The sequence below is a fragment of the Pseudomonas panipatensis genome (assembly GCF_900099785.1).
GTDB classification, from domain to species: Bacteria; Pseudomonadota; Gammaproteobacteria; order Pseudomonadales; family Pseudomonadaceae; genus Pseudomonas; species Pseudomonas panipatensis.
Map to the genome: position 1 here is coordinate 396,276 of NZ_FNDS01000002.1, position 55,039 is coordinate 451,314.

Sequence of the window (55,039 nt, forward strand, 5' to 3'; positions counted from 1 at the left end):
AACTGGCGCTGATCTCCAGCAACGGCCGCCTGGTGGCCTACACCAAGGACGTCAGCAAGCTTGGCGAGCCGGCCAGCAGCGTCCTGGACGCGACCCAGGCGGCCAGCCTCGGCAAGCTGCAAGGCGAGGAGCCGCTGTACACCCAGGACAACGCCCACGACTCCATCGTGCTCTTCCTGCCGTTCGCCGTTGGCGATACCGGCACCCGCTGGACGCTGATGCTGGAAATTCCCCGGCAGGCGGTGCTCGGCGAGTTGAAAGAACTGCAGGGCGAACTCAAGCAACAGAGCGACGCCGACACCCTGGGCATGACCCTGGTCGGCCTGCTCATCGCCGCCATCGGCCTGCTGGTGATCTGGCTGGTCGGCCACGGCATCGCCCGGCCATTGCGCCAACTGGTCGGCATGCTCGACGACATCGCCCAGGGCGAAGGCGACCTGACCCGCCGCCTGAGCAGCGACCGGGCCGACGAGCTGGGCTCGATCGCCAAGGGCTTCAACACCTTCCTCGGCAAGTTGCAGGGAATGATCGGCCAGGTGGTGACCTCGGTGCAGCACGTCAGCGATTCGTCGGAGCACACGGCCGACATCGCCATTCGCACCAACCAGGGCGTGCAGAAGCAGCTGGCGGAAATCGAGCTGGTGGCCACTGCCGTCCACGAGATGACCGCCACCGCCCAGGACGTGGCGCGCAACGCCACCCACGCGGCGGAAGCCGCCAGCCACGCCGACCAGGCGGCACATCAGGGCAAACGCATCGTCGAAAGCAGCTCGGCGGCGATTCAGGCCCTGGCCACGGAGATCGGTCGCGCCGTCAGTGTGGTGCAGACCCTGGCCCGCGACAGCGAGAACATCAACGCCATCCTGGTGGCCATTCGCGGCATCGCCGAACAGACCAACCTGCTGGCGCTCAACGCCGCCATCGAAGCGGCACGCGCCGGCGAGCAGGGCCGCGGCTTCGCCGTGGTCGCCGACGAGGTGCGCAACCTGGCGCAGAAGACCCAGCAGGCCACCCAGGAAATCCAGTCGATGATCCAGCAACTGCAGAACGGCACCCGCGAAGTGGTGCAAGTGATGCAGGACAGCCAGGAGAAGACCGACGACAGCGTGCGCCACGCCAACGAAGCGGCCCAGGCGCTGGAATCGATCACTCAGGCGGTCTCGGTGATCAACGACATGAACACCCAGATCGCCAGCGCCGCCGAGGAGCAGAGCGCGGTGGCCGAGGACATCAACCGCAACGTCGCCAACATCGGCCTGGTCGCCAACCAGGTGGCCGGCGGTGCCGACGAGGCCTCGCAAGCCAGCGCCGAGCTGACCAAGCTGGCCGAGCAGCAGCGGCGACTGGTGAATCAGTTCAGGGTATGACGCTGGCGTCTACTCTCGGAAGCGGGGGCGAGCGCGGCTCGCCCTTCGCGCCTCGCCGAACCGCTAAGCCGGGGTCAGGCACTCCGGGCCGTCGCAGGTCGGATCGTTGACGAAGCTGGCCAGCGCTTGTTCGCGCAGGCGTAGCTGAGGCCGAGCCAACAGGCTGAGCAGCTTGCTGCGCGGAGTCTGCGGGTCCAGCCAGAGGGCACGCTCGCCCTCGTCTTCCAGCAGCAAGGGTCTGCGCATATCGCCGGCCGCCTGGGTCACCAAAGCCAGGCTGAGGTAGGTATGCCCACTCACCGGATAGGCCTCCCAGATAGCCGCGAAATAGCTCAGCCCGCTACTCCCAGCCACCCAGTAGGGCCGCTTGCGCACGCCACGCCATTCATAGAAGCCGTTGGCCGGTACCAGGCAGCGACGCTGGGCGAAGGCCTCGCGAAACATCGGCTGCTCGCCCAAGGTCTCGGCGCGTGCATGGGCCGGGGTGCGCGACAGATCGGTGAGCCAGGCCGGGGTCAGGCCCCAGCGCGCCATCTCGGCGCGACGCCCGCCGGCGTCGTCTCGCAGCATGAGTAACTGCGCGCCGGGGGCGATATTCCAGCGTGCGGCGAGATCACTGGGGAAGCCGGGAAGCTCGGCGATTTCGCGAGTCCAGCGGAACAGGGCGTAACGGGCGGTCATCGGCGCTCCAGCAGGGGCTCAGCAGAGCAAGACGCCGGTGGCGTTCTCCGGATCGTCCGCAGGGCCGGGCAAGGGTTGCGCCGCATTGTACGCATCGATCAGGCTGCGTGCGCGCTGCGCGTCGGCATCACCGACCCACAACTGCAGGAGGCCCTGCATCGGCAACTCGCCAACGGCGCCGAGCAAGTGACGACCGCCCAGGTGAGCGACTATGCCTTCGCTGGCCAGCATGGCCGCCAGCAACTCGCCCTCGATGAGGTCGGCGGGTTCGTAGACTCGCAGCATCAATCGTCCTCCCGGCGAACGTCCAGCGACCATTGGTCGCCATCGGTGGATAGCTGGAACAGGATCGGCCGGCAACAGACCGGGCAATCCTCATAGTAGCTCTGGTCGCCGCCGGACAGGTCGAGCACGGCTTCGGCCGGCTCACCGCAGTAAGGGCAGGTATAAGCCTGGGTTTCGAGCATCGCTGGTTCCCCTGTGACTTCCGTTATACTCCCGCGGTCTTTAAACAGCCCCGCACTGCGCGTGGACTGATCATACCGGGGGAAGCGCCTGCGCCAGACGCACGGCCGCGCCAGTTACACCCACGAACAAGAGAGCATGATGGGCGAGTTCGAAGCCATCCGACCGTACAACGACGCCGAAGTCCCAGCCGTTCTGCAACGCCTGCTGAGTGACGACGCCTTCCTTACCATTCTGGCGCGTTATCGTTATCCCCGCCTGTCCGGCCCCTTCGGCTGGCTGCTGCGGCCGCTGATCGCCCACCGTCTGGCCCGTGAAGTCACCGGAATCCGCAGCGTGGTCCAGCTGCAGGACAAGTTCGAGCCCTACGTCGACAGGACCATCGAACACGCCACCGATGGCGTCACCTACTCCGGCGTCGAACGGCTCAAGCCCGGCCGCGCCTATCTGTTCATCGCCAACCATCGCGACATCGTGATGGACCCGGCCTTCTGCAACTACGCCATCTACCACGCCAAGCTGCCGACCCCGCGCATCGCCATTGGCGACAACCTGCTGCAGCGGCCCTTCGTCAGCGACCTGATGCGCCTGAACAAGAGCTTCATCGTGCATCGCTCGATCAGCGGCCGGCGCGAGAAGCTGGCGGCTTACAACACCCTGTCGGCCTACATCAACCACTCCATCCGCGAGGATCGCGAGTCGGTGTGGATCGCCCAGGCCGAGGGCCGCGCCAAGGACGGTAACGACCGGACCGATTCGGCGATCCTGAAAATGTTCCACATGAGCCGTAAGGACGAGCCCTTCGCCGAGGTGAGCCGTGAGCTGCACCTGATCCCGGTGTCGATCAGCTACGAATACGACCCTTGCGATCAGGCCAAGGCCCGCGAGCTGTACACCCGCGCCAGCACCGGCGAATACCGCAAGGCGCCGGGCGAGGACGACGCCAGCATCGCCCTGGGCATCACCGGCTACAAAGGCCGGGTGCACATCAACTTCGGCGCCGAGCTGGAAGGTGAATACGCCGACGCCAAGTTGCTCGCCGCCGAGCTGGATCGGCAGATCCTCGGCAACTACCGGCTGTTCCCGGTGCATTATCTGGCGTACGAGATGTCCGACCTGCGCGCGCCGGAACTGGCCGTGCCGACGGCGGAGAGCCTGTTCGGCGCCGAGGAACTGCAGAAGGCCCGCGAAGAATGGCAGCGCCGCCTGCAGGCATGCCCGAGCGAACAACGCCCCTATCTGATCCTGCAGTACGCCAACCCGGTGTTGAATCAATACCGTCTTCGCCAGGCTGGCTGAAGCGACAGGGGTAATGAACGAAAAGGGCGCCCATGGGCACCCTTTTGCATCGCTTCGGTGCACACAGTCAAAGGTGGGTGCTGTAGAAACTCATGCCCAGCGCCAACCCCAGGCAGGCAAAACCGAACAGATAGAAGAAGCGATTGACCCGCGCGGTCGAATGGCCGACCTCAGGCAGCGCCTGACTCTCGCCGTCGGCAACCAGGCGCGCCAGGGCCAGGCGCTCGCGGCGACGGGTGGCCAGCAGCAGCCAGGCACCTGCCAGGGCGAAGAACATGGCCAGGTCATTGACGACCCGACCGGGATGGGCCTGGAACAGATTCCAGAGCGCCTGCAGCGACATCACTACCTCCACTTCAGGACTGCACGCCCGATAGCGAAGATACGCCGAGGCCGAGTTCTGCATGATGCGACGAGCCGCTGGAGGCTCGTTATAGGACTGAAAAAAACGAGGCGGATTGTATCCCCTCAGGGGAATGCGCAGCCAGCGCGGTCGTCTTATTCACGACAGGCGTCAGGGTTATCGAGAAGAGTTCTAAGGGTGTCTCTCAGCCTGGCATGTGACTGGCTAGTCCCATTTCGCCATCCGGTCCATCAGCCTTGGAGATTCGCCATGCTCGAGATCGTTGCCCACGAAAACGCTTACCTGATCGAACACCTGGATGAAATCGAAGCCGTCGTCACCGAACTGTCCTTCAACGTCCAGGACGCCCACTGGCTGGTCTACTGCCAGGCCAGCGGCCTCGAACACCTGGACCTGCCGGAAACCCACGAGCGCCTGCCCGCCTACGAAACGGACCCGTTCCATCAGGCCGCCTGAGTATCCAGCGCCCATGAAAAAGCCCGGCATCGCCGGGCTTTTTCATGGGACCCAGTGCGCCGAGTCGGGCGCACCGTCGTTCGTTCAACGCTGGTTCAGGGTCTGAGCGATGGTCGGGTCCTTGAATACCCGGTCCAGGGCATCGCTGAGCACATCGCTGACCAGCTTGGTGTTGGTCGCCTGGTTCGGCGCCATGCCGAAGCGCTGGTCCAGGGACGCGCCGTAGCGGCCGGTGTAACGGTTGGCACTGGTCTGCACATCGACACGGAAGGCCGCGCCAATGGTCGCTTCGGTCACGTAGACGCCATCCTTCGGCGCCTGGTACTTCAGCTCGGCCAGCGTCAGGGTCAGGGTCGGCGCGTTATAGGCGTTCGCCGACGGCGTGAAGCCCAGCAAACGCACGGCCACCTCGGCCTGGGCCTGCAGCTTGGGAATCACGTCCTGGCTGCGCACGGTGATCGAACTGGTTTCCGAGTACAGGCCACCACGGGTGCCCAGCTCGGTGCTCTGACGACCATCGACGACTTTCACCACCACCGGCTGGCCTTGGCCGACGGCGACCGGTTGGCCCTTGAACACCGGGTCCGGATTGAGTTGTTGCGGGCTGAGGGCGCAGCCGGACAGGGCCAGGGTGCCGGCGGCGATCAGGCTGAGCAACAGACGCTGCAGCATGCTCATATCTCCATTGGTTGGGCTCGAAATGGCCGGCAGTATAACGGTCGGCCGAGCGCCCTGATAGCGCTCAAACAGTTGGACGCTGGCACTTTGTTTCAGGTTCCCCAACGCCTCCGACCAAGGCGAAGCACGCCCGTCGAGGACGCGCGAGGCAACGAAATCAAGAGATCGGGCCTAGTAAAAAAGTCTAAGCCCAAGGGCTTTTTTTTCATTTCATCGCTATAATCGCCCCCCGATTATAAGGACGCCTCCTGCTCGGGTTCAGTAGGGCGACAGCGCCTCGCGCCAGTCCTCCGCCGACACCTTCGATAGAGAGTCGCCACTTGCGCTGCGGCCATTGGCCACACGCTTTGTACCGACGTTGCGATGAACGCTTTGGCATGGATGCCGCGAGTCCCCTCCGTACGGAGTCAGGACCCGCCCGCAACGACGACCCCCTTTGAGCTTCACGTCTTCAAAAGAGCGTGATTTGAAGGTTTTTCACTACTTCACGAGAGTGTGGCGAGCAATGAAGAGTTTTGCGTCGGTAGAAGCACCCTTAACGCCTGACCCCGCAGCACTGAACAGCTTTGTCGGCACCGGAACCGTCCTCACCGGCGCCTGAGGGCCCATCCGAGACGGAACTGGTTGCACTTGCGGATGCCTTGATCCCCGCCGTGAAGCCGCCGAGCCCGAAGGTGTACGTTTTCCCCTCCTCCGAACTCGGTCGTAACGGCATCCGCGAATGGTCGCGCCAACGCCAACCGGCGCAGCGCGACCGCGAATGTCGCGAAGAATCGGACATACCGGCCCCGGCCCAGAGTGACCGGATGAGCGCCAAACGCTCCCTCACTCCAGGCTGCCCCGCTCGAACGCCAAGGCGTCGCCAGGGCCCTATGTCATCAATTGGCTGCTGATGATTTTGGAGACGCGTTAATGGCGCAGAACGATTACGAAGCTATGGATGTGTTGCTGGTTGGCGCCGGCATCATGAGCGCAACCCTGGCGACCCTGCTCAAGGAAGTCGAACCCGGCATCAAGCTGGAAATCGTCGAACTGCAGGAATCCGGAGCCATCGAGAGCTCCAACCCCTGGAACAACGCCGGTACCGGCCACGCCGGCCTCTGCGAGCTGAACTACACCCCGCAAGCCGCCGACGGCTCGATCGACATCAAGAAAGCGGTGCAGATCAACGCCCAGTTCGAGGTGTCCAAGCAGTTCTGGGCCCACCTGGTCGACAAGCACGCCTTCGGCTCGCCGCGTAACTTCATCAACCCGGTACCGCACCTGAGTTTCGTCCGCGGCAAGGACGTGCCCTTCCTGAAGAAGCGCTTCGAAGTGCTCAGCAAGCACCACGCCTTCGACAAGATGGTCTACACCGAGGACCGCGCCCAGTTGGGCGAATGGGCTCCGCTGACCATGCCGGGCCGTCCGGCTGACGAGCAGATCGCCGCGACCCGCGTCGAGCACGGTACCGACGTCAACTTCGGTGCCCTGACCAACCAGTTGCTGACCCACCTGGCCAAGCAAGCCAACACCGAAGTCCGCTACTTCCAGAAAGTGGTCGGCCTGGAGCGTGACGGCGACGCCTGGCTGGTCGATGTGAAGAACACCCAGAACGGCCAGTCGCGCAAGATTCGCGCGAAGTTCGTCTTCCTCGGTGCCGGCGGTGGCGCGCTGCCGCTGCTGCAGATGTCCGGCATCCCGGAGAGCAAAGGCTTCGGCGGTTTCCCGGTGAGCGGCCAGTGGCTGCGTTGCGACAACCCCGAGGTGGTCCAGCACCACCAGGCCAAGGTCTACAGCCAGGCCGAAGTCGGCGCCCCGCCGATGTCCGTGCCGCACCTGGACACCCGCGTCGTGGATGGCAAGAAATCCCTGCTGTTCGGACCCTATGCCGGCTTCTCCACCAAGTTCCTGCGCCACGGTTCCTTCCTCGACCTGCCGCTGTCGGTACGCACCAGCAACCTGCTGCCGATGCTGGCGGTGGCCCGCGACAACATGGACCTGACCCGCTACCTGGTGCGCGAAGTCATGCAATCCATGGAGCAACGCCTGGAAAGCCTGCGCAAGTTCTACCCGCAGGCCAACCCGGCCGACTGGCGTCTGGAAACCGCTGGCCAGCGCGTACAGATCATCAAGAAGGATCCGAAGAAAGGCGGCATCCTGCAGTTCGGTACCGAACTGGTGGCCTCCGCGGACGGCACCATCGCCGCCCTGCTCGGTGCTTCGCCGGGTGCGTCCGTGACTGTTTCGATCATGCTCGGCCTGCTCGAGCGCTGCTTCCCGGAGCAGTACAAGTCGGCACAGTGGACCGCCAAGCTCAAGGAAATCTTCCCGGCACGCGAGAAGCAGCTGCAAACCGATGCCGCGGCCTACCGCGAAATCAACGCCTACACCTGGCAGAAGCTGCAACTGGATCAGTGATCCACGCGCAGTGAAAAAGCCCGCCTCCCGGCGGGCTTTTTCGTTTCAGCGGCAACTGATCATCCAGCCGACGCCGAAGCGGTCGCTGAGCATGCCGAAGCGTTGCGCCCAGAACGTCTTTTCCATGGGCATATCGATGCGCCCTCCTTCGGCCAAGGCAGCAAAGGCCTTTTCCGCCGCCACCACGCTATGCAGGGTCAAGGACAGGGAAACGCCGCAGAACGGCGCATGCCGCTCGCCCCGGCCATCGGAGAGAAAGACTTCGCTCTGACCGATCCGCAGGCTGGCATGCATGACTTTGTCCGCCCAGCCATCGGGTACCGGCAAGGGCCCGGGGGCTTCTTCGTAGCGCATCAGAGCGTTGAGCTGGGCGCCAAGCGCCTGCTGGTAAAAGGCGATGGCCTCATCGCACTGGCCGTGGAAGAACAGATAGGGTTGTACCTGCATGGCTACGTCCTCGCCTCTTCGTTGTCGTTTGCTTGAAGTCTAGGCGGCGCAGCAAGGAGCAGTGGCCATTCCTCGGCCATGAAAAAGCCCGCACAAGGCGGGCTTTTTCAGCACGGGGTCGATCAGCCGCGAGCGGCCTTGACCACCTCGATATAGGGCTCTGCCAGGCGCTGATCCTGGATCAGGGCGATGAAGTCCTGGCCCTTCGCATCCTTGGCACCGAGGTCAAGGCCGGCCTCGACGAAGAAGCCCACGAAACGCTCGAAATCGTCGATGCGCAGGCCACGGTAGGCCTTGATCAGCTTGTGCAGCGAGGACGGCGTATCGTCGGCCGGTTCCACCTCGAGGAACAGCTTGATCGACTCGTCGCCGATCTCTTCGCCAATCACCTGCTTCTTGTCTTTACGCATCGCTCGCTTCTCTCTACGGCATCTCTCGACGGTCTGGAGCCCGGCATGGGCGGCCGCCACGGAAGCGGCAGTTTAACCCTGCCACGGCGCCCGGCTCAACGCACGCGCACCGCGCCGCTGTGCAGGTCGGCCCAGATATGCCCGTTGGGGTAACTGAGGAACTGGCAGTACACCGGTCCGTTACGCAGCAGATCGAGCAATTGCGGATAGGCCGACAGCGGGTAGTACAAGTTCAGGGTGTGGCTGGCACTGTCATAGCTGGGCTTCTTCAGGCTCTTGCCATCGCTGTCGAAGCTGATCAGCACCTGGGTGATCTCGCCGCCCTTGTTCAGCGGCTTGCCCTTGAGGCGCAGCAACGCCGGCGTGGTGATCGGAATCGGCTGCTGGCTCGATTGGCGCTGATTACCCAGCACCACGCTGTATTCGCTGACCTGCAACAGTTGCTGCTGATCCGGCGCATCGACCCGCACGCCTGCCTCGTCCGGCGGCAGGAACTGCCCATGGGCCACCGGCGCCTCGGCGGCGATGGCAGGCCAGGCCAGCGCCAGAGCGAGAGGGAGGAACAGATTGCGCACCGACATGACGAACCCCACGGATGACAGGTCCGGCACTCTAGCACGCCCCCGGACGGCCCCGTACTCCGGCGTGGTCGCCTCGCCCACACATTGATAGAGTTCGATGCATTACCGCACTCACATAGCCATTGACGAATGACGGAGCCCGCCATGCTGCACAATGTCTCCGACCTTGACCTGCGTCTTCTGCGCATCTTCGCCAGCGTGGTGCGCCGCGGGGGGTTCTCCGCGGCCCAGGACGAACTGGGCATGGGCCAGTCGACCATCAGCACGCATATCGCCAGCCTGGAAACCCGCCTTGGCTACCGTTTGTGCGAACGCGGCAAGAGCGGCTTCCGCCTGACCGAGAAGGGGCGCCGGGTGCTGGAGCACAGCCAGGCGCTGTTCGCCGCCCTGGGCGACTTCCGCGATCAGGTGCAGTCGCTCGCCGGGCGCCTGGTCGGCGAGCTGCGCATCGGTCTGGCGGACAACATCGCGACCCTGCCCGAAGCGCGTATCCACGAGGCCCTGGCACGCTTCAACCGGCGCGACCAGGACGTGCGCCTGCATCTGTCGATCGACTCGTCCAGCGCGCTGGAACGCCAGGTGCTGACCGGCGAGCTGCACCTGGCCATCGCCTGTTTCGGGCGAAAACTGCCCAGCCTGCGCTACCGCCCGCTGTACGACGAGCGGGTCGCGGTGTTCTGCGGTCGCGGCCACCCACTGTTCGACTGCGACAAGCCGCGACAAGCCGACCTCGAAGCCTGCGCCTGGGTCCAGTACGGCTACGCCCAGGCGGATGTGCAGTTGCCGGCCGACCCGCAACGCTGCACCGCGCTGGCGAGCAACATGGAGGCGGTGGTCCACGCGGTGCGCGCCGGCACCCACCTGGGGTATCTGCCGACGCACTATGCCCAGCGCTGGGTCGACCAGGGTGGGATGCGCGCGTTGCTGGCCGACCAGCTGGGCTATGGCATCAGCCACAGCCTGCTGCTGCGCGACCAGCCGGCGCACAACCAGGCCCTGCAAGCGTTGGTCGAGGACCTCTGTGCCGTGCACGCGGTGCCGACGCCTTAACGTGGCGCGGTGATGTGCTTGACGTCGAGGAACGCGGACAGGCCCCAGGGCCCCAGCTCGCGACCGATGCCGCTACGCTTGCCGCCGCCCCAGGAGGTCTGCGGGAACACCACCTGCGGCGAGTTCAGCCAGACGTGTCCGGCCTCCAGCCGCTCGGCCACGCGCTGGGCACGTTCGAGGTCAGCACTGACCACGCTGGCGGCCAGGGCGAAGTCGCTGTCGTTGGCCAGGCGCAAAGCCTCGGCCTCGTCGGCGAAACGGCGCACGCAGAGCACCGGCCCGAAGATTTCTTCGCGCCACAGGCGGCTGTCCAGCGGCACGTCGACATAGACGGTCGGCTGGATGCACCAGCCGACGCCGGTCTCACCGCCGGTCAAACAAACCAGCCGCTCATCGCGGGCGATGGCCAGGTAGTCCTGCACCTTGCGGAACTGCGCCTCGCTGGTCATCGGCCCCATGTCGGTTTCGCCGACCAGCGGGTCGCCGACGCGCAGCGCTTCGACCGCCACTTTCAGGCGCGCCAGCAGCTCATCGGCGATGGACGCCTCGACCAGCAGGCGCGAGGTGGCCGAACACATCTGCCCGGCGTTCCAGTAGACGCCGGCGATGATCCACTGCACGGCATCATCCAGGTCGCTGTCGGCGAATACCAGGATCGGCGACTTACCACCCAGTTCCAGACCGACCGGCAGAGTGCGCTCGGCAGCAGCTTGCATCACCTTGCGCCCCACGGCATTGCTGCCGGTGAAGGACAGCTTGGCGATACCCGGATGCGCGGCAAGGGCGGCGCCAGCCTCGCTCAGCCCCGGCACCAGGTTCAGTACGCCGGCCGGCAGACCGATGGCGTCAGCCACCTCGCCGAGCAGCAACTCGATCAGCGGGGTGATTTCCGACGGCTTGAGCACCACCGTGCAGCCAGCGGCAAGAGCCGGCGCGACCTTCCAGGCGCTGGTCACCAGCGGGAAGTTCCACGGCACGATCAGAGCGGCCACGCCGACCGGCTCGAAGCGGGTCTGCGCGCGGAAGCCCGCGTCGGGCAGCGCCACCTCGGCGTTCTGCCGCGCATCCAGGCCTTCGGCCAGCTCGGCGTAGTAGGCGAAGGTGGCGATGGCGTCGCCAATGTCGATGTCTGCCTCCAGGCGCGGTTTGCCGCTGGCCCGCATCTGCAGCTCGACCAGTGCCGCGCGGCGCGCCGCCAGTTGCTCGGCGAAGCCGCGAAGGTAGACCGCGCGCTCGGCGCCGCTGGTCCGCCGCCAGTCGGCGAAGGCTCGCTGGGCGGCCGCCACGGCACGCGCCACGTCGGCGGCGCCAGCGGCCGCCACCTCGGCTAGCGGCTCACGGGTGGAGGGATTGATCGGACACAGCGTGGCGCCACTGGCGGCGGGCTGCCACTGGCCATCGATATACAGCAGGTGGGGCATGGGGACCTCGGTAAGGAGTCAGCGAGGCCGGAAGATTAGGCAGGGGATTGGTCGGTAAAAATTCATATTCAGGCATGCATGCATCGACCGCGATCGATGCATGCATGCCTGGGACAAGGGCTCAGGCGAACTGCGCGCGCATCCAGGCCAGGTAGTCGGCGGCGCCGGCTTCGCCTTCACGGGGCGCCCAGGCACCGCGCTCGTCATCGGCCAGCGCCTCGTAGGGACCGGCCTTGGCCTCGAACATCAGGCTGTCCGGTTCCAGCGCGACCATCGCATGGAAGGTTCCCGGCGGCAGGTCGACGCCGGCGCACTCGCCCTGCGGCGAAAGCACGCGAGTGGCGAGCAGTTCACCGCTGTCGGAGAAAAGCAGCAGGCCCAGGCTGCCCTTGAGCACGATCAGGCTCTCGGCCTTGCTCGGGTCGCGGTGGCAGTGCGGCTGGATGTAGGTGTCCGGCTGCAGCGCATTGAGCAGGCGATGGCAGGGTTCATCCATCTCATGCAGGTTGTAATGCTGGCGAAGGCGCGGACTGGCAGCGGCCTTCGCGGTCAGTTCGGCGAACAGCGATTGGTCGAGGAAGCGCGGCGCGGCCATGCGTCAGAGCCCCTTCACTGCGTAGATGCCGGGAGCGTTGCGCCAGTAGCCCTTGTAGTCCATGCCGTAACCGAAGATGTAGCGGTCGATGCAGGACAGACCGACGTAGTCGGCTTTCAGGTCCGGGCTCGCCTTGCGGTTATGTTCCTTGTCGATCAGCACCGCGGTGTGCACTTTGCGGGCACCGGCGTGACGGCAGAAGTCGATGATCGCCGAGAGGGTGTGCCCTTCGTCGAGGATGTCGTCGATGATCAGTACGTCGCGGTCGATGAAGGAGATTTCCGGCTTGGCCTTCCAGAACAGTTCGCCGCCGGTGGTCTCGTTGCGGTAACGGGTGGCGTGCAGATAGGACAATTCCAACGGGAAGTTCAGCTTCGGCAACAGCTTGCCGGCAAAGATCAGACCGCCATTCATCACGCAGAACACCACCGGATTGGACTCGGCCAGCTCGCCGTTGATCGCCTCGGCGACACGGCCGATGGCAGCTTCCACTTCGGCGTCGTTGTACAGGCAATCGGCTTCGGCCATGACTTGGCGGATATGCGCGAGATCGACGGACATTTGCGGGGCCTCCCGGAAAAAGTGCGCAAAGGTACCCATACCCCTGCCCAGGGGCAAGTACCGACGGATAGAACTCGCCCACAATCATGGCCCAAGGCGGGAGGCGCCGTTTAACTTTCGTCACGCCCGCGACAAAGTGCCAACAGCCCCTAAGATGCATTACGCTACCGCGTTTTTTTCCAGCCCTTTGGGAGACTCCGTCCATGCCCGTGTTCGAGATTCGCCATCCCCTGATCCGCCACAAGATCGGGCTGATGCGCCGCCACGATATCAGTACCAAGAATTTCCGCGAGCTGGCCCAGGAAGTCGGCGCCCTGCTGACCTACGAGGCGACCAAGGACCTGCCGCTCGAACACTGCGAAGTGCAGGGCTGGGCCGGCCCGGTGCAGGTCGAGAAGATCTCCGGCAAGAAGATCACCGTGGTGCCCATCCTGCGCGCCGGCATCGGCATGCTCGACGGCGTGCTCAGCCTGATCCCCGGGGCCAAGGTCAGCGCCGTGGGCGTCGCGCGCAACGAGGAAACCCTGGAGGCGCGCACCTACCTGGAAAAACTGGTGCCGGAAATCAATGAGCGCCTGGCGATGATCATCGACCCGATGCTCGCCACCGGTGGCTCCATGGTCGCCACCATCGACCTGCTGAAAAAGGCCGGCTGCAAGGAAATCCGCGCCATGGTCCTGGTCGCCGCGCCGGAAGGCATCAAGGCGGTCAACGAGGCGCACCCGGACGTGAAGATCTTCACCGCCTCCATCGACCAGGGCCTCAACGAACACGGCTACATCATGCCCGGCCTGGGCGATGCCGGTGACAAGATCTTCGGCACCAAGCAGAAGGACACCTGAGCGATGGTCGATGAATTCAAAGACCCGCTGTGGCGCCAGATCATCTCTGGCGCGCAGATGCTGTTCGTCGCTTTCGGCGCCCTGGTGCTGATGCCGCTGATCACCGGCCTGGACCCGAACGTGGCGCTGTTCACCGCCGGCTTCGGCACCCTGCTGTTCCAACTGGTGACCGGACGCCAGGTGCCGGTGTTCCTCGCCTCCAGTTTCGCCTTCATCACCCCGATCATCCTCGCCAAGGGCCAGTTCGGCCTGGCCGCGACCATGGGCGGCGTGGTCGCCGCCGGCTTCGTCTACACCTTCCTCGGGCTGGCGGTGAAGATCAAAGGCACCGGCTTCATCGACCGCCTGCTGCCGCCGGTGGTGATCGGCCCGGTGATCATTTCCATCGGCCTGGCCATGGCGCCGATCGCCGCCAACATGGCCATGGGCAAAGCCGGTGACGGTAGCGAACTGATCCCCTACAAGACCGCCATGCTGATTTCCATGCCGGCACTGGTCACCACGCTGATCGTCGCGGTGTTCGGCAAGGGCATGCTGCGCCTGGTGCCGATCATCTCCGGGGTGATCGTCGGCTACGCGCTGTCCTTCGTCTTCGGCGTCGTCGACGTCGCCAAGATCGCCGCCGCTCCCTGGCTGGCGATGCCTGCGTTCACTGCCCCGGCGTTCAACTGGCAAGCCATCCTGTTCATCGTGCCGGTGGCGCTGGCGCCGGCCATCGAACACATCGGCGGGGTGATCGCGGTGGGCGGCGTGACCGGCCGCAACTACCTGAAGACCCCCGGCCTGCACCGCACCCTGCTCGGCGACGGCCTGGCCACGTCGGCCGCCGGCCTGTTCGGCGGCCCGCCGAACACCACCTACGCCGAAGTCACCGGCGCGGTGATGCTGACCAAGAACTACAACCCGAAGATCATGACCTGGGCGGCGGCCTTCGCCATCGGCCTGGCCTTCGTCGGCAAGTTCGGCGCCATCCTGCAGAGCATCCCCGTGCCGGTGATGGGCGGCATTCTCTGCCTGCTGTTCGGCACCATCGCCTCGGTGGGCATGAACACCCTGATCCGCCACAAGGTCGATCTGTCCCTGGCGCGCAACCTGGTGATCGTCTCGGTGACCCTGGTGTTCGGCATCGGTGGCGTGCTGATCGGCTCCGGCACCGGCCCGGACGACTTCGGTTTGAAAGGCATCGCTCTCTGCGCGATCGTCGCCATCGTCCTCAACCTGATCCTGCCCGGCGAAGATGGCTGGCAGAACAAGGCACTGGACGCCGACAGCAGCGAGCGCAAGGCTGACTGACGCAGCGCGCCGGCGGCCGGCGAGCGCCTTTGCTCGGCGCTCGCCGCAGAGCCGAGAAACACACCTGAGCCCGCGTCCACACATAAGGACGCGCAGCGAAACGGAGGATGGTTCCATTCCCGCCTGCCCTTGCCCAGCGAGCCACGGAGCACCGCGATGAGCCGTGCCTGGTGGCTGTTGATCGCCCTGCTCGGTGCCTCGCTGGTGCCGCTGATCCTCGGCGGCCGGCCGATGCTCGAACAACTCGCGCACTTCCCGTTGGACAGCCTGCTGCTGATGCTCGGCATGATCCTGCTCTGCTGGCTGATCAACGCGCAGAAGCTGCGCGTGCTCCTCGCCGGACGCACCGGCCCATTGAGCCAGCGCCAGTCGATCGGCATCGTCATGGCCTCGGAGTTCGCCTTCTATGCCACCCCCGGCGGTAGCGGTGCGCCCCTGACGCTGATGGCGCTGCTGGCCCGCCGAGGCATGCGCCCGGCACAGAGCAGCGCGATCTTCGCCGTTGACCAGTTGAGCGACCTGCTGTTCTTCCTCTGCGCCCTGCTAGGGGTGCTCTGCTACGCGCTGTCGCACAGCCTGAGCCCGAACCTGAAATCCTCGCTGCTGCTCAGCGCCCTGCTGCTGGGCGGCATCCTCGCCGGGGTGCTGCTGCTGGCGCGCTTCCAGCGCCGGGTGATCCGCGGCAACGGCCGCCTGCTGGCGCGCCTGGGCGTAAAGGCGCAGCGGCGCCTGCACTGGGCACGCAAGCTGCTGCACTTCCGCGACAGCATCGTCGTCAGCCTGCGCCAGCCGAAACGCGTGCTGCTGCTGGTGTTCCTGCTCACCAGCAGCCACTGGCTGCTGCGCTTCAGCGTGCTCTACATGACCTTGCAGGCGATGGGCGTGGACCTGCACTGGGCCTGGACCTTCCTGATCCAGTTGCTGTCCCTGGCCGCCGGCCTGGCCACCCTGCTGCCCGGCGGCGCCGGTGGCACCGAACTGACGTCGCTGGCGCTGCTCAGCCCGCTGGTGGGCAAGTCGACCGCGGCGGCGGCCATCCTGGTCTGGCGGGTGGTGACCTACTACTTCTATCTGCTGGCCGGCGCGCCGGTGTTCTTCATGATGGCCGGGCGCCCGCTGCTGCGGCGCCTGATCGGCCTGCGCGAGCGCGCCTAGCCGGGCGTCTTCGCTGGCGGCGCGGCGGCGGCCTCAGCGTCCTGCAAGGCGCGCCAAAGCTCGGCGGCACCGGGAAACTCGGTGCCGTCCTCGTCGCTCAATGCTTCGATGTCATAACGATGGGTACAGCCTTCGCCCAGGGTGGGCGGCGGGGTGGCGGTACCGGGGCGTTTCGGGTCGGCCATGGGCAATCTCCTCCTCTCGGGTTCGACGGCGCAGACAGGCCCGAAGCCCACGCGCAGCGTCGATCAGTCGAACACCACGGTCTTGTTGTCGTGCACCAGCACGCGGTCCTCCAGGTGGTAGCGCAAGCCGCGCGCCAGCACCATCTTCTCCACGTCCTTGCCCAGGCGCACCATCTCATCGACGTTGTCGCGGTGGCTGACACGCACCACGTCCTGCTCGATGATCGGGCCGGCGTCCAGTTCCTCGGTGACGTAGTGGCAGGTGGCGCCGATCAGCTTGACGCCGCGCAGCGATGCCTGGTGATAGGGTTTGGCGCCGATGAACGACGGCAGGAAGCTGTGGTGGATGTTGATCACCTGGTGACGGTACTTGCGGCACAGGTCCGGCGGGAGGATCTGCATGTAGCGCGCCAGCACCACGTTATCGGCCTGGTGCTGGTCGATCAGCCGCGACACCTCGTCGAAGGCCGGCTGCTTGTTCTTCGGGTCCACCGGCACGTGGAAATACGGAATGCCGTGCCACTCGACCATGCTGCGCAGGTCATCGTGGTTGGCGATCACGCAGGGAATGTCGCAATCCAGCTCGCCGCTGTGCCAACGGTGCAACAGATCGGCCAGGCAATGCGATTCGCGACTGGCCATCAGCACCACGCGCTTCTTCACCGCGGAATCGGTAATGCGCCAGACCATGGAAAACTCACGGGCGATAGGCGCGAATGCCTGGCGGAAGCCATCCAGGTCGAACGGCAGGGAATCGGCGCGAATTTCGTGCCGCATGAAGAACCAGCCGTTGTCATTGTCGGAGTGATGACTGGCCTCGGTGATCCAGCCGTTATAAGTGGCCAGGAAATTACTCACCTTGGCAACGATGCCGACCCCATCGGGACAGGCGATCACCAGTCGGAAAGTACGCATGGGTGTTACTCCAGAAACATCGCGAAGGCCGCCATTCTAACGGCTGCCCCGGAAAACCGCGACACGCGCCGCCAGACGCATGCCGGGCACTGTTTAAGTGCGCCGGCAATACAGCGGTTCAATAAAGTTAAATAGCACAATAAACACCGACAAAACTTTACTACATGGTTTACGCGAAGAACTTGACTGACTATTATTGGCGCTACAAATATCCGCCAACGCTTGACCTCAAGATAAGGTACCCCGACATGTCGCTGATCAATGAGTACCGCGCCACTGAAGAAGCCATCAAGGAACTTCAAGAGCGCCTCAAGTCCCTCGAGCAGGACGGCAAGCTGCAGAAAGAACTGGAGTTCGAAGAAAAACTCCGCGCTCTGATGGGCAGCTATGGCAAGTCTCTGCGCGACATCATCGCCCTGCTTGATCCGGACGCCAAACTGAGCAAAGCGCCGCGCGCCGCCAAGACCACCACCAGCAAGCGCGCACGCAAAGTCAAACAATACAAGAACCCGAATACCGGCGAAGTCATCGAGACCAAGGGCGGCAACCACAAGACCCTCAAGGAATGGAAGGCCAAGTGGGGCGCCGATACCGTCGAGAGCTGGGCCACCCTGCTGGGTTGAGCCGCGCGCCGATAGAAAAACGCCAGCCGATGCTGGCGTTTTTTATTTCCGCGAAAACTATTAACGCCACTACAGGCAATAGCGCTCGCGCAATTTTCCGGCATAGCGTTGCCACTCTTCCAGCAACGCCCGGCCTTGCAGCCCAGAGTTTTCGAGCTGTGCAGCCAAGGCCACTTCAAAGTTCGCCAGGGTATTGGGTGCGCCGCACTCGGGCACACTCAAGCGACGCCGGCAGAAATCCTGCCATTGTTGCTGCTCGGTGCTCGATAAAGTTTCCGGGAAATTCCGCGCGCGATATCGAAACAAGAGTTCTACGAGCCGCGGATCATCGAACGGCCATTGCTCTTTTCCCAGGCGTGCGGGCTCGGCGCGGCGCACCTGTTCGCAGAGACGGCGATCGCGATCGCCAATAAACCCGTCATATAACTGCTGCTCCGGATCCTCGCTCACCGGAAAAGTTTCCTCGGCATATATCAGCACCAGCTTACCGTGCCAGTCGGACTTGCCCTGAACCAGCGCCTGCTGGTGCCGCTGCTGGGCCTGCCGATCAATGCCCAGGCGCTGGATATCCTGCTCGCGCAGCACGCCCAGTGGCGCCAGCACCGGGCAACGGTTGATATGCACGAGTTTCAGCGGCACCGGCAACTCGCCCTCGGCCAAGTCCTCGCGGCGGGTATACAGGCGCTGACGCAAGGTATCGCCATCCAACTCGAGCAGCGGCGTCGGATCGGCGCTCAGGTCGCAGACGATCAGGGCATTGCGGTTGCGCGGGTGCCAGGCCAGCGGCAGCACCACCGAGAGGAAATGCCGCGCAGCGGAGAAGCGCCCGGAGATGTGCACCAGCGGCTGTAACAGCTGGATCTGTTCGAGCACCATCTGCTTGCTGCGCAGCCGGTATAGATAGTCATACAGCTTCGGCTGGCTGTTGCGGACCAGCCTGGCCATGGCGATGGTCGCGCGGACATCGGCCAGGGCATCGTGGGCCTGGCCATGGTCGATGCCGTTGGCTTCGGTCAGGCGCTCCAGTTTCAGGGTCACCTGGCCGTCGTTCTGCGGCCACTGGATTCCCTCCGGACGCAATGCGTAGGCGGTACGCAGCAAGTCGATCAGGTCCCAGCGGCTGTTGCCGCCCTGCCATTCGCGGGCGTAGGGATCGAAGAAATTGCGGTAGAGGCTGTAACGGGTGACTTCGTCATCGAAGCGCAGGGTGTTGTAGCCGGCCACGCAGGTTCCCGGACGCGACAGTTCAGCGTGCAGGCGGGTCATGAATTCGGCCTCGCCGAGCCCTTCGGCTTCCAGGCGTTGCGGAGTGATGCCGGTGATCAGGCAGGCCGCCGGGTGCGGCAGGATGTCGTCGCTGGGCCGGCAGTAGAGGTTCAGCGGCGCCTCGATCTCGTTGAGCGCCTCATCGGTGCGGATGCCGGCGACTTGCAACGGACGGTCACGCCGCGGGTCGATGCCGGTGGTTTCGTAGTCGTACCAGAAAATGCTGGCGGTCATGGCGCTCTCCCTTGGCCTGGCCGCGGCAGTCTACCACTCCCGTCGGGCCTCCCCGCGGAGCCCGGTAATCGGCTATCGTCAGCCGCAGGCGCATGCCCAGCGCCTCTCGGCCACCAAGGAACCGGTAGATGAGCCAGGATCTCGAACAGAACCCCTACGCCACACCCGCCAGTCAATTGCAGGACCGCGCACTGGCGCAGAACCTGCCAAGCATCGACGAAGCGCTGGCGCGCGGATACGACTTCAGCATCGGCGCACTGCTCGGTGAAGCCTGGCGGCGCGTCAAAGGCATCAAGGGCACCTTGATCGCCGGGCTGATTGTCTATGGCGTGGCGCTCAACTTCCTCGGTTTCGTCTTCGGCTTCATCCTCGGCATCGCCGGCCTGCTGAACGGACACGACAGCGGCAGCCTCAGCGGCAATGCCGTGCAAGGCGTGATCGGTATCGTCGCCGGGGCGATCTGCTACCCGCTGTTGGCCGGGCTGAACATGATCGGCATCCGTCGCGCCGCCGACCAGCCGGCAAGCATCAACGAAGTGTTCAGCTACTTCGGTCTGTTCGCGCCGTTGTTCATCACCGGGCTGGCGGTCACCGCGCTGGTCTACCTGGGCTTCCTGCTGCTGGTGCTGCCCGGCATCTACCTGGGCATCGCCTATGCCCTGGCGCTTCCGCTGGTGGTCGAGCGCAGGCTGTCGCCCTGGCAGGCCATGGAAGCCTCGCGCAAGGCCATCAACCAACACTGGTTCAAGGTGTTCGGACTGTTCCTGGTCCTCGGGCTGATCCTCCTGCTCAGCGTCATCCCCCTGGGGATCGGCTTGGTCTGGAGCCTGCCGCTGACGTTCATCGCCATCGGCGTGCTCTACCGCACTATCTTCGACGTGCTTCCCGCGGCGAATTGAGATGCACGCTGGAATTGCCGGCCGAGCCGGTTGCCTCGCCGGGCGCCGCTGGCTAGCATCAGCCTTTCCCTTCAGCGACAGCCACCGCCCTTGATCGCAGCCGCGCCGCCCCGCCCCGCCAGCCCGCCAGTCACAGCGCCGCTGGACACCCGCTACCAGGTGGAGACGCCGGAGGGCATCGACCTGCTGCTACGCCCGGCGGGCGTCGTGGCGCGTGCCCTGGCCTACCTGATCGATCTGGGTATCCGCGTGCTGCTGATGCTGGTGATGTTCACGCTGCTGGCATTCCTCGGCCAACTCGGCACCGGCCTCGGCCTGCTACTCACCTTTCTCGTCACCTGGTGGTACATGGTCCTTTTCGAGGTGCTAAACCAGGGACGCTCCCCGGGCAAGCAGGTGATGGGCCTGCGCGTGGTGCACGACGATGGCACGCCGATCGGCTGGACCGCGTCGCTGCTGCGCAACCTGCTGCGCTTCGCCGACATCCTGCCCTTCGGCTACACCCTGGGCCTGCTCGCCTGCCTGTCCAATCCAGCGTTCAAGCGCCTGGGCGATATCGCCGCCGGCACCCTGGTGATCTACCGCGACCCGCCACCGAGCCAGCCTCCGCTGCCGCAGGTGCCGCCGCAACTGCCGCCCTGCCCGCTCAGCCTGGCCGAGCAACGCGCCTTCACCGGGTTCGCCGAACGCAGCGCCAGCCTTTCCGCGGCACGCCGCGAGGAACTCGCAGGCATTCTCGCCGAGCCGCTGGGCGTCGCACCCGAGCAGGCCGAAGCGCGTATCGACGGCATCGCCTGCGGGCTGCTCGGTGGAGGCCTCGGCCCGGCATGAAGCAGAGCCTGTTCGAACAACGCCACAGCGCCGAGTGGAAGCGCTTCGGCAAGCGCCTGGAGCAACTGGAAAGCGGCAAGCGCGAGGAGTCCAGCCGCGCCGAGGATTTCTCCGGCGCCTACCGCAGCCTCTGCCAACAGCTCGCCCTGGCCCAGGATCGCGGCTACAGCAGCCACCTGATCGACCAGTTGCAGCAGTTGGCGATGCGCGGCCACCAGCAGTTCTACCGCCACCGCAGCCACCTGGGCGCGCGGATGCTCGGTTTCCTGCTGGCCGGCTTCCCGCGCCTGGTGCGTGAGGAGTGGCGCGTCATCGCCCTGGCCAGCCTGCTGTTCTATGGCAGCCTGCTGCTGATGGGCGGGCTGGTGTACGGCTTCCCCGACCTGGTCTACAGCGTGCTCAGTGCCGAACGAGTCACTGAGATGGAAAGCATGTACACGCCCGACGCCACCCGCCTCGGCCCGTTGAGCGAGCGCGGCGCCAGCGACAACTGGCAGATGTTCGCCTACTACATCATGAACAACATCGGCATCGCCTTTCAGACCTTCGCCAGCGGCTTGCTGTTCTGCCTGGGCAGCCTGTTCTTCCTGCTCCTCAACGGCCTGATGATCGGCGCGGTCGCCGGCCACCTGACGCAGATCGGCTATGTGCAGACCTTCTGGTCCTTCGTCATCGGCCACGGCGCCTTCGAGCTGACCGCCATCACCTTCGCCGGCGCCGCCGGGCTCAAGCTCGGCTGGGCCCTGCTCGCGCCCGGCCGCCTGCCCCGCAGCGAAGCCCTGCGCCAGGCCGCGGCACGCGCCATCCAGTTGATCGCCGGGGTGATTCTGCTGCTGCTCATCGCCGCCTTCATCGAGGGCTACTGGTCGTCCCTCACGCGCTTCCCGGCGTCGGTCAAATACGTCGTCGGCGCCATCCTCTGGCTGCTGGTCGGCAGCTACTTCGCCTTCGCCGGACGCCAACGCCATGCGCCTGACTGACGCCAGCGTGGCGATCCGCCCGCGCAGCGCCTGGGAGGCGCTGGACCTCGGCATCCTCCTGGCGCGCCGCCATGCCGGCCTGCTGATGGCCAGTTGGGCAATGCTAAGCCTGCCGGTGTTCGCCCTGCTCAGCCTGCTGCTGTGGAACTACTCGACGCTGGCGATCCTGCTGTTCTGGTGGCTCAAGCCAGCCTTCGATCGCCTGCCGCTGTACATCCTCTCCCGCGCGCTGTTCGGCGATACGCCGACGCTGCGCGAAGCCCTGCGCGCCTATCCCGGCCTGCTCAAGACACAACTGTTGCCCAGCCTGCTGTGGCGCCGTTTCAGCCCGACGCGCAGCTTCGACCTGCCGGTCCAGCAACTGGAGGGCCTGAGCGGAACCGCGCGCAGCCAGCGCCTGATTGTCCTCGGCCAGCGCAATACCGCCGGCGCCACCTGGCTGACCGTGATCGGCATGCATCTGGAAGTCGCCCTCTATCTCGGGCTGATGGCGCTGCTTTACCTGCTGTTGCCGCAGCAATGGCTGTCGGATTGGAAGTGGCAGACGGTGCTCCATGTGCTGCAGGGCGACTGGCAGTGGCTGGAGCACCTGTCCAACCTGCTCTACGCCCTGGTGCTGGTGGTCTGGGAGCCGGTCTACGTGGCCTGCGGCTTTACCCTCTACCTGAACCGCCGCACCGAACTGGAAGCCTGGGACATCGAACTGGTGTTCCGCCGCCTGCGCCAGCGCCTGATCGGCAGCGCCTATGCGTTGCTGCTGGGCTGCGCCATCGGCCTCACCCTGCTGCCCGGCAGTTCGCCCTGGGCCGACGAGCCGGCGCAAAGCTGCCCGTTGCCGCAGCAAGACCCCTATGGTCCCGACGCGCCCCGCCTGCAACAGCAGAAGCTGAACAGCGAGCAGTCGCGCGAGGCGGTCCAGGCCCTGCTCGCGGCGCCGCCGTTCCGCAACCGCGAGACCCTCACGCGCTGGCGCCTCGGCGAGCCGCCCAAGGAGACCGGCACGGGCAAGGACGACGCCAGTCTCAAGGCCTTCCTCGATGCCCTGAGCCACTGGAAGCCACTGGGGTTCATCGCCCAGTCGCTGCAAGCCTTGCTCTGGGGAGCCTTGCTCGCCGCCGTGGCCCTGCTGCTCTGGCGTTATCGCGACTGGCTGCGCCTGTTCGCCGGGCGCCTGGGGCTGCCGCAAAAGCCACGACGGGAAGCGCCGGCGGTGATGTTCGGCCTGGAATTGACGCCGGAGAGCCTGCCCGAGGACATCGCCGGCGAAGCCGAACGCCTCTGGGACGAACAACCTCGCGCGGCCCTCGGCCTGCTCTACCGCGCCCTGCTCAGCCGCCTGCTGCACGACTTCCGGGTGCCGTTGCGCGATTCCACGACCGAGGGTGAAGTGCTGCGCTGCGTGGAAGCCCTGGAGCGTCCGGAGCTGAACCGTTACGCGCAGATCCTAACCCGCCAGTGGCAGGACCTCGCCTACGGCCACCGCGCTCCCGCCACCAGCCTCAAGCGCGGCCTGTGCGATGGCTGGCGCCGTCTGTTCGACGGCGAGGTGACGGCATGAGCCGCTCCACCCGCCTGCTCCTGGGCATGCTGCTCCTCGCCGTGCTCGCTGCCGTGGCGTTCTATTTGGCGCAGAACCTGCGGCCGTACAGCGAAACCGTCGAACACGGCCCCTCGCCGGAAGCCCGTGGCAATCCCTACCTGGCCGCCGAACGCTTCCTCCAGGGCCGCGGCCTGAAGGTCAAGAGCGCGCGCGGGCTGGACGTGCTCGATCAGTTGCCGAGCAAAGGCCAGACGCTGATCCTGCTGGGCAGCCGGGAAAACCTCACGCCGACGCAAAGCCACCAATTGCTCGACTGGGCAGCCAGGGGCGGCCACCTGATCGTCACCGCCGAACGCCTCTGGGACGACCAGGCCGGCAGCAGTGGCGACCTGCTTCTCGACACGCTCGGCGTGCGCCAGTACCTCACCGAAGACCTCGAACAGGACAAGCCCGCGGCAACGCCCGAAGGCCAGGGCAGCGAAGGCAAAGCGCCCACGGCGGAGGACGCGCCGGTGCCCGCCGACGACGCCGAAGCCGGCGCCCCGACGCCGCCGGACGACGCCAGCAAGGCCGAAGAAGACGATCACTACCCCGAACTGACCAAGCTCTACCTGGAAAACGAGCAGGCACCGGCCTACATCAGCTTCGACACCGACTACCACTTGCTCGACGCGAAGAACCTCGCCTACGCCTGGGCCAACAGCCACAACGCCACCCACCTGCTGCAACTGCAGCAGGGCGACGGCCTGGTCACGGTGCTCACCGACAACTGGATCTGGCAGACCGACAACCTCGAACGCTACGACAACGCCTGGCTGCTCTGGTACCTCACTCAGGACAGCGCCGTGACGCTGGTCTACCGCGCCGAAGGCGACAGCCTGGCAACTCTGCTCACGCGCAACTATCCACAGGCCCTGCTGGCGCTGGCACTCCTGCTGGCCTGCGCGCTGTGGCGCGCCGGCCTGCGCCAGGGGCCGTTGTTGCCGACGCCCAGCCGCGCCCGCCGGCAACTGGTCGAGCACCTGCGCGCCAGCGCCGACTTCCTGCTCCGCCAACGCGGCCACATCGCCCTGCTGCAAGGCCTGCAACGTGACATCCTGCGCCGTGCGCGGCAACGCCAGCCCGGCTTCGAACGCCTGCCGATCGCCGAACAATGGCAACTGCTCGGGCGCATGACGCGCCTGCCGGTCAGCGCCATCAGCCAGGCCATGCGGCCCTATCCGGCGCAGCGCATGAGCGCTGCCGACTTCACCCGCCAGGTCGCCCACCTGCAAAGCCTCAGGAATGCCCTATGAGCGAACAGACGCCTGAACCCACCAGCACCCAGCCCAGTCCCGCGGCCCAGCGCCAGCGCGCCAGCCAGCTGGCCCAGGCCCTGCGCCACGAACTGCAGAAAGCCCTGATCGGCCAGAGCGGCGTGATCGACGACGTACTCACCGCGCTGCTGGCCAGTGGTCACGTGCTCATCGAGGGCGTCCCCGGACTCGGCAAGACGCTTCTGGTGCGCGCCCTGGCGCGCTGCTTCGACGGCAGCTTCGCGCGCATCCAGTTCACCCCCGACCTGATGCCCAGCGATGTCACCGGCCACGCCGTGTACGACCTCGCCAGCGAGCAGTTCAAACTGCGCAAGGGCCCGGTGTTCACCAACCTGCTGCTGGCCGACGAAATCAACCGCGCGCCGGCCAAGACCCAGGCGGCGCTGCTGGAGGTCATGCAGGAACGCCAGGTGACCCTGGAAGGCCGCGCACTGGCGATGCCGCACCCGTTCATGGTGCTGGCCACGCAGAACCCCATCGAGCAGGAAGGCACCTACCCGCTGCCCGAAGCCGAGCTGGATCGCTTCATGCTCAAGCTGCGCATCGACTACCCGCAGGAGGCCGAAGAGCAGACCCTGGTACGCCAGGTCACCCGCTCCGCGCGGGGCGACATGCTCGAAGTCGCACCGCTGCGCCCCTTGCTGAAAGACAAGGACATGCTGGCCCTGCAGAAGATCGCCGCCGATCTGCCGATCGACGACCAGGTGCTCGACTATGCCGTGCGCATCGCTCGCACCACGCGCAACTGGCCGGGCCTGGCCCTGGGCGCCGGCCCCCGCGCCTCCATCGCCCTGGTCCGCTGCGCGCGCGCCCGCGCCCTGCTGCGCGGCGGTGACTTCGTCATCCCCGACGACATCAAGGGTTGCGCCCTGGCGGTCCTGCGCCACCGCGTGCGCTTGTCGCCAGAGCTGGATATCGAAGGGCTGTCGGTGGACCAGGTGCTGCAACAACTCCTCGATCAGGTGCCGGCACCGCGCCTATGAAGCCATCGCGCGCCTTCCTCGCGCTGCTCGCCCTGCTTGGCGTCAGCGCCATCGTCCTGGGCAGCGCCACGGCACTCGGCAGCCCGCCAGCGCCAGCCCTGACAAGCCTCTGGTGGGGACTGCTGGTGGCCCTGCTGCTGCTCGCCACGGTCGATGCCCTGTGGCTGCGCCGCCTGCCCTCGCCACGCCTGCAGCGCCAACTGGCCGGTAACCTGCCGCTGGGGCGCTGGAGCGAGGTGCGCCTGCAACTGCACCACGCGTTCCGCCAGCCACTGCGCATCGGTGTCTTCGACCACCTGCCGGCGGCCATGGATTTCGAGCACCTGCCGCAGCAGGTAGCGCTGCACCCCGGCGAAATCACCCATCTGAGCTACCGCGTGCGCCCGTTGCAGCGCGGGCATTTCGTCTTCCCCCGCTGCGAGGTCGAACTGCCCAGCCCGCTGCGACTCTGGCAGGGCCGGCGCTACATCGAGCAACGCGACGAAACCCGGGTCTACCCCGACTTCGCGCGTATCTATGGCGCGGAACTGATGGCCGTCGATCACTGGCTGAGCCGAATCGGCGTACGCACCGGGCAGCGTCGCGGGCTGGGCCTGGAGTTCCATCAACTGCGCGAATTCCGCGATGGCGACAGCCTGCGGCAGATCGACTGGAAAGCCACCGCGCGCAAGCGGGTGCCCATCGCCCGTGAATACCAGGATGAACGCGACCAGCAGATTCTCTTCCTGCTCGACTGCGGCCGGCACATGCGCAGCAAGGATGGCGACCTGTCGCATTTCGATCACGCGCTCAACGCCAGCCTGCTGCTGGCCTATGTGGCGTTGCGCCAGGGCGATGCCGTGGGCCTGCTGACCTTCGCCGGCGAGCGCAGCCGGCACCTGCCGCCGGCCAAAGGCAGCGCGCAGCTCAATGCATTGCTCAATGCCGTCTACGACCTGGAGAGCAGCCAGCGCCCGGCGGATTATTCGGCGGCCATCCAGACCCTGCTCGGCCGCCAGCGCCGCCGCGCCCTGGTGGTACTGGTGACCAACCTGCGCGACGAGGACGACGATGAGTTGGTGAATGCCGTGCACCGTCTCGGTCGCCAGCACCGGGTACTGGTCGCCAGCCTGCGCGAGGAAGTCCTAGACCAACTGCGCCAGGCCCCGGTGCAAGGCTACGACGAGGCCCTGACCTACTGCGGCGCGCTGGACTATCTGAATGCCCGCGCCGGCCTGCACGAAAAGCTGGTCGCCAATGGCGTGCCGGTGCTCGACGCGCGTCCACGCGAACTCGGACCGGAGCTGGTCAGCCGCTACCTGGGGTGGAAACGCGCGGGGACTTTGTGATGGCGAGCGCGGGAGACGGAATCACGTCGGGCAAAATCTAGCGGCGCGCCACGCGCGTGATGGCGGCGCTGGACTGGGTGCCCCCGCCCTTCTTGCAAGGGAGAGGTCGTTCGAGCACAAACACAAGGCGAACGCTTGTTTCCGCATGCCACAGGCGCTGCGCAGCTGCCGTCGCGTCCCTGGCGTTCCGTGCAACCGTACAGGTCGGCTCAGCGCATCCCGCGGCTCAGACCGACTCCACCTGACGGCGAAAACTGAAATAACGGCGCAGCGCGTCGACCAGCTCGACGTACTCCGCCGGCGGCGCCACCAGACTGAAGCCGGAATCGAAGCCGCCAGGGGTGACATCCTCGCGGCACCATTGGCAGGTGCCGCTGAAATCAATGAACTGCAGCTTGCCGTCCTGAGCGGGAATCTTCAGGCGCATCTCGAAACGCCCGCCCACCAGCATGGGCAATTGGCTGATCAGCAGCATGCCGTCCAGCGAAACATTGCCCAGGTAGCCCATCGGTTTGTCGGTGATGCTGTTGAACACCTTCAGGTAGTACGGCAGCTGATGGCGCTCTATGTGTCGTTGATGACGCATAATGGCTATTCGCTATGAATTTGGACCAGTATGACGATGCCGCCCATCCAGGGCCAGTATTAACGACAGCCACCCGCCAACTGCGCATCCAGGGTGCGCCGGGCGGCGTCAATCTGTGCATCGCTGTAATAGACTCGCTCCCCTTTCGCATCCTGGGAGAAGTAACGTCCGCCATGCGCAAGCGCCGCCTGGTTCTCGCGCAAGCGCGCGCAACGGGCATCCGCCTGCGCCTGCTGCTCGACGGCGCGATTGCGTGCGGCAGCCTGCTCTTCGCTGCGCGCCTGGTAGAACTGGCGGGCGCGCTCTTCACGCTCGCGGGTCGCAGCGTCGCGCTCCATGACCTGCGGCTTGACCTCGATTCGCTGCGCCCCGGCGGGCGGCGTCTCGCTGAAATGCACCTTGCCTTCAGCATCGCTCCAGCGATAGATGTCGGCGCTTGCCAGCGCGGGCGCCAAACCCATGCACAGGCACAGCAGAAAACGCATCGATCCGTCCTCCTTGAAACAGAGCCTTGAGCTTAGCAGCCGGGCGCCCCGTTCAGGCCAGCTTCGACCGACGGTCAGGGCCGCGCCGGCAAGGACTGCGCCGCGCCATCGGACAGGTGTCCGTTGAGACGCAAGGTCTCCAGTCGCGCCTTCGACCGATAAGCGTACTCACTGCTCGGGTAACTGGTGATGATGAAAGTATAGGTCTGCGCCGCATCGACATAGAACTTCTCGCGCTCCAGGCAGAGCCCGCGAAGCATCGAGATCTCCGGCTGCAACCAGGGCCGCGCACGGCTCTTGCGCTCGGCCTGGGACAGATTGAGCATGACGAAGTCGCAATCTCCCCGCTCGTAGGCGCGATAGGCACTATCCATGTATTTGTCGGTGGACCAACTGTTGCAGCCGGTAACACACAGGGTCAGGGCCAGGACGCATAGGGTTCGCATGGGGCATATCCTCCGTTGGGAAGTGTATCGGCCTGCCTTGGCCACGCTGAAGGGCCTGACTAGACTGCAGCGGCCCACGCCCTGGCGCCAAGGAGATGCCATGCGTTTGACCTCTGTCGTCTGCCTGGCCGCGCTGGTGGCGCTGCAGACCGCCTGCTCGCCGACCACCCCGCTGTTCGTCGCCCAGGTCACCACCGGCGAAGTGGCCGAGTACAAGAAACTGAAGAATGACCGCATGACCGCCGCGGTGGAGGAAGAAGGCGACCTGCTCACCTACAGCGCCCAGGCCATCCGCGACGGCAAGAGCGCCGAGGCGGAGCGCCTCTACCTCAGCGGCTACCGGAACACCCACTACGGCCCGGAAGTCCGCGCCATCGCCCTGTACCAGATCGGCCTGATCTACATGAGCCGCTATAACGACCAGCGCAACGATAGCAAGGCACTCGAGTACTTCCAGCGCATCGACCGCGAATTCCCCGGCACCGCCGTCGCCTCCCATGCCGACGCGCGCATTCTGATGATGCGCCAGCGCGCCAAGGAGCCGGTGCAGAAGAACGCCCGCGAGCTGCTGGCGACCTGGAAACCCCAGCTCGACCTCGACCTCAACAAACCGAGCCTCGACCCGGACATGACCCTGCTGTCGCGCCGCGCGGTGCTCAAGGATCGCGTCGGCGAGGCCGAGCAGCTCTACCGGCTGGCAGTCAGCGATCCCGCCATCCCGGCGGATATCAAGGAGAAGGCGTTGTACCAGCTCGGCCTGATGTACATGGCAGCGGACAACCGCCATCCGGATCGCGAGAAAGCCATCGGCTACCTGCGCCACCTGCTGGTCGACTACCCCAACGGCGATCTCGCCAACAAGGCCGCGCGCCACCTCGACCAGGCACTCAACCAGGGCGCGCCGTGAAGCACGGGCTGCGCGCCTGACGCAGATCAAACCAGGCTGACTACGCTTGCTCTGCAATGAGCACAGACACGCGAGGAAGCCCACCATGAAACTGCATCATCTGCTGGTCGTCATCGACCCCACCCGCGACGACCAGCCCGCCCTCAGCCGCGCCCAATGGATTGCCGAACGCAGCGGCGCCAGCGTCGAACTGCTGCTGTGCGATTTCAACCCGGCGCTGGACAGCGGCCTGCTGATTCCCCAGCGCGATCTGGAGCGCGCCCGCCTCATCCTGCAGAGCGAGCGCCTGGACTGGCTCGAACGCCTGGCAGGGCCACTGCGCCAGGCGGGCATCCGGGCCCATTGCCACACCCGCTGGGGCAAGCCACTGCACCGCGAGATACTCGCCCAGGTCGTCGAGAAGCAGCCGGATCTGGTGCTCAAGTCCAGCAGCCGGCACGGCCTGCTGAAGCGCCTGCTGCTGACCAACACCGACTGGCAACTGATCCGCCATTGCCCGCGACCGCTGTGGCTGGTCCATCACGCCAGCTGGGAAGGCCAACGGCTCTGCGCCGCCCTCGACCCGCTGCACGAGAGCGACAAGCCGGCGGACCTCGACCACCAGCTGATCGCCGTCGCCGAGGAGTTGCAGGAACGCCTGGGCATGACGGCCAGCTACCTGCACAGCTACATGGCCCTGCCGCAGACCCTGGCGTTCAACGCCGAACTGCAGATCAACTACGAGCAGCACGTCAAGGCTACCGAGGCGCACCACCGCGCGGCGCTGGCGCAATTGCTCGCGACGCACCCGGAGGTAAAAGCCGAGCACGTCCACCTGCGCGAAGGATTCGCCGAAGAAGCCATTCCCGAGTTCGTCCGCAACCACGGCATCGACCTGCTGCTGATGGGTGCGGTGGCGCGCGGCCACCTGGAAAGCGCGCTGATCGGACACACCGCCGAACGGGTACTGGAAGAAGTGGAATGCGATCTGCTGGTAATCAAACCCGACACACAAAAGGGGTAATATGGCCGCCGGGCCAGCCTGCCCCCACGGCGCCGGCCCACCCGCTCGTTTTCCAAGGAGTCCCGCATGTCCGTCCGCCGCACCAAGATAGTCGCCACCCTCGGCCCAGCCAGCAATTCCCCGGAAGTGCTGGAGCAACTGATCATCGCTGGGATCGATGTGGCCCGCCTGAACTTCTCCCACGGCACGCCCGACGAGCACCGTGCCCGCGCCCGCCTGGTGCGCGAGCTGGCCGCCAAGCACGGCCGCTTCGTCGCCCTGCTCGGCGACCTGCAAGGACCGAAAATCCGTATCGCCAAGTTCGCCAACAAGCGCATCGAGCTGGCGGTCGGCGATCGCTTCCGCTTCTCCACCAGCCACCCGCGTGACGCCGGCACCCAGGAAGTCGTGGGCATCGACTACCCGGACCTGGTCAAGGACTGTGGCGTCGGCGACGAGCTGCTGCTGGACGATGGCCGCGTGGTCATGCGCGTCGAAGAAGTCGCGGCCGACGAGCTGCGCTGCGTGGTACTGATCGGCGGCCCGCTGTCCGACCACAAAGGCATCAACCGCCGTGGCGGCGGCCTCACCGCGCCGGCCCTGACCGAAAAGGACAAGGCCGACATCAAGCTGGCCGCCAGCATGGACCTGGACTATGTCGCGGTGTCCTTCCCGCGCGACGCCAAGGACATGGAATACGCCCGCCGTCTGCTTCAGGAAGCCGGCGGCACCGCCTGGCTGGTCGCCAAGATCGAGCGCGCCGAAGCGGTGGCCGATGACGACGCCCTGGACGGCCTGATCCGCGCCAGCGACGCAGTGATGGTGGCGCGTGGCGACCTCGGCGTGGAAATCGGCGATGCCGAGTTGGTCGGCATCCAGAAGAAAATCATCCTGCACGCGCGCCGCTACAACAAAGCGGTGATCACCGCCACGCAGATGATGGAGTCGATGATCCACAACCCGATGCCGACCCGCGCGGAAGTCTCGGACGTGGCCAACGCCGTGCTCGACTACACCGACGCCGTGATGCTCTCCGCCGAGAGCGCCGCCGGCGAGTACCCGGTGGAAGCAGTGCTGGCCATGGCTCGCATCTGCCAGGGCGCCGAGAAGCACCCGGCCACCAAGCAATCCAGCCATCGCCTGGGCCACACTTTCGAGCGCTGCGACGAGAGCATCGCACTGGCGGCCATGTACACCGCCAACCACTTCCCCGGCATCAAGGCGATCATCTGCCTGACCGAGAGTGGTTTCACCCCGCTGATCATGTCGCGCATCCGCTCTTCGGTGCCGATCTTCGCCTACTCGCCGCACCGCGAAACGCAGGCGCGCGTGGCACTGTTCCGTGGCGTCGAGACCATTCCCTTCGACCCGGCCGCGCTGCCGCCGGAGAAGGTCAGCCAGGAAGCCGTCGACGCGCTGCTGCAGCGTGGCGTGGTGACCAAGGGCGACTGGGTGATCCTGACCAAGGGCGATAGCTACACCACCCAGGGCGGCACCAACACCATGAAGGTGCTGCACGTGGGCGACCTGCTGGTCTGAGCCTCCGCGCAAAGGAAAAAGCCCCGCATTCGCGGGGCTTTTTTTGGCGGCTATCGATCAGGCGAAGACGATTTCGTCGTTTTCCACCTTGGCCTGGATCTTCGCACCCGGCAGGAACTTGCCGGCGAGGATCAGTTGCGCCAGCGGGTTCTCGATCCAGCGCTGGATCGCCCGCTTGAGCGGCCGCGCGCCATAGACCGGATCGAAACCGACGGCGATCAGCTTGTCCATCGCCTCGCTGCTCAGCTCCAGGCTCAGCTCGCGCTCGGCCAGGCGTTTGCGCAGGCGGCTCATCTGGATCTCGGCGATACCGGCGATCTGCTCACGGCCCAGCGGTTCGAACACCACCACCTCATCGATACGGTTGATGAACTCCGGGCGGAAGTGCGCGCTCACCGCATCCATCACCGCGGCCTTCTGCGCCTCGCGATCACCGACCAGCTCCTGGATCTGCGCCGAGCCGAGGTTGGAGGTCATGACCACCACGGTATTGCGGAAGTCCACGGTACGCCCGTGGCTGTCGGTCAAACGGCCATCCTCGAGCACCTGCAGGAGGATGTTGAAGACGTCCGGGTGAGCCTTTTCCACCTCGTCCATCAGCACCACCGAGTAAGGCTTGCGCCGCACCGCCTCGGTCAGGTAACCGCCCTCTTCGTAGCCGACGTATCCCGGCGGCGCGCCGATCAGGCGGGCCACCGAGTGCTTCTCCATGAACTCGGACATGTCGATGCGCACCAGCGCCTCTTCGGTATCGAAGAGGAACTCGGCCAACGCCTTGCACAGCTCGGTCTTACCCACACCGGTCGGGCCGAGGAAGAGGAAGGAGCCGCTCGGCCGGTTCGGGTCGGCGAGGCCGGCGCGGGAACGACGCACGGCATTGGCGACCGCGACCACCGCCTCGTGCTGGCCGATGACGCGCTTGTGTAGGTCGTCTTCCATGCGCAGCAGCTTCTCGCGCTCGCCTTCGAGCATCTTCGACACCGGGATGCCGGTCCACTTGGAGACCACCTCGGCGATTTCCTCGTCGGTCACCTTGTTGCGCAGCAGCTGCTTCTCCGTCTTGCCATGCTGGTCGACCATCTGCAGGCTGCGCTCCAGGTCCGGAATGGTCTGGTACTGAATGCGCGCCATGGTTTCCAGATCGCCCTTGCGCCGGGCTGTTTCCATTTCCTGCTTGGCTTGCTCGATCTTCTGCTGAATCTGCGCGGAACCTTGGACTTCGGCTTTCTCCGACTTCCAGATTTCCTCCAGATCGGCGTATTCGCGCTGGAGCTTGTCGATGTCATCCTCCAGCTTGGCGAGGCGTTTCTTGGTGGCCTCGTCGTCTTCTTTCTTCAGCGCCTCGCGCTCGATCTTCAACTGGATCAGGCGACGGTCCAGGCGATCCAGCTCTTCCGGCTTGGAGTCGATCTCCATGCGGATACGGCTGGCGGCTTCGTCGATCAGGTCGATGGCCTTGTCCGGCAGTTGCCGATCGGTGATGTAGCGATGGCTGAGCTTGGCCGCGGCAATGATGGCGCCGTCGGTGATGGTCACCCCGTGGTGAACCTCATAGCGCTCCTTCAGGCCACGCAGGATGGCGATGGTGTCTTCCTCGCTGGGCTCGTCCACCAGCACCTTCTGGAAGCGTCGCTCCAGGGCGGCGTCCTTCTCGATGTACTGGCGATATTCATCCAGGGTGGTCGCACCGACGCAATGCAGCTCGCCACGGGCCAGGGCCGGCTTGAGCATGTTGCCGGCATCCATGGCGCCCTCGGCCTTGCCGGCGCCGACCATGGTGTGCAATTCGTCGATGAACAGGATGACCCGACCTTCCTGCTTGCCCAGTTCGTTGAGCACCGCCTTCAGGCGCTCCTCGAATTCACCGCGGAACTTGGCGCCGGCGATCAGCGCGCCCATGTCCAGGGCCAGCAGGCGCTTGTCCTTGAGGCCGTCCGGCACTTCGCCGTTGACGATCCGCTGGGCCAGGCCTTCGACGATAGCGGTCTTGCCGACGCCCGGCTCGCCGATCAGCACCGGGTTGTTCTTGGTCCGCCGTTGCAGGACCTGGATGGTCCGACGGATCTCGTCGTCACGACCGATCACCGGATCGAGCTTGCCGTCTTCGGCCCGCTTGGTCATGTCGACGGTGTACTTGTCCAGCGCCTGGCGCGACTCCTCGGCATTCGGGTCGTTGACCGCCTCGCCACCGCGCAGGTTGGCCACCGCGTTCTCCAGGGCCTTCTTCGACACCCCCTGGCCCAGCAGCAACTTACCCAGACGGGAGTTCTCATCCATGATGGCGAGCAGCACCAGCTCGCTGGAAATGAACTGGTCGCCCTTCTGCTGCGCCAGGCGGTCGGCCTGGTTGAGCAGACGCGCCAGGTCCTGCGACAGGTTCACGTCGCCGGTGGGGTTCTGGATCTTCGGCAGCGTATCCAGCTCCTTGTTCAGGGCATTGCGCAGGGCCGGAATATCGAAGCCGACCTGCATCAGCAGCGGCTTGATGGAGCCCCCCTGCTGTTCGAGCAGGGCGGAAAGCAGGTGCACCGGCTCGATGGCCGGGTGGTCGTGGCCAACGGCCAGGGACTGGGCATCGGACAGCGCCAGTTGCAGCTTGCTGGTCAAACGATCGATTCGCATGGGGTTTCGTCCTTCCTTTCTGAATGGCGAGTCGGAGCGCTACCTTGCCCCTGGTGATGAATAACCCGCCGGGATGACAGATAGATAAGGATGATTTTGGATGCTTCAAGGCAATCGGCAATGACATCGGTCAGTTCGTACGAACTGGCCTAGGCATTTTCTGCAGGAAAACCCTGCCTGGGCGGCGCCTCAGGCAGGGCTCGGCGCCGACCTCAGCTCAACCAGACCAGGCTGGCCAAGCGTCCGGTGCGCGCAGTGCGGCGGTAGGAATAGAACCGCTGCTCGTCGCTGAACGTACACAGGCCGCCGCCATAGACGGCGTCGACGCCGCGCGCCGTCAGGCGGATGCGCGCCAGTTGGTAAATGTCGGCCATGTAGCGCCCAGCATTGCGGCTGGGCACGAAAGCCTCGGCCGCCTGCGCATGGCAGGCGATGAACGCTTCGCGCACCTCCGGGCCGACTTCGAACGCGTGCGCTCCGATCGCCGGGCCGAGCCAGACCAGCACCTCGCTGGGTGGCACCGCCAGTGCATCGAGGGTCGCCTCCAGGACGCCGCCGACCAAACCGCGCCAACCGGCATGGGCGGCCGCCACACGGGTGCCGGCGCGATCGCAGAACAACGCGGGCAGGCAATCGGCGGTGAGTACCGCGCAGGCGATACCGGCGGTCGCGCTCCAACTGGCGTCGGCCTCGGCAACCCTGGCTGGGTCAGCCTCGACCACCTCGATGCCATGCACCTGGCTCAACCAGGCTGGCCGGCACCCCAGTTCGCCAGTCAGACGCCGACGGTTCTCGGCGACCGCTGCCGGTTCGTCACCGACATGGTCACCCAGGTTGAAACTGTCGAAGGGGGCCTGACTCACACCGCCACCCCGCGTGGTAACGCAGGCGTGGACATTCGCCGGCGCCGGCCAGTCGGGCGTGAGCCAGGAGGTCATACGAAGGACTCGTTGTCCTGCCGCAGCAGGCTGAGCAGCCAAGTGAAATCGTCCGGCAACGGCGATTCCCACTTCATGCGCACGCCGGTGGCGGGGTGGTCCAGTTCGAGGAAGCGCGCATGCAGGGCCTGTCGCGGGAAGTCGCGCAACGACTCGACCAGGGTCGGGTTAGCCGCCGGCGGAACCCGGAATCGCCCGCCATAGACGGGGTCGCCCACCAGCGGGAAGCCGACGTGGGCCATGTGCACACGAATCTGGTGCGTGCGTCCGGTTTCCAGCTTGACCCGGGTATGGGTATGCGAGCGGAAACGCTCCAGTACGCGGTAGTGGCTGATCGCCGGCTTGCCGCCAACGACCACTGCCATCTTCTGCCGTTGCGTACCATGCCGACCGATGGGCGCGGTGATGGTGCCGCCGGAGGTGATCACACCGACCACGATGGCCTCGTAAATACGACTGACGGTACGCGCCTGCAGTTGCGCCACCAGGTTGGTATGCGCCTCGAGGGTCTTGGCCACCACCATCAGACCGGTGGTGTCCTTGTCCAGGCGATGGACGATGCCGGCGCGCGGCACATTGACCAGCGCGGGCACATGGTGCAGCAGGGCGTTGAGCAGCGTGCCGTCCTGGTGCCCGGCGGCCGGGTGCACGACCAGGCCGGCCGGCTTGTCGATGACCAGGATGTGCTCGTCCTCGTAGACGATATTCAGCTCGATGGCCTGAGCCTTCCACTCGCCCTGCACCTCCTGCTCGGCTTCCAGGGCCAGGCGCGAGCCCGCGTGAACGATGTCACGCGGGCGCAGCACGGCGCCGTCGACGGTCAGACGACCGTCCTTGATCCAGCCGGCCAGACGCGAGCGGGAGTGTTCGGGGAATAGTTGCGCGGCGACCTGGTCGAGCCGTTGGCCGCCCAGATCGAACGGTACTTCGGCTGCCAGTTGAATGATATCGGACATGTAGGAACGCGCTGGGCATGGCACCTTTTGGATCGGCGGCACGCTGTGGTTAAATACGGGGCCTTTGTCCCAGGGGTAGTCCTGGGGCGCCAATCATAACAGACGGATGCGGCAGCGACAGCCGACCGTCCAGGGACGCAAGCCGCCATGCAAGTGAAACACCTGCTGCTGATCGCCACCCTCGCCTTCGTCACCGCCTGCTCTTCCAAGGGCGATAAGGTCGATGAAAACCTGAGCGAGAGCCAGTTGTACCAGCAGGCGCAGGAAGACCTGAGCAACAAGAGCTACACCAACGCCACCAATAAACTGAAGGCGCTGGAGTCCCGCTACCCGTTCGGCCGCTATGCCGAGCAGGCGCAGCTCGAACTGATCTACGCCAACTACAAGAACGCCGAGCCGGAAGCCGCGCGTTCCGCCGCCGAGCGCTTCATCCGCCTGCACCCGCAGCATCCCAACGTGGACTACGCCTACTACATGAAGGGCATGGCCTCCTTCGACCAGGACCGCAGCCTGATGGCACGCTTCCTGCCGCTGGACATGACCAAGCGCGACCCGGGCGCCGCCCGCGACTCCTTCAACGAATTCGCGCAACTCACCAGCCGCTTCCCCAACAGCCGCTACGCGCCGGACGCCAAGGCGCGCATGGTCTACCTGCGCAACCTGCTGGCGGCCTACGACGTGCACGTCGGTCACTACTACCTGAAGCGCAAGGCCTACGTCGCCGCCGCCAACCGCGGCCGCTACGTGGTGGAAAACTTCCAGGAAACGCCGGCCGTCGGCGATGGCCTGGCGATCATGACCGAGGCCTATCAGCGCCTGGGCCTGAATGAACTGGCCGACAGCAGCCTGCAAACCCTGAAGCTCAACTACCCGGACCATCCCAGCCTGAAAGACGGCCAGTTCGTTCCGCGCGAGGGCGACGACAACAGCCGCTCCTGGCTGGCCAAGGCCACGCTCGGCCTGATCGACTCCAATACCGCGCCGCCGACCATGGAAACCCAGGCGAGCAAGGACGTGATGAAGCAGTACGAAGACGCCCGCCAGCAGATTCCGCGCGAACTCCGGCCGGAAAACCAGGACGACGGCAGCGAAAAGCCGGATACCAGTGGCAAGAAGAGCCACTCCTGGCTGCACTACTTGACCTTCGGCCTGGTCGACTGACCGGGTGACAGGTACGCGAAGGGAGGCTTCTGGCCTCCCTTTTTCGTTTCTGCCGAGCCGGCATCGCATGGAACCCGCGCACAACCGCGCGCATGGCGGCTTGCCCGGTTCGATGGCTTGGTTACACTGCGGCTCTCCACGAAGAAAGGCAACGCCATGACCCGACTGCTGTTCTGGATCATCCTCTTCGGCCTGGCTTATTGGCTCTGGCGCAAGGCCACCCGGCCGCAGCAGCCGACACCGCGCGCCGAGGAGCAGGCCGAACCCATGGTGCGCTGCGCCCACTGCGGCGTGCACGTACCGCGCGCCAGCGCCCTGCAGCACGAACAGCGCTGGTACTGCAGCCAGGCCCACCTGCAACAGGACAGCAAGCCGCATGGCTAAGGCCATCCCGCTCGGCGGCCAGCAAGGGCAGCGCATCTTTCGCCTGTACCACCTGTATCGCCTGAGCATCGGCCTGGCGCTGGTTCTGCTGATATCCAGCAACTTAGAAGGCCAGATACTGACGCTCAGCCATGCCGACATGTTCCATGCCGGCTGCTGGGGCTATCTGATCGTCAACATCCTGATCGCCGTGCTGATGCCGGCGCCGCATAAGTTGCTGCCGATCTTTCTCCTCGCCCTGCTCGATATCCTCCTACTCTGCGGGCTGTTCTACGCGGCCGGGGGCGCCGCCAGCGGAATCGGCAACCTGCTGGTGATCTCGGTAGCCATTGCCAACATTCTGCTGCGTGGGCGCATCGGTCTCTTGATCGCCGCCATCGCCGCGATCGGCATGCTTTACCTGACTTTTTACCTCAGCCTCAGTCAACCCACCGCCATCAACCACTATGTCCAGGCCGGCAGCCTCGGCGCCCTGTGCTTCGCCGCCGCCCTGCTGCTGCAGACCCTGACCCGACGTCAGCAATTGAGCGAGAGCCTGGCCGAGGAGCGCGCCACCACCGTGGCCAACCTGCAGGAACTCAATGAGCTGATCCTGCAACGCATGCGCACCGGCATTCTGGTGCTGGACAGCCAGAACCGCGTGCTCCTGGCCAACCAGAGTGCGCAGTCCCTGCTGGCGCAACCGAATCTGCTCGGCAAGCCACTGGCGCACTACAGCCAGGTACTGCTCGACAGCCTGCAACAATGGCTGAACAACCCGGCCCTGCGCCCACCGAGCATGCAGGCCCCGGACAGCGGGCCAAGCCTGCAGCCCAGCTTCATTCCGCTGCGCCGCGGCAACGACCAGCACACCTTGGTGTTCCTCGAAGACATTTCGCAGATAGCCCAGCAGGCGCAACAACTCAAGCTGGCGGCCCTGGGCCGGCTCACGGCCGGCATCGCCCATGAGATCCGCAATCCGCTCGGCGCCATCAGCCATGCCGCACAATTGCTGCAGGAGTCGGAAGCACTGGACGCCGCGGATCGCCGACTGACACAGATCATTCAGGACCAGTCGCGGCGCATGAACCTGGTCATCGAGAACGTCCTGCAATTGTCGCGGCGACGCCAGGCGGAGCCACAACTGCTCGACCTCAAGTACTGGATCCACCGTTTCGTCGGCGAGATGCGCGAAAGCCTGCGCACGGACCAGCAGGTGCACATCCAGGCGGCCCCTGGCAGCGTGCAGACGCGCATGGACCCCAACCAATTGACCCAAGTACTGAGCAACCTGATCCAGAATGGTTTACGGTACAGCGCCAAGCAGCACGGCAATGGCCAGGTCTGGCTGAAGCTGTTCCGCGACCGCGATAGCGACCTGCCGGTACTGGAAGTGCTGGACGACGGCCCGGGCGTGGCCCCGGAGCAACTGGGCAAACTCTTCGAGCCCTTCTTCACCACCGAGAGCAAGGGCACCGGCCTAGGCCTGTATATTTCCCGCGAACTGTGCGAAAGCAACCAGGCCCGCATCGACTACAAGAACCGTGACGAAGGCGGCGGATGCTTCCGTATCACCTTCGCACACCCGCGCAAGCAGAGCTGACAGAACGAACCGAACATGAGCCGGCAAAAAGCCCTGATCGTCGACGACGAACCGGATATCCGCGAACTGCTGGAGATCACCCTCGGCCGCATGAAGCTGGATACGCGCAGCGCTCGCAACCTCAAGGAAGCCAGGGAATACCTGGCGCGCGAGCCCTTCGACCTGTGCCTGACCGACATGCGCCTGCCCGACGGTACCGGCATGGACCTGGTGCAGTACATCCAGCAACGTCATCCACAGACACCGGTTGCCATGATCACGGCCTTCGGCAGCCTGGACACCGCGGTCAATGCGCTCAAGGCCGGCGCCTTCGACTTCGTGACCAAACCGGTGGACCTCGGCCGCCTGCGCGAGCTGGTCGCCACCGCCTTGCGCTTGCGCTCACCGAACAGCGAAGAAGCCCCCATCGATAACCGCCTGCTCGGCGAGTCACCACCGATGAAGGTGATGCGCAACCAGATCGCCAAACTTGCGCGCAGCCAGGCGCCGGTCTACATCAGTGGCGAATCCGGCAGCGGCAAGGAACTGGTGGCACGCCTGATCCACGAACAGGGTCCGCGCAGCGATCAGGCCTTCGTGCCGGTGAACTGCGGTGCGATCCCCTCCGAACTGATGGAAAGCGAATTCTTCGGCCACAAGAAGGGCAGCTTCACTGGCGCCGTGGAAGACAAGCTCGGCCTGTTCCAGGCCGCCAACGGCGGCACCCTGTTCCTCGACGAAGTGGCCGATCTGCCACTGCCGATGCAAGTGAAACTGTTGCGCGCCATTCAAGAGAAAGCCGTTCGCGCGGTCGGCGGCCAGCAGGAAGCCTCGGTGGATGTGCGTGTGCTTTGCGCGACGCACAAGGACCTGGCCACGGAAGTCGCCGCCGGACGTTTCCGTCAGGATCTGTTCTACCGCCTGAACGTCATCGAATTGCGCGTGCCGCCGTTGCGCGAACGCCGCGAAGACATTCCGCTGCTCACCGAACGTGTCCTCAAGCGCCTGTCCAGCGACAGCGGCCTGGTTCCCGCCAAGGTCAGTGCCGAAGCCCTGGAAAAGCTCAAGAGCTACCGCTTCCCCGGCAACGTGCGCGAACTGGAAAACATGCTGGAGCGCGCCTACACACTGTGCGAAGACGACCTCATCCAGCCCCACGACCTGCGCTTCGCCGAGGCCTCCAGTAGCGGTGAAAGCGGCGCTCAGGCCAGCCTGGCGCAAATCGACAACCTCGAGGACTACCTGGAGGAAATCGAGCGCAAGCTGATCATGCAGGCCCTGGAAGAGACCCGCTGGAACCGCACCGCCGCCGCCCAACGCCTTGGGCTGACCTTCCGCTCCATGCGCTACCGGCTGAAGAAGCTCGGCATCGATTGAGGCTCGCGCAGGCATAAAGGCAGGCGTGCGCCCCGCTTCGCGGCCTCACGCCCGCCCGGCCAATCCGTCACGCCAGCGGTGTCGCCACCAGGCGTCCTTGCGGCGCATACGGCTGCGGATCGATGATCGGTTCGCGCTTGAGCATCAGGTCCAGCAGCAATCGGCAGGAAGCCGGCGCCAGCACCAGGCCGTTACGATAGTGGCCGGTATTCAGCCAGAGCCCGGCATGCCCAGGTACCGGGCCGATGAACGGAATCCCCTCGGGCGATCCCGGACGCAACCCCGCCCAGTGCCGGACCGGCGCCTGACCGACCAGCGCAGGCAGCAGCTCTTCGGCGGAAGCGCGCAGGCTGGCCAGCGCGTCATCGCTAGGGGTCTTGTCGAAACCGGCATGCTCCAGGGTGCTGCCCACCAGAATATGGCCGTCACGCCGCGGAATGGCATAGCGCCCCTTGGCCAGCACCATGCTGGAGAGGAAGTCCGCCGCACACCGGTAGAGAATCATCTGCCCCTTCACCGGCGCCACCGGCAACTCCAGGCCAAGGCCGGCAAGCAGCTCCCCACTCCAGGCGCCGGCCGCCAGCACCACGGCGTCCGCGTACAGCTCGCCCTGATCCGTGCGGACTCCGCGTATGCCGCCTGCCTGCGCAATGAATCCACGCACTTCGCAGGCTTCGCGAAGTTCAACGTTGGGCAGACGCAACAACGCCTCCCGCAGCGAACGCGTCAGACGTGGATTGCGCACATTGGCGACTCCCGGCATGTACACCGCCCGCGAGAAACCCGCCCCCAGCGCGGGGACGGCATCATGTACCGCGGAGATGTCCACCTCATGCAGGGGACGACCGTTGGCGCGAGCCCAGGCCAGTGCCTCGGCCTGGTCATCGAGATCCAGCCAATAGAGGCCGGTGACATGTACCTCGGGGTCGACGCCGGTGTCCTCCAGCAAGCGCAGGCCCAGTGACGGATAGAAGTCCTGCGACCAGTGCGCCAGGTTCGCCACTGCACGGCCGTAGCGCCAGGGATAGAGCGGTGAAACGATGCCGCCGCCGGCCCAGGACGCTTCGCGCCCGGTCTCGCCACGCTCCACCAGGGTGACCCGGAGCCCTTCCTGCCCCAGCGACCAGGCGCTGAGCAGGCCGACCACTCCGCCGCCGACAACAAGCACATCCGACATAGCGCAACCACCTCACACGGAAATACGAACAGGCCCACAGCCTCCGCGCGCCACTATACCAACCCGCCCCTGGAGAATGCCCCTACAGCTCACACGGAATCCCCGCGCAAGACGATCGGCAGAGCAGCGGACGCCAACGCGCCAGGGGCATCGATACTCCAGAGTCGAACAACGAACCAAGGACGGGGCGAATCATGTTCAAACACCAGGGCCTGAGCCTGCTGGAACTACTCTTCAGCCTTGCGCTGCTGATGACCATCCTCGGCCTGGCCGTTCCCTCATTCCGCGACATGATCGCCGCGCAACGGGCGCTCACCGCGATGCACAGCCTCAGAGGCGCACTCAACTACGCCAGAGAAAGAGCCGTGCTCAGCGGTGTCCCGGTCAGCATCGCCGCGGCACAAGGGGACTGGGCCAAGGGCTGGAGCCTGTTCCACGACCGCAATAACGATGGCATCCGCCAAGCGCACGAACAGCCACTGGCGGTGTACGAGCCCTTGCAGGACGTGGAAGTGAGGCCCGACAGCACCTCGCGAACCTACATCCACTACCGACCCAACGGAATCAGCGTGCAACCGAATGGCGCCTTCCATGCCGGCCACCTTCTGCTCTGCGCCAGACACCATACCAGCTACAAGATCCTCATCAATCGCACCGGCCGCATCCGCACCGAGAGCGGTGAAACCGCCAGTCTCTGCCCACCCTGAGCAGCATGCAGGGAAAAGACGAACCAGGTCACAAAGGCACGCCGACGACGACCGGATGTCGCGCTATCGCTAACGGTCATCCCGTCAAAAAGGACATTTCCCACCCGAGAAGGCAGTATTGCCGACATCGAAATTGTGAGGAATGCGCCCATGTCGCGCACCAGGGAATTGGCCGGGTTCACGTTGATAGAGTTGATGGTCGTGGTGGCGGTTGCCGCCATCCTGGTAAGTATCGCCATCCCCAGCTTCCGCACGGTGATGCTGAACAACCAGATCACCAGCCAGACCAACATGGTCATTGGTATCGTTCAGGCCGCACGCAGCGAAGCCATCACCGAGCGCAGCATAGTACGCATCTGCGGCAGCACCGACGCCGCGCTAGACCAGGCCACCTACAGCTGTAACAGCGACAACTGGGAAGCCGGCGCCGTCGTTTTCAGAAGCCCGAACGCCACCACAACCACTGCCAACAAGGCCGACCTGATCAAGGTGCTCGCCCCCAACGCCAGTGGCCTGACCCTACGTAGCAGCAGCGCTATCACCATTAACCCGAACGGCACCTTGGGCAACACCGTAACCCTGCGCGTCTGCGACTCTCGCGGCGCCGACAGCTCACGCGCCGTCACGGTGAATATCGCCGGCGTTGCCAGTAGCGGAGCGAATGGCACATGTCCATGACACGATCCACCAACAAGGGTTTCACCCTCATCGAGGTTCTCATCGCTCTGCTGGTGCTGGCCATCGGTCTGCTGGGCATGGCCTCGCTGACGATGACCAGCCTGCAGGGCAATCAGAGCGCCTACCTGCGCGGCCAGGCCAGTCTGCTGGCCGGCGACATCATCGAGCGCATGCGCGGCAATTCGGCTCAGGCTCTGCTGGCCCAGTCCCCCTACCTGGTATCCCTGACCTCCGGCAACCAGCCCAGCGATCCCGACTGCAAAGGCACTAATGATGGCTGCACCCCATCACAACAGGCGGCACAGGACATCCACGACTGGTGGTTGAACCTGCAGGCGAGCATTCCCGGAGCATCCGCCACCATCTCGCGGGCGGGTACCAACCAGTTCCAGATTGTCATCAGTTGGACCGAATCGGACTCCCAGCAGCGCGCGACCACCACCCAGGCCAAGGACTTCACGTTGAGGGTGAACCTATGACCAGAACCCTCACTCGCCCAGCACTGCGCCAACGCGGACTGTCGATGATCGAACTAATGGTCGCTCTGCTGCTCAGCAGCCTGCTGTTGCTCGGCGTTCTGCAGATGTTCAGCAACAGTTCCCACTCCGATAAGGTCAGCAGTGCCCTGACCCGGGTCCAGGACAGTGGCCGCGTGGTCCTTGACATGATCGCCGCCGACGCCCGCCGCGCCGGCTACCAGGGCTGCCAGATGCCGAGCAATACGGTGACCCTGAGCAACGGCGTGCAATTCCCCCGCGATGCCGTTACCACCACGGCCAACACCGATACCAGCGTCACCTTCAACTACGCCACCACCAGCACGACCAGCCTGGCCATGCCGGGCATCAACAAGAGCTGCAGCAACCAGACCCTGTACCTCTACGCGGTCACCTACAGCAACTGCGCCAACGGCACGTCCATCTGCATGAACTCCAGCACCAGCAGTGGCACCCAGACCATCGTCGACGGCGCACAGATCACCGACATCAGCCTTGGCTTCGAGTCCGCAGGCAAGACCGTGTGGAAACACGCTGGCGACATCAGCGCGGCGGACATCCAGGGGGCCGACCGCCTACAGGTCAGCCTCACCGCGAGCGACAACACGCAAAACGTCTCGCGCAGCTTCACCAGTACCATCGAACTGAGGAACCGGCCATGAGACGCCTGAACCCGCAACGCGGCATGGCGCTGATCGTCAGCCTGCTGCTGCTGCTGATCCTGACCGTGCTGGCGATCTCCATGGCCACCACTTCGACCTTGCAGCAACGCATTTCCGGTAACGCCCAGCAGCAGAACATCGCCTTCCAGGCGGCAGAAAGCGGACTGCAGCACTGGGTCGAACAGTTCGTTGCCGGTACACCGGTCGCCGATGGGACCCTCTGGTCGATCGCGCCGACCTCCGGCTCATCGGGTTCTGCACGTGTGCGCCTCAGCGCCGGCAACATCGAGTGCGCAAAGTTCCTTCCGGCGCAGAGCCTCAGCGTCACCGCAGGCACCCTGGCCTACAGCTGCTACCAGGTCAACAGCCAGGCCAAGGCCTGCAAGGATCTGAACAACTGCGACGTCACCAGCTCCGACGGCCAGGCACGTGCACTGCACCGCCGCAGCTATATCCAGGCCACCCATCTTTAACGCTCATCAGGTGCACAGAATGAATACTTCCCTGTCCTTTCTCCGCAGCCTGATGAGTGGCGCGTTGCTGACTGCCGGTGTCGGCTTTGGCACGCTCAGCTATGCAGACGACACCGAGATCTTCTTCGGTGGCCAGGCGATCGACAACAGCGTACGGCCCAACGTGCTGTTCGTGCTGGACAACTCCGGCTCCATGGCCTGGCGTACCGACAGCAACAGCAACCCGTATGGCAGTCAGCAGTCGCGCATGACCGTGCTCAAACAGGCGTTCTCCGACATCATCATGAATACCAACGGCATCAACGCCGGTCTGATGATTCTCAACAACAGCCAGCGCCTGCTGTACCCGGTGACCAATATCGACAACCCGCTGCCCAGCTCGGCAACTCTGTATGCCGGCAGCCCGGAGATCGCCCAGGGTAGCGACGATGCAACGCAGCGCACCGATACCTCATCCACCGCCACTATCGGCGAGACCAGCCTGCCGATGGGCTATATCGGCAGCACCACCACCAGTAACGGCAGCGGCAGCTCGATTCTGGGAGATACCGATGCCTACTTCGTGAGCACCACGAATTCGACGGACTATGCCTGCCGCATGAATACGACCGGCGTGTCCAACCGCGATACCAAAATTTGCAGCAATCAGGATCGTTCTGAGCTCAACATAAACGCGACGCCTAGCACCACCCAAAGCCTCACCTCTAACCAGACCGCACTATTCTTCTTCCGCTCGCTTGGACTGCCGGCCAATGCCACCTTGACCAGTGCGTATCTGCAGCTGACACCTACCAATGGCAAAAAGAGCACAACGCCCCCCACCCTGAGATTGAATATCCAGCAATCGAAGACTCCTAACGCTCTTAATGACAGCACCCCACTAGGTAATACGCGCACATTCGCCACGACCAATGTCACGGCCCCAAGTTGGCGGAACGGCAATACGGTGCAGTTCGATATTCTCACGCAGATGCAGACGCTGCAGGCTCTGGCGCCAACCGACAGCCCGGTCAGTGACGTACTAATGAGTTTCCGCGCGACCCAGGCGAATGACTACACTTTCTGCGTGCGAGGCTGCCCAACCGGTACTGCGCCGACCCTTGTGGTCAACTACACCACTACAGCCAATGTCACTCTTTCCCGCATGGGGGCCCTACGCTTCCAGAACGTCGGCATTCCCCAGGGCGCAACTGTCACCAAGGCGGTGATCTCCTTCGTACCTGCGACCAGCAACAGCGATCCAGTCACTTTCCAGGTCAAAGGCCAACTGATCGCTGACGCTCCAACCTTCAGCGCTACGCAAAACCTCGCAGCACTGGGCAAAACAACAGCACTGGTCAACTGGACACCGGATGCCTGGTCCACTGCCAGCCCGCCGGTCCCCATCGATGGACCTGACGTCAAAGCGGTAATGCAGGAAATCGTCAATCAAAGTGGCTGGTGCGGGAACAACGCTGCAGCATTCTTCTTTATTCCCGACAGCGGCAGCGGTTCGCGCACGGCGTCGAGCTACGAAGCCGGCGTAGGCCTGCAACCGACCCTAACCGTCACCTATACCGGCGGCAGCGGCGGCTGCCTGAACCCGATCATCGAAACCCGGGTCACCGATGCCAAGAATGATGGCTTCGAGCAGTCCAGCTCCTGGTGGAGCGCCAATGCCCCTACCTTGGGAAATTCGACGCTACCGTTGGATAGCGGCATAGTCGCGGCCCGCTACGAAAACCTGCCAGTGTCCAAGAACGCCACCGTACTGGATGCCAAGCTGATCATGACGCCAAACAATACGGTGTCCTCACCCAGTGTCAGCACCAGTGTCAGTTTCGAGAACACTGACAACTCGGCTGCCTTCCAGGCCACCAACGGCAACTTCAGTTCGCGCAACAGCACCTCGGCGGTCAATTGCACCATCAATAACGGCAACGGTGGCTGGACCGCCGGCAATGGCTTCACCTGTGGCGGCCTGGCTTCCTCGCTGCAAACGGTGTTCAACCGCAGTGGCTGGACCCCTGGCAATGCCCTCTCGGTGTTCGTGCAACCTAGCGCCAACACCTCCCTGGATGCTCAGGCCTACGAGAGCAACCCGGCACAATCCCTGCGCCTGCGCATCAAACTGGCCAATGGCGGTATGACCACCAGCCCCTATACCGTGCGCAACCAGTTGAACGCACTGGTGCAAAGCCTCACGCCGACCGGCAGCACACCGATCGTGCCAACACTGGACGAAGCGGTGAACTATTTGCGCAATGGCGAGAATGGCTACCCCAGCCCGATCAACAGTGCCTGCCAGACCACCCACCTGGTGCTGCTCACCGACGGCCAGGCCAACCAGAACACCACGGCGGCCAAGAACGACATTGCCTCCCTGACCGGCACCAGTTGCAGCAGCGACTCCACCGACGACGGCGAGAGGTGCGCGCGCAGTCTGGCCACCTGGATGGCCAACAACGACCAAGCCAACAGCATCGACGGTGATAACACCATCACCACCCATACCGTGGGCTTCGCTCTGGATGCCAGCGGTGAGCCGGACAGCACCAATATCAAGAAATTCCTGGCCGACCTGGCTTCCAACGGCGGTGGAGCCACCTACAACGCCACCACCGCAGGCGATCTATCCAGCGCCTTCAACGACATCATTCAGCACGTACTATCCACCGATAGCACCTTCGTCGCGGCCAGTGCGCCGGTAAACACCTTCAACCGCCAGGACAACAAGGACGAGTTGTACTTCTCGGTATTCCGTCCCCAGGAAACCGATACCTGGCCCGGCAACCTCAAGCGCTACCGGCTGAATACCGCCACCGCGAAGATCGTCGACGCCGACAACGTCAACGCCGTCAATCCGCAAACCGGTTTCTTCCAGGACTCCGCACGCAGCTTCTGGAGCGCCACCGCCGATGGCAACAACACAGCAGCCGGGGGGGCCGCCGCGAACCTTCCGGACGCCGCATCGCGCAACCTCTACACCTACATCGGCAACTCCCCTACTGGAGCGGTCAACCTCAACCAGGCCAACTACCTGCTCAATGCCGCCAACACCACACTGACCAACAGCGTGCTGGGTATCACCGACCCGACCGACACCACGGCACGCACTGCGGCGATCAACTACATTCGCGGACTGAGTACCGCCGGTGCACAACGCAAGGCCCTGGGCGATCCACTGCACTCGTCACCACGGCTGGTCACCTATGCGTGCAGCAGTTATACCGACAGCACCTACAAGACCTGCCAAACCGGCTCGGAAGATCAGAGCGCGGTCATGTCGACCAACGAAGGCTTCCTGCACCTGTTCAACACCAGCAACGGGCAGGAGCAACTGGCCTTCATGCCTGAACCTCTGCTGGCGCATGTCCCGCAACTCGCCGCCAACGCCAAGTCGACCACCGCCAAACCGCGCCCCTACGGCATGGACAATACCGTCACCCTGTGGGTCAACGACGCCAACAAGAACGGCGTAATCTACGGGGGCCTCGATACCAGCGCCGCAACCCCGACGTTGCTGAGCGGACTGAACTCCGGAGAGTTCGTCTATGCCTACGGCACCATGGGCCGCGGGGGGCGCAACATCTACGCCCTGGATGTCACCGACCGCTCCGCGCCCAAATTGCTGTGGCTGATAAAAGGCGGGGTCAGCGCCGGCTTCGAGCAACTCGGGCAAACCTGGTCGGCACCGGTGAAAACCAGGATCAATGTCGGCGGCACCCTGACCGACGTGCTGATCTTCGCGGGCGGCTACGACCCGAACCAGGACAACGTCAACATCCAGACCGCCGACACCATGGGTAACGCGATCTATATCGTCAATGCCACGACAGGCGCGCTGATCTGGTCGGCGAGCAAGACCACCGGTACCCTGCATCTGAGCAAGATGAACTACAGCATGCCCGCGCCAGTACGCGTCATCGATCTGCAGCAGAATGCCGACGGCACCCTGGCCAACGATCCGAATCAACTCGCCGATCAGTTCTTCGTCGGTGACATGGGCGGCCAGGTCTGGCGCTTCTACATCAACAACGGCAGCAGCGGCACCGACCTGGTCACCGCAGCTGGCTCCAGTAATGACGGAGTCTTCGCCAATGTGGTTCCGGCCGATACCGGCACCACCACCGATACCCAGCGCAAAGCCAAGCTAAGGCGCTTCTACAACGAACCGGATGTCGCCCTGCTCAATGTCAACGGCACCCTGGCACTGACTGTGAATATCGGCTCAGGCTATCGCGGCCACCCGTTGAATAAACTCACGGAGGACCGCTTCTATTCCTTCCGCACACCGGTACTGACAAAGCCCTCGACCAGTGAAGGCACCTTGACCGAAAGCAGTCTCTACGATGCCACCAACAACCTGCTCCAGGCCGGCACCGATAGCGAAAAAGCCGATGCCAGCAGCGCGTTCAGTGCCACCAGTGGCGGCTGGATGATCAAGATGAACGGCACGGGCGGAGAAAAAGTCCTGACCCGTGCGCTGACGGTCAACGGCTATCTCTACTTCAATACCTACGAACCGACCGCCAACGCCAACTCCTGCCAGGCCAGCGTCGGTGTCAACCGCTCCTACGTGGTCAACCTGGCCGATGCCACGCCAGTCAGCACCGACAGCAACTCCACCTCGCCTTCGGCACGCTTCAGCGTCGTCAACACCACCGGCCTGCTGCCCGACCCAACACTGGTGAGCATTGGCGGCACCAGCTTCGTGATCAACGGCACCAAGGTCGATAAGCCGCGGCAGCTGAATACCAGCGAGTACTACTGGATTGATGAGGACAACCTTTGAGAACCGTTTCGATGAAAAGCCAACAGGGATTCACCTTGCTCGAATTGATGATCGCGGCAGCGGTAGTGGCGATACTCGCCGCCATTGCCCTGCCCTCCTACACGGCCTATGTGCGCAGGACCGCCTGCGAGGACGTCAAGGGAACCCTGACCGGGGCTGCCGGGCTGATGGAGCGCTTCCGCGCGCAGAACAATAGCTATGTCGGCGCCACCTTGGGCGCCTACGCACAGAGCCCGGTGGATGCGACGGCGATCTTCAACATCGCCCTGGCGAACCAGACTGCGAGCAGCTACGACCTCACCGCAACACCAGTGGCTGGCGGAATCATGGCAGGGAGAGGCACCGTGACACTGAGCTCCACCGGCATTCGCGGCGGTACCGGCGCACTGGCCAATGCCTGGAACAGTTGCAGCGGTATCTAGCGAACCGCAGCCAATAAAAAAACCGCATCAGCGGTTTTTCTATTGGCTGCCAGACGCTCGCGCCTAGACGGCCTTCACTCGCAATTCCTTGGGCATGGAGAAAGTAATGTTCTCCTCCCGCCCCTCCAGCTCCACTTCCACATCAGCGCCCCACTGGCGCAGTTGCTCGATGACTCCGCGCACCAGAACCTCCGGCGCTGAGGCACCGGCGGTGACGCCGACGCGCTGGATGCCAGCGAACCACTCCTGCTTGAGATCCTCGGCACCGTCGATCAGGTAGCCCGGAGTGCCCATGCGTTCGGCCAGCTCACGCAGGCGGTTGGAGTTGGAGCTGTTCGGGCTGCCCACCACCAGCACCAGGTCGCACTGGTCGGCGAGTTCCTTCACCGCGTCCTGGCGGTTCTGGGTGGCGTAGCAGATGTCGTTCTTGCGCGGTCCCTGGATGTGCGGGAACTTGGCGCGCAGGGCGTCGATGACCTTGGAGGTGTCGTCCATCGACAGGGTGGTCTGGGTGACGAAATGCAGCGCCTCGGGGTTGCGCACCTGCAAGGCGGCGACGTCGGCCTCGTCTTCCACCAGGTAGATATCGCCGCCGCTGCTGTTGTCGTACTGGCCCATGGTGCCTTCCACCTCGGGGTGGCCTTCGTGGCCGATGAGGATGCACTCGTGGCCATCGCGGCTGTAGCGCACCACTTCCATATGTACCTTGGTCACCAGCGGGCAGGTCGCATCGAAGACTTTCAGGCCACGATTTTCGGCTTCCTTGCGCACCGCCTGGGACACGCCGTGGGCGCTGAAGATGACGATGGTGTCGTCCGGCACCTGGTCGAGTTCCTCGACGAACACCGCGCCACGGTTGCGCAGGTTTTCCACCACGAACTTGTTGTGCACCACTTCATGGCGCACATAGATCGGCGGACCGAACACATCCAGCGCGCGATTGACGATCTCGATCGCGCGATCGACGCCGGCACAGAAGCCACGGGGGTTGGCGAGTTTTATCTGCATGATGGAATGTCTCGGCGCGCGAATACGCTGGCCAGTTTGCTACGCGAGCATGACGGGTATCGCTTCGCGATACCCGTCCTACGTCCTTACAGCGCTCGTACGTCGATGATTTCGACATCGAAGGCCAGCGTCTTGCCAGCCAACGGATGGTTGAAGTCGATGGTGACCTGCTGCTCGTCGAACGCTTTCACCACACCGGGGAGTTCGGTCTTGGCGGCATCGTTGAAGATCACCAGCAGGCCCTCGGACAGGTCCATGCCCTGGAACTGATCACGCGGCATCACCTGTACGTTCTGCGGGTTCGGCTGGCCGAAGCCCTGCTCCGGCTCGATGCTCAGCGTGCGCTTGTCGCCGGCCTTGAGGCCGTAAAGCGCCAGCTCGAAGCCCGGCAGCAGGTTGCCGTCGCCGACCTTGAAGGTGGCCGGCTGCTTGTCGAAGGTGCTATCGACGACATTGCCGTCATCCAGCTTCAGGGCGAAATGCAGGGTGACTTGCGTATCCGGGCCGATGCGCTGGATGTCGTTGGATGGCTCAGCCATGGGCGGTCTCTCCGGATTTCTTGGATTTCAGCATATCCAGCGCCAGCATGATGGCGCCGACGGTAATGGCGCTGTCGGCCAGGTTGAACGCCGGGAAGTACCAGCGGTTCTGCCAATGCACCAGGATGAAGTCGATCACATGGCCGAGCACGATGCGGTCGTAGAGGTTGCCCAGCGCACCGCCCAGCACCAGGGCCAGGGCAATTGCCAGCCAGGTGTCGCTCGGCTTCAGGCGCTTGAGCCAGACCAGCAGCACGGCACTGACCACGATGGCGATCAAGGCGAACAGCCAGCGCTGCCAGCCGGAACTGTCGGCGAGGAAGCTGAAGGCCGCCCCGGTGTTGTAGGCCAGAGTCCAGCTGAACAGATCGGGGATGACCACGATCTGCTGGTACAGGCTCAGCGCGCCCTCGAAATAGGCCTTGCTGAGCTGGTCGAGGACCAGCACCAGCACGGTTATCCACAACCAGGGCAAGCGACCGAAACGGCCGTTCGGCAACACATCAGGCATAGTGGCGGACCTCACCGGCGCCCTCGATGTTCTCGACGCAACGGCCACACAGCTCAGGATGAGCGGCATGGCTGCCGACATCGGCGCGGTAGTGCCAGCAACGGCCGCACTTGGCCTCGGCCGACTTCACCACCTTCAGCTTGAGGCCCGGCAGCTCGCTGTCCACCGCATCGGCCGGGGCATCGGCCAGCGGCGCGACGGTAGCGGTCGAGGTGATCAGCACGAAGCGCAGTTCGTTGCCCAGCCGGTTCAGGTCAGCCGCCAGCGCGTCCTCGGCATAGAGGGTCACTTCGGCCTGCAGGTTACCGCCGATGGCCTTGGCCGCGCGCTGGTTTTCCAGCTCTTTGTTGACCGCCGCCTTGGCCGCCATGACCTTGTCCCAGTAGGCGCGATCCAGCTCGGCGTCGGCCGGCAGCTCGGACAGGCCGTCATACCAGGTGGTCAACATCACCGACTCGGCACGCTCGCCGGGGAGGAATTTCCACACTTCCTCTGCGGTGAAGGCCATGATCGGCGCGACCCAGCGCACCAGCGCTTCGGCGATGTGGAACAGCGCGGTCTGGCAGGAGCGACGGGCGACGCTGTCGGCCGGGGTCGTGTACTGGCGGTCCTTGATGATGTCCAGGTAGAAGCCGCCCAGCTCCTGCACGCAGAAGTTGTGCACCTTGGAATAGACGTTCCAGAAGCGGTACTCGCGGTACGCCTCTTCCAGCTCGCGCTGCAGTTGCAGGGCGCGGTCGATGGCCCAGCGGTCCAGGGCCAGCAACTGGTCGTTGGGCAGCAGGTCCGTGGCCGGGTCGAAGCCGGAGAGGTTCGAGAGCAGGAAGCGCGTGGTGTTACGGATGCGCCGGTAGGCATCGGCGCTGCGCTGCAGGATGGTCTGGGACACCGCGATCTCGCCGGAGTAGTCGGTCGAGGCCACCCACAGGCGCAGGATATCGGCGCCCAGCGTATCGATCACGGTCTGCGGTACCACGGTGTTGCCCAGCGACTTGGACATCTTGCGGCCGGACTCGTCGACGGTGAAACCATGGGTCAGCAACTGCCGGTAAGGCGCGTGGTTATCGATGGCGCAACCGGTCAGCAGCGACGAGTGGAACCAGCCGCGGTGCTGGTCGGAACCTTCCAGATAAAGGTCGGCGGCCGGGCCGCTGGCATGCCCCAGCTCGCTGTGCGAGCCACGCAGCACGTGCCAGTGGGTGGTGCCGGAGTCGAACCAGACGTCCAGGGTGTCGCTGATCTTGTCGTACTGCGCGGCTTCGTCACCGAGCAGCTCGGCGGCATTGAGCTTGAACCAGGCCTCGATGCCCTCTTTCTCCACGCGCTGAGCAACCGCTTCCATCAGCTCGACGGTACGCGGGTGCAGCTCGCCGCTCTCCTTGTTGAGGAAGAACGGGATCGGCACGCCCCAGTTGCGCTGGCGCGAGATACACCAGTCAGGACGGCCGGCGATCATGTTGTGCAGGCGCGCCTGGCCCCAGGCCGGAACGAACTCGGTCTCTTCGATGGCGCTCAGGGCGCGTTCGCGCAGGGTGGCGCCCGACGCGGGCTGCTTGTCCATGCCGACGAACCACTGCGCGGTGGCGCGGTAGATCAGCGGGGTCTTGTGCCGCCAGCAGTGCATGTAGCTGTGATTGACGCTCTCGTGCGCCAGCAGGCTGCCGACTTCCTCGAGCTTGGCGACGATGTTCGGGTTGGCTTTCCAGATGAACTGGCCGCCGAAGTACGGCAGCGACTCGACATAGACACCGTTGCTCTGCACCGGATTGAGGATGTCGTCGTTGCTCATCCCATAGCGCTTGCAGCTATAGAAGTCGTCCTCGCCGTAGGCCGGCGCCGAGTGAACGATACCGGTGCCGGCGTCCAGGGCGACGTAGTCGGCCAGGTAGACCGGCGAGAAGCGCTCGTAGAACGGGTGGCGGAAGCGGATCAGCTCCAGCGCCTCGCCCTTGGCGGTGGCAATCACCTGGCCTTGCAGCTTGTAGCGCGCCAGGCACGACTCGGCCAGGGCCTCGGCCAGCAACAGCAGCTTGTCACCGACATCGACCAGCACGTAGTCGATTTCCGGGTGTACGTTCAGCGCCTGGTTGGCCGGGATGGTCCATGGGGTGGTGGTCCAGATCACGATCTGCACCGGTTTTTCCAGCTTGGCCAGGCCGAAGGCGGCGGCCAGCTTGTCGGCATCTTCCACCAGGAAGCCGACATCGATGGTCGGGGACTTCTTGTCGGCGTACTCGACTTCCGCCTCGGCCAGCGCCGAGCCGCAGTCGAAGCACCAGTTCACCGGCTTCAGGCCCTTGAACACGAAGCCCTGCTTGACCATCTCCGCCAGTGCGCGGATCTCGCCGGCCTCGTTGGAGAAATTCATGGTCTTGTAGGGATTGTCCCAATCGCCCAGCACACCCAGGCGGATGAAATCGGCCTTCTGCCCTTCGATCTGCTCGCTGGCATAGGCGCGGCACAGTTCACGGGTCTTGTCCGC

General features: G+C 64.7%; 54 protein-coding genes and 1 pseudogene (2 of these 55 only partly in view). 30 read left to right on the forward strand and 25 right to left on the reverse strand.

Annotation, left to right across the window (positions count from 1 at the left end):
* On the forward strand, positions 1-1,367 hold the 3' portion of the coding sequence (locus tag BLQ74_RS05940) for a methyl-accepting chemotaxis protein (RefSeq protein WP_090261618.1). The gene continues 775 nt to the left of window position 1, outside the view; only the last 1,367 of its 2,142 coding nucleotides appear in the window; its start codon lies beyond the left edge, outside the window; it ends in the stop codon at positions 1,365-1,367.
* A gap of 63 nt (positions 1,368-1,430) precedes the next feature.
* Here BLQ74_RS05940 and BLQ74_RS05945 read toward each other — a convergent pair whose 3' ends face one another.
* Genes BLQ74_RS05945 through BLQ74_RS05955 form a run of 3 tightly spaced genes read right to left on the reverse strand, consistent with a single transcriptional unit; the run spans position 1,431 to position 2,515 of the window.
* Positions 1,431-2,048 (reverse strand): SOS response-associated peptidase, encoded by a 618-nt coding sequence (locus BLQ74_RS05945; protein WP_090261619.1) that lies wholly within the window; start codon positions 2,046-2,048, stop codon positions 1,431-1,433.
* Between the two features lie 18 nt (positions 2,049-2,066).
* Entirely contained in the window at positions 2,067-2,333 is a 267-nt protein-coding gene (locus tag BLQ74_RS05950) for a putative signal transducing protein (protein ID WP_090261620.1), read from the reverse strand.
* The gene (locus tag BLQ74_RS05955; protein WP_090261621.1) at positions 2,333-2,515 is read right to left on the reverse strand and encodes a CPXCG motif-containing cysteine-rich protein; all 183 of its coding nucleotides are present in this window, start codon (positions 2,513-2,515) and stop codon (positions 2,333-2,335) included. The genes BLQ74_RS05950 and BLQ74_RS05955 overlap by 1 nt, the downstream gene beginning before the upstream one ends.
* Before the next feature lie 136 nt (positions 2,516-2,651).
* Between BLQ74_RS05955 and BLQ74_RS05960 the strand changes: the two genes are divergently transcribed.
* Positions 2,652-3,812, forward strand: a complete 1,161-nt coding sequence (locus tag BLQ74_RS05960) for a 1-acyl-sn-glycerol-3-phosphate acyltransferase (RefSeq protein WP_090261622.1) — start codon at positions 2,652-2,654, stop codon at positions 3,810-3,812.
* A 67-nt stretch (positions 3,813-3,879) separates the two neighbouring features.
* Here BLQ74_RS05960 and BLQ74_RS05965 read toward each other — a convergent pair whose 3' ends face one another.
* On the reverse strand, positions 3,880-4,155 hold the full coding sequence (locus tag BLQ74_RS05965; RefSeq protein WP_090261623.1) for a hypothetical protein: 276 nt from the start codon (positions 4,153-4,155) through the stop codon (positions 3,880-3,882).
* Positions 4,156-4,425: 270 nt separating this feature from the next.
* Between BLQ74_RS05965 and BLQ74_RS05970 the strand changes: the two genes are divergently transcribed.
* Entirely contained in the window at positions 4,426-4,632 is a 207-nt protein-coding gene (locus BLQ74_RS05970) for a hypothetical protein (protein WP_090261624.1), read from the forward strand.
* Between the two features lie 84 nt (positions 4,633-4,716).
* Here the strand turns inward: BLQ74_RS05970 and BLQ74_RS05975 are convergent, their stop codons facing one another.
* A complete protein-coding gene (locus BLQ74_RS05975) occupies positions 4,717-5,304 on the reverse strand; it encodes a YajG family lipoprotein (protein WP_090261625.1) in 588 nt (195 codons plus the stop codon).
* A gap of 918 nt (positions 5,305-6,222) precedes the next feature.
* Here BLQ74_RS05975 and mqo point away from each other — a divergent pair.
* The gene (gene mqo, locus BLQ74_RS05980) at positions 6,223-7,710 is read left to right on the forward strand and encodes a malate dehydrogenase (quinone) (RefSeq protein ID WP_090261626.1); all 1,488 of its coding nucleotides are present in this window, start codon (positions 6,223-6,225) and stop codon (positions 7,708-7,710) included.
* Between the two features lie 45 nt (positions 7,711-7,755).
* Here the strand turns inward: mqo and BLQ74_RS05985 are convergent, their stop codons facing one another.
* The 3 genes from BLQ74_RS05985 to BLQ74_RS05995 form a co-directional block, all read right to left on the reverse strand.
* Positions 7,756-8,157 carry a VOC family protein gene (locus tag BLQ74_RS05985; RefSeq protein WP_090261627.1) on the reverse strand — a complete coding sequence of 134 codons (402 nt, stop codon included), beginning with the start codon at positions 8,155-8,157 and terminating at the stop codon, positions 7,756-7,758.
* A 122-nt stretch (positions 8,158-8,279) separates the two neighbouring features.
* Positions 8,280-8,567 (reverse strand): PA4642 family protein, encoded by a 288-nt coding sequence (locus BLQ74_RS05990; protein ID WP_090261628.1) that lies wholly within the window; start codon positions 8,565-8,567, stop codon positions 8,280-8,282.
* 95 nt (positions 8,568-8,662) lie between these two features.
* Positions 8,663-9,148, reverse strand: a complete 486-nt coding sequence (locus tag BLQ74_RS05995; protein WP_090261629.1) for a hypothetical protein — start codon at positions 9,146-9,148, stop codon at positions 8,663-8,665.
* A gap of 144 nt (positions 9,149-9,292) precedes the next feature.
* On the opposite strand from BLQ74_RS05995, the gene BLQ74_RS06000 reads away from it, so the two are divergent.
* The gene (locus tag BLQ74_RS06000; RefSeq protein ID WP_090261630.1) at positions 9,293-10,198 is read left to right on the forward strand and encodes a LysR family transcriptional regulator; all 906 of its coding nucleotides are present in this window, start codon (positions 9,293-9,295) and stop codon (positions 10,196-10,198) included.
* On the opposite strand, the gene BLQ74_RS06005 is transcribed toward BLQ74_RS06000, so the two are convergent.
* The 3 genes from BLQ74_RS06005 to BLQ74_RS06015 all read right to left on the reverse strand — a co-directional run bounded on the left by BLQ74_RS06005 (position 10,195) and on the right by BLQ74_RS06015 (position 12,775).
* A complete protein-coding gene (locus BLQ74_RS06005) occupies positions 10,195-11,619 on the reverse strand; it encodes an aldehyde dehydrogenase family protein (protein ID WP_090261631.1) in 1,425 nt (474 codons plus the stop codon). The genes BLQ74_RS06000 and BLQ74_RS06005 overlap by 4 nt on opposite strands.
* A gap of 121 nt (positions 11,620-11,740) precedes the next feature.
* The gene (locus tag BLQ74_RS06010; protein ID WP_090261632.1) at positions 11,741-12,214 is read right to left on the reverse strand and encodes a WbuC family cupin fold metalloprotein; all 474 of its coding nucleotides are present in this window, start codon (positions 12,212-12,214) and stop codon (positions 11,741-11,743) included.
* A 3-nt stretch (positions 12,215-12,217) separates the two neighbouring features.
* The gene (locus tag BLQ74_RS06015) at positions 12,218-12,775 is read right to left on the reverse strand and encodes a hypoxanthine-guanine phosphoribosyltransferase (protein WP_090261633.1); all 558 of its coding nucleotides are present in this window, start codon (positions 12,773-12,775) and stop codon (positions 12,218-12,220) included.
* A 203-nt stretch (positions 12,776-12,978) separates the two neighbouring features.
* Here BLQ74_RS06015 and upp point away from each other — a divergent pair, with 203 nt between their 5' ends.
* From upp to gpgF, 3 genes are all read left to right on the forward strand, one after another.
* Positions 12,979-13,617 carry a uracil phosphoribosyltransferase gene (gene upp / locus BLQ74_RS06020; RefSeq protein ID WP_090261634.1) on the forward strand — a complete coding sequence of 213 codons (639 nt, stop codon included), beginning with the start codon at positions 12,979-12,981 and terminating at the stop codon, positions 13,615-13,617.
* Between the two features lie 3 nt (positions 13,618-13,620).
* On the forward strand, positions 13,621-14,910 hold the full coding sequence (locus tag BLQ74_RS06025) for a uracil-xanthine permease family protein (RefSeq protein ID WP_090261635.1): 1,290 nt from the start codon (positions 13,621-13,623) through the stop codon (positions 14,908-14,910).
* A 156-nt stretch (positions 14,911-15,066) separates the two neighbouring features.
* Positions 15,067-16,065, forward strand: coding sequence for a glucosaminyl phosphatidylglycerol flippase (gpgF, locus tag BLQ74_RS06030; protein WP_090261636.1), 999 nt, complete (start codon positions 15,067-15,069; stop codon positions 16,063-16,065).
* Here gpgF and BLQ74_RS06035 read toward each other — a convergent pair.
* Both BLQ74_RS06035 and purU read right to left on the reverse strand, forming a co-directional pair.
* Positions 16,062-16,250, reverse strand: coding sequence for a hypothetical protein (locus BLQ74_RS06035; protein ID WP_090261637.1), 189 nt, complete (start codon positions 16,248-16,250; stop codon positions 16,062-16,064). The genes gpgF and BLQ74_RS06035 overlap by 4 nt on opposite strands.
* A gap of 63 nt (positions 16,251-16,313) precedes the next feature.
* Positions 16,314-17,165, reverse strand: a complete 852-nt coding sequence (purU, locus tag BLQ74_RS06040) for a formyltetrahydrofolate deformylase (RefSeq protein ID WP_090261638.1) — start codon at positions 17,163-17,165, stop codon at positions 16,314-16,316.
* Positions 17,166-17,413: 248 nt separating this feature from the next.
* Here purU and mvaT point away from each other — a divergent pair, with 248 nt between their 5' ends.
* Positions 17,414-17,788, forward strand: a complete 375-nt coding sequence (gene mvaT / locus BLQ74_RS06045) for a histone-like nucleoid-structuring protein MvaT (RefSeq protein WP_090261639.1) — start codon at positions 17,414-17,416, stop codon at positions 17,786-17,788.
* A gap of 69 nt (positions 17,789-17,857) precedes the next feature.
* Here mvaT and sbcB read toward each other — a convergent pair whose 3' ends face one another.
* On the reverse strand, positions 17,858-19,288 hold the full coding sequence (sbcB, locus tag BLQ74_RS06050; RefSeq protein ID WP_090261640.1) for an exodeoxyribonuclease I: 1,431 nt from the start codon (positions 19,286-19,288) through the stop codon (positions 17,858-17,860).
* Between the two features lie 128 nt (positions 19,289-19,416).
* Between sbcB and BLQ74_RS06055 the strand changes: the two genes are divergently transcribed.
* The 7 genes and pseudogenes from BLQ74_RS06055 (at position 19,417) to BLQ74_RS06085 (ending at position 27,165) form a co-directional block, all read left to right on the forward strand.
* Positions 19,417-20,187, forward strand: coding sequence for a hypothetical protein (locus tag BLQ74_RS06055; RefSeq protein WP_090261641.1), 771 nt, complete (start codon positions 19,417-19,419; stop codon positions 20,185-20,187).
* A 1-nt stretch (position 20,188) separates the two neighbouring features.
* Positions 20,189-21,018, forward strand: a pseudogene (locus BLQ74_RS06060) (RDD family protein).
* Positions 21,015-21,998 (forward strand): stage II sporulation protein M, encoded by a 984-nt coding sequence (locus BLQ74_RS06065; RefSeq protein ID WP_090261642.1) that lies wholly within the window; start codon positions 21,015-21,017, stop codon positions 21,996-21,998. Before BLQ74_RS06060 ends, BLQ74_RS06065 begins: the two are co-directional and overlap by 4 nt.
* A complete protein-coding gene (locus tag BLQ74_RS06070) occupies positions 21,985-23,556 on the forward strand; it encodes a DUF4129 domain-containing protein (protein WP_090261643.1) in 1,572 nt (523 codons plus the stop codon). Before BLQ74_RS06065 ends, BLQ74_RS06070 begins: the two co-directional genes overlap by 14 nt.
* Positions 23,553-24,833, forward strand: a complete 1,281-nt coding sequence (locus BLQ74_RS06075; RefSeq protein ID WP_090261644.1) for a DUF4350 domain-containing protein — start codon at positions 23,553-23,555, stop codon at positions 24,831-24,833. Before BLQ74_RS06070 ends, BLQ74_RS06075 begins: the two co-directional genes overlap by 4 nt.
* On the forward strand, positions 24,830-25,837 hold the full coding sequence (locus tag BLQ74_RS06080) for an AAA family ATPase (RefSeq protein WP_090261645.1): 1,008 nt from the start codon (positions 24,830-24,832) through the stop codon (positions 25,835-25,837). The genes BLQ74_RS06075 and BLQ74_RS06080 overlap by 4 nt, the downstream gene beginning before the upstream one ends.
* Positions 25,834-27,165: a DUF58 domain-containing protein gene (locus tag BLQ74_RS06085; RefSeq protein WP_090261646.1), complete on the forward strand. Its 1,332-nt coding sequence runs from the start codon at positions 25,834-25,836 to the stop codon at positions 27,163-27,165. Before BLQ74_RS06080 ends, BLQ74_RS06085 begins: the two co-directional genes overlap by 4 nt.
* 226 nt (positions 27,166-27,391) lie before the next feature.
* On the opposite strand, the gene BLQ74_RS06090 is transcribed toward BLQ74_RS06085, so the two are convergent.
* From BLQ74_RS06090 to BLQ74_RS06100, 3 genes are all read right to left on the reverse strand, one after another.
* Positions 27,392-27,751, reverse strand: a complete 360-nt coding sequence (locus BLQ74_RS06090) for a PilZ domain-containing protein (RefSeq protein WP_090261647.1) — start codon at positions 27,749-27,751, stop codon at positions 27,392-27,394.
* Positions 27,752-27,810: 59 nt separating this feature from the next.
* Positions 27,811-28,236, reverse strand: a complete 426-nt coding sequence (locus tag BLQ74_RS06095; protein ID WP_090261648.1) for a DUF4124 domain-containing protein — start codon at positions 28,234-28,236, stop codon at positions 27,811-27,813.
* 74 nt (positions 28,237-28,310) lie between these two features.
* Entirely contained in the window at positions 28,311-28,682 is a 372-nt protein-coding gene (locus BLQ74_RS06100; RefSeq protein ID WP_090261649.1) for a tetratricopeptide repeat protein, read from the reverse strand.
* A gap of 100 nt (positions 28,683-28,782) precedes the next feature.
* Here BLQ74_RS06100 and BLQ74_RS06105 point away from each other — a divergent pair, with 100 nt between their 5' ends.
* The 3 genes from BLQ74_RS06105 (at position 28,783) to pyk (ending at position 32,110) form a co-directional block, all read left to right on the forward strand.
* Positions 28,783-29,589 carry an outer membrane protein assembly factor BamD gene (locus tag BLQ74_RS06105; protein ID WP_090261650.1) on the forward strand — a complete coding sequence of 269 codons (807 nt, stop codon included), beginning with the start codon at positions 28,783-28,785 and terminating at the stop codon, positions 29,587-29,589.
* An 85-nt stretch (positions 29,590-29,674) separates the two neighbouring features.
* A complete protein-coding gene (locus BLQ74_RS06110) occupies positions 29,675-30,592 on the forward strand; it encodes a universal stress protein (RefSeq protein WP_090261651.1) in 918 nt (305 codons plus the stop codon).
* Between the two features lie 66 nt (positions 30,593-30,658).
* Positions 30,659-32,110 (forward strand): pyruvate kinase, encoded by a 1,452-nt coding sequence (gene pyk / locus BLQ74_RS06115; RefSeq protein ID WP_090261652.1) that lies wholly within the window; start codon positions 30,659-30,661, stop codon positions 32,108-32,110.
* Between the two features lie 57 nt (positions 32,111-32,167).
* On the opposite strand, the gene clpB is transcribed toward pyk, so the two are convergent.
* From clpB to rluD, 3 genes are all read right to left on the reverse strand, one after another.
* Positions 32,168-34,732, reverse strand: a complete 2,565-nt coding sequence (gene clpB / locus BLQ74_RS06120) for an ATP-dependent chaperone ClpB (protein WP_090261653.1) — start codon at positions 34,730-34,732, stop codon at positions 32,168-32,170.
* Positions 34,733-34,944: 212 nt separating this feature from the next.
* The gene (gene pgeF / locus BLQ74_RS06125) at positions 34,945-35,670 is read right to left on the reverse strand and encodes a peptidoglycan editing factor PgeF (RefSeq protein WP_090261654.1); all 726 of its coding nucleotides are present in this window, start codon (positions 35,668-35,670) and stop codon (positions 34,945-34,947) included.
* The gene (gene rluD / locus BLQ74_RS06130) at positions 35,667-36,626 is read right to left on the reverse strand and encodes a 23S rRNA pseudouridine(1911/1915/1917) synthase RluD (protein WP_090261655.1); all 960 of its coding nucleotides are present in this window, start codon (positions 36,624-36,626) and stop codon (positions 35,667-35,669) included. The genes pgeF and rluD overlap by 4 nt, the downstream gene beginning before the upstream one ends.
* A gap of 147 nt (positions 36,627-36,773) precedes the next feature.
* Here rluD and BLQ74_RS06135 point away from each other — a divergent pair, with 147 nt between their 5' ends.
* The 4 genes from BLQ74_RS06135 (at position 36,774) to BLQ74_RS06150 (ending at position 41,109) form a co-directional block, all read left to right on the forward strand.
* A complete protein-coding gene (locus BLQ74_RS06135) occupies positions 36,774-37,787 on the forward strand; it encodes an outer membrane protein assembly factor BamD (RefSeq protein WP_090261656.1) in 1,014 nt (337 codons plus the stop codon).
* A gap of 156 nt (positions 37,788-37,943) precedes the next feature.
* On the forward strand, positions 37,944-38,171 hold the full coding sequence (locus BLQ74_RS06140; protein WP_090261657.1) for a PP0621 family protein: 228 nt from the start codon (positions 37,944-37,946) through the stop codon (positions 38,169-38,171).
* The gene (locus BLQ74_RS06145; RefSeq protein WP_090261658.1) at positions 38,164-39,753 is read left to right on the forward strand and encodes a sensor histidine kinase; all 1,590 of its coding nucleotides are present in this window, start codon (positions 38,164-38,166) and stop codon (positions 39,751-39,753) included. The genes BLQ74_RS06140 and BLQ74_RS06145 overlap by 8 nt, the downstream gene beginning before the upstream one ends.
* A 15-nt stretch (positions 39,754-39,768) precedes the next feature.
* The gene (locus BLQ74_RS06150) at positions 39,769-41,109 is read left to right on the forward strand and encodes a sigma-54-dependent transcriptional regulator (protein ID WP_090261659.1); all 1,341 of its coding nucleotides are present in this window, start codon (positions 39,769-39,771) and stop codon (positions 41,107-41,109) included.
* A 67-nt stretch (positions 41,110-41,176) separates the two neighbouring features.
* On the opposite strand, the gene thiO is transcribed toward BLQ74_RS06150, so the two are convergent.
* On the reverse strand, positions 41,177-42,286 hold the full coding sequence (gene thiO / locus BLQ74_RS06155) for a glycine oxidase ThiO (RefSeq protein ID WP_090261660.1): 1,110 nt from the start codon (positions 42,284-42,286) through the stop codon (positions 41,177-41,179).
* Positions 42,287-42,480: 194 nt separating this feature from the next.
* Between thiO and BLQ74_RS06160 the strand changes: the two genes are divergently transcribed.
* From BLQ74_RS06160 to BLQ74_RS06190, 7 genes are all read left to right on the forward strand, one after another.
* Entirely contained in the window at positions 42,481-42,993 is a 513-nt protein-coding gene (locus BLQ74_RS06160; protein ID WP_090261661.1) for a GspH/FimT family pseudopilin, read from the forward strand.
* A 150-nt stretch (positions 42,994-43,143) separates the two neighbouring features.
* The gene (locus BLQ74_RS06165; RefSeq protein ID WP_090261989.1) at positions 43,144-43,671 is read left to right on the forward strand and encodes a GspH/FimT family pseudopilin; all 528 of its coding nucleotides are present in this window, start codon (positions 43,144-43,146) and stop codon (positions 43,669-43,671) included.
* Complete coding sequence (gene pilV / locus BLQ74_RS06170) at positions 43,662-44,150, forward strand: type IV pilus modification protein PilV (protein WP_090261662.1); 489 nt, start codon at positions 43,662-43,664, stop codon at positions 44,148-44,150. The genes BLQ74_RS06165 and pilV overlap by 10 nt, the downstream gene beginning before the upstream one ends.
* Positions 44,147-44,830 (forward strand): PilW family protein, encoded by a 684-nt coding sequence (locus BLQ74_RS06175; protein WP_090261663.1) that lies wholly within the window; start codon positions 44,147-44,149, stop codon positions 44,828-44,830. Before pilV ends, BLQ74_RS06175 begins: the two co-directional genes overlap by 4 nt.
* Positions 44,827-45,303, forward strand: coding sequence for a pilus assembly PilX family protein (locus BLQ74_RS06180; RefSeq protein ID WP_090261664.1), 477 nt, complete (start codon positions 44,827-44,829; stop codon positions 45,301-45,303). The genes BLQ74_RS06175 and BLQ74_RS06180 overlap by 4 nt, the downstream gene beginning before the upstream one ends.
* 19 nt (positions 45,304-45,322) lie before the next feature.
* Positions 45,323-50,077 (forward strand): PilC/PilY family type IV pilus protein, encoded by a 4,755-nt coding sequence (locus BLQ74_RS06185; RefSeq protein WP_090261665.1) that lies wholly within the window; start codon positions 45,323-45,325, stop codon positions 50,075-50,077.
* Positions 50,078-50,088: 11 nt separating this feature from the next.
* Entirely contained in the window at positions 50,089-50,499 is a 411-nt protein-coding gene (locus BLQ74_RS06190; RefSeq protein WP_090261666.1) for a type IV pilin protein, read from the forward strand.
* 63 nt (positions 50,500-50,562) lie between these two features.
* Here BLQ74_RS06190 and ispH read toward each other — a convergent pair whose 3' ends face one another.
* The 4 genes from ispH to ileS form a co-directional block, all read right to left on the reverse strand.
* Complete coding sequence (gene ispH, locus BLQ74_RS06195) at positions 50,563-51,507, reverse strand: 4-hydroxy-3-methylbut-2-enyl diphosphate reductase (protein ID WP_090261667.1); 945 nt, start codon at positions 51,505-51,507, stop codon at positions 50,563-50,565.
* An 86-nt stretch (positions 51,508-51,593) separates the two neighbouring features.
* Positions 51,594-52,046, reverse strand: a complete 453-nt coding sequence (gene fkpB / locus BLQ74_RS06200) for an FKBP-type peptidyl-prolyl cis-trans isomerase (RefSeq protein ID WP_090261668.1) — start codon at positions 52,044-52,046, stop codon at positions 51,594-51,596.
* A complete protein-coding gene (lspA, locus tag BLQ74_RS06205; RefSeq protein ID WP_090261669.1) occupies positions 52,039-52,557 on the reverse strand; it encodes a signal peptidase II in 519 nt (172 codons plus the stop codon). Before lspA ends, fkpB begins: the two co-directional genes overlap by 8 nt.
* On the reverse strand, positions 52,550-55,039 hold the 3' portion of the coding sequence (ileS, locus tag BLQ74_RS06210) for an isoleucine--tRNA ligase (RefSeq protein ID WP_090261670.1). Its footprint extends 345 nt past the window's final position; only the last 2,490 of its 2,835 coding nucleotides appear in the window; its start codon lies off the right edge, out of view; the stop codon is at positions 52,550-52,552. The genes lspA and ileS overlap by 8 nt, the downstream gene beginning before the upstream one ends.

What these genes read in the sequence shown, in the direction of transcription:
- BLQ74_RS05945 (WP_090261619.1), bottom strand. Translation starts at nt 2,048, where the DNA reads ATGACCGCCCGTTACGCCCTGTTCCGCTGGACTCGCGAAATCGCCGAG.
- BLQ74_RS05950 (WP_090261620.1), bottom strand. Translation starts at nt 2,333, where the DNA reads ATGCTGCGAGTCTACGAACCCGCCGACCTCATCGAGGGCGAGTTGCTG.
- BLQ74_RS05955 (WP_090261621.1), bottom strand. Translation starts at nt 2,515, where the DNA reads ATGCTCGAAACCCAGGCTTATACCTGCCCTTACTGCGGTGAGCCGGCC.
- BLQ74_RS05960 (WP_090261622.1), top strand. Translation starts at nt 2,652, where the DNA reads ATGATGGGCGAGTTCGAAGCCATCCGACCGTACAACGACGCCGAAGTC.
- BLQ74_RS05965 (WP_090261623.1), bottom strand. Translation starts at nt 4,155, where the DNA reads ATGTCGCTGCAGGCGCTCTGGAATCTGTTCCAGGCCCATCCCGGTCGG.
- BLQ74_RS05970 (WP_090261624.1), top strand. Translation starts at nt 4,426, where the DNA reads ATGCTCGAGATCGTTGCCCACGAAAACGCTTACCTGATCGAACACCTG.
- BLQ74_RS05975 (WP_090261625.1), bottom strand. Translation starts at nt 5,304, where the DNA reads ATGCTGCAGCGTCTGTTGCTCAGCCTGATCGCCGCCGGCACCCTGGCC.
- mqo (WP_090261626.1), top strand. Translation starts at nt 6,223, where the DNA reads ATGGCGCAGAACGATTACGAAGCTATGGATGTGTTGCTGGTTGGCGCC.
- BLQ74_RS05985 (WP_090261627.1), bottom strand. Translation starts at nt 8,157, where the DNA reads ATGCAGGTACAACCCTATCTGTTCTTCCACGGCCAGTGCGATGAGGCC.
- BLQ74_RS05990 (WP_090261628.1), bottom strand. Translation starts at nt 8,567, where the DNA reads ATGCGTAAAGACAAGAAGCAGGTGATTGGCGAAGAGATCGGCGACGAG.
- BLQ74_RS05995 (WP_090261629.1), bottom strand. Translation starts at nt 9,148, where the DNA reads ATGTCGGTGCGCAATCTGTTCCTCCCTCTCGCTCTGGCGCTGGCCTGG.
- BLQ74_RS06000 (WP_090261630.1), top strand. Translation starts at nt 9,293, where the DNA reads ATGCTGCACAATGTCTCCGACCTTGACCTGCGTCTTCTGCGCATCTTC.
- BLQ74_RS06005 (WP_090261631.1), bottom strand. Translation starts at nt 11,619, where the DNA reads ATGCCCCACCTGCTGTATATCGATGGCCAGTGGCAGCCCGCCGCCAGT.
- BLQ74_RS06010 (WP_090261632.1), bottom strand. Translation starts at nt 12,214, where the DNA reads ATGGCCGCGCCGCGCTTCCTCGACCAATCGCTGTTCGCCGAACTGACC.
- BLQ74_RS06015 (WP_090261633.1), bottom strand. Translation starts at nt 12,775, where the DNA reads ATGTCCGTCGATCTCGCGCATATCCGCCAAGTCATGGCCGAAGCCGAT.
- upp (WP_090261634.1), top strand. Translation starts at nt 12,979, where the DNA reads ATGCCCGTGTTCGAGATTCGCCATCCCCTGATCCGCCACAAGATCGGG.
- BLQ74_RS06025 (WP_090261635.1), top strand. Translation starts at nt 13,621, where the DNA reads ATGGTCGATGAATTCAAAGACCCGCTGTGGCGCCAGATCATCTCTGGC.
- gpgF (WP_090261636.1), top strand. Translation starts at nt 15,067, where the DNA reads ATGAGCCGTGCCTGGTGGCTGTTGATCGCCCTGCTCGGTGCCTCGCTG.
- BLQ74_RS06035 (WP_090261637.1), bottom strand. Translation starts at nt 16,250, where the DNA reads ATGGCCGACCCGAAACGCCCCGGTACCGCCACCCCGCCGCCCACCCTG.
- purU (WP_090261638.1), bottom strand. Translation starts at nt 17,165, where the DNA reads ATGCGTACTTTCCGACTGGTGATCGCCTGTCCCGATGGGGTCGGCATC.
- mvaT (WP_090261639.1), top strand. Translation starts at nt 17,414, where the DNA reads ATGTCGCTGATCAATGAGTACCGCGCCACTGAAGAAGCCATCAAGGAA.
- sbcB (WP_090261640.1), bottom strand. Translation starts at nt 19,288, where the DNA reads ATGACCGCCAGCATTTTCTGGTACGACTACGAAACCACCGGCATCGAC.
- BLQ74_RS06055 (WP_090261641.1), top strand. Translation starts at nt 19,417, where the DNA reads ATGAGCCAGGATCTCGAACAGAACCCCTACGCCACACCCGCCAGTCAA.
- BLQ74_RS06065 (WP_090261642.1), top strand. Translation starts at nt 21,015, where the DNA reads ATGAAGCAGAGCCTGTTCGAACAACGCCACAGCGCCGAGTGGAAGCGC.
- BLQ74_RS06070 (WP_090261643.1), top strand. Translation starts at nt 21,985, where the DNA reads ATGCGCCTGACTGACGCCAGCGTGGCGATCCGCCCGCGCAGCGCCTGG.
- BLQ74_RS06075 (WP_090261644.1), top strand. Translation starts at nt 23,553, where the DNA reads ATGAGCCGCTCCACCCGCCTGCTCCTGGGCATGCTGCTCCTCGCCGTG.
- BLQ74_RS06080 (WP_090261645.1), top strand. Translation starts at nt 24,830, where the DNA reads ATGAGCGAACAGACGCCTGAACCCACCAGCACCCAGCCCAGTCCCGCG.
- BLQ74_RS06085 (WP_090261646.1), top strand. Translation starts at nt 25,834, where the DNA reads ATGAAGCCATCGCGCGCCTTCCTCGCGCTGCTCGCCCTGCTTGGCGTC.
- BLQ74_RS06090 (WP_090261647.1), bottom strand. Translation starts at nt 27,751, where the DNA reads ATGCGTCATCAACGACACATAGAGCGCCATCAGCTGCCGTACTACCTG.
- BLQ74_RS06095 (WP_090261648.1), bottom strand. Translation starts at nt 28,236, where the DNA reads ATGCGTTTTCTGCTGTGCCTGTGCATGGGTTTGGCGCCCGCGCTGGCA.
- BLQ74_RS06100 (WP_090261649.1), bottom strand. Translation starts at nt 28,682, where the DNA reads ATGCGAACCCTATGCGTCCTGGCCCTGACCCTGTGTGTTACCGGCTGC.
- BLQ74_RS06105 (WP_090261650.1), top strand. Translation starts at nt 28,783, where the DNA reads ATGCGTTTGACCTCTGTCGTCTGCCTGGCCGCGCTGGTGGCGCTGCAG.
- BLQ74_RS06110 (WP_090261651.1), top strand. Translation starts at nt 29,675, where the DNA reads ATGAAACTGCATCATCTGCTGGTCGTCATCGACCCCACCCGCGACGAC.
- pyk (WP_090261652.1), top strand. Translation starts at nt 30,659, where the DNA reads ATGTCCGTCCGCCGCACCAAGATAGTCGCCACCCTCGGCCCAGCCAGC.
- clpB (WP_090261653.1), bottom strand. Translation starts at nt 34,732, where the DNA reads ATGCGAATCGATCGTTTGACCAGCAAGCTGCAACTGGCGCTGTCCGAT.
- pgeF (WP_090261654.1), bottom strand. Translation starts at nt 35,670, where the DNA reads ATGACCTCCTGGCTCACGCCCGACTGGCCGGCGCCGGCGAATGTCCAC.
- rluD (WP_090261655.1), bottom strand. Translation starts at nt 36,626, where the DNA reads ATGTCCGATATCATTCAACTGGCAGCCGAAGTACCGTTCGATCTGGGC.
- BLQ74_RS06135 (WP_090261656.1), top strand. Translation starts at nt 36,774, where the DNA reads ATGCAAGTGAAACACCTGCTGCTGATCGCCACCCTCGCCTTCGTCACC.
- BLQ74_RS06140 (WP_090261657.1), top strand. Translation starts at nt 37,944, where the DNA reads ATGACCCGACTGCTGTTCTGGATCATCCTCTTCGGCCTGGCTTATTGG.
- BLQ74_RS06145 (WP_090261658.1), top strand. Translation starts at nt 38,164, where the DNA reads ATGGCTAAGGCCATCCCGCTCGGCGGCCAGCAAGGGCAGCGCATCTTT.
- BLQ74_RS06150 (WP_090261659.1), top strand. Translation starts at nt 39,769, where the DNA reads ATGAGCCGGCAAAAAGCCCTGATCGTCGACGACGAACCGGATATCCGC.
- thiO (WP_090261660.1), bottom strand. Translation starts at nt 42,286, where the DNA reads ATGTCGGATGTGCTTGTTGTCGGCGGCGGAGTGGTCGGCCTGCTCAGC.
- BLQ74_RS06160 (WP_090261661.1), top strand. Translation starts at nt 42,481, where the DNA reads ATGTTCAAACACCAGGGCCTGAGCCTGCTGGAACTACTCTTCAGCCTT.
- BLQ74_RS06165 (WP_090261989.1), top strand. Translation starts at nt 43,144, where the DNA reads ATGTCGCGCACCAGGGAATTGGCCGGGTTCACGTTGATAGAGTTGATG.
- pilV (WP_090261662.1), top strand. Translation starts at nt 43,662, where the DNA reads ATGTCCATGACACGATCCACCAACAAGGGTTTCACCCTCATCGAGGTT.
- BLQ74_RS06175 (WP_090261663.1), top strand. Translation starts at nt 44,147, where the DNA reads ATGACCAGAACCCTCACTCGCCCAGCACTGCGCCAACGCGGACTGTCG.
- BLQ74_RS06180 (WP_090261664.1), top strand. Translation starts at nt 44,827, where the DNA reads ATGAGACGCCTGAACCCGCAACGCGGCATGGCGCTGATCGTCAGCCTG.
- BLQ74_RS06185 (WP_090261665.1), top strand. Translation starts at nt 45,323, where the DNA reads ATGAATACTTCCCTGTCCTTTCTCCGCAGCCTGATGAGTGGCGCGTTG.
- BLQ74_RS06190 (WP_090261666.1), top strand. Translation starts at nt 50,089, where the DNA reads ATGAAAAGCCAACAGGGATTCACCTTGCTCGAATTGATGATCGCGGCA.
- ispH (WP_090261667.1), bottom strand. Translation starts at nt 51,507, where the DNA reads ATGCAGATAAAACTCGCCAACCCCCGTGGCTTCTGTGCCGGCGTCGAT.
- fkpB (WP_090261668.1), bottom strand. Translation starts at nt 52,046, where the DNA reads ATGGCTGAGCCATCCAACGACATCCAGCGCATCGGCCCGGATACGCAA.
- lspA (WP_090261669.1), bottom strand. Translation starts at nt 52,557, where the DNA reads ATGCCTGATGTGTTGCCGAACGGCCGTTTCGGTCGCTTGCCCTGGTTG.